The following is a 56,578-nucleotide window of genomic DNA, read 5'->3' as shown; positions in this document are numbered from 1 at the left end:
CGCGGCGGTGGCCATCGCCTTTGCCCGCGAAGGGGCGGACGTGGCCATCGCCTACCTACCCGACGAACAGGCCGATGCCGAACGCATCGGCGCGCTGATCGAAGAGGCGGGGCGCAAGGCGCTGCTTGCACCGTGCGACATCAGTGACCCCGCCCAGGCCGAGCAGCTGGTGGACCGGGTGGCCAAGGAGCTCGGCGGACTGGACGTGCTGGTCAACAACGCCGCGTACCAGCGCTATTTCGAGAGCTTCGACGAGATCACCCTGGAGGAATGGAAGCGCACCTTCGATACCAACGTGCACGCAGTATTCAACCTGGTGCGACTTGCGGTGCCGCATCTGCAGAACGGTGGCAACGTCATCAACACCGCCTCGGTGAATTCCAAGAAACCGACCCCGAACATCCTTCCCTACTCCGCCACCAAAGGCGCGGTGGCCAATCTCACGATCGGGCTGGCCGGCCTGCTCGCGGACAAGCAGATCCGCGTCAATGCGGTGCTGCCCGGCCCGATCTGGACGCCCTTCATTCCTGCCGGCATGGCGCCCGAGGAAGTCGAGAGCTTCGGCTCGCAGACGCCATTCGGTCGGCCGGGCCAGCCGGCTGAGCTGGCCTCGGCCTATGTGATGCTGGCCTGCGACGGTGCCAGCTACACCTCTGGCGCGCTGCTCACCGTGTCCGGCGGCGCCGTGACCCTGTGATGGAGCGTTGGCACGCGCTTCGCTCCGCGTTGCCAACCTGGCTGGACGAGTGGCTGGACGTGGTCGTCCCGGTCAGCGAACTGCTGCTGATCGGGACGTGTGCGTGGCTGCTGGTGCGCTTCGTCGCGATGACCGCGCGCACGATGGCCAACCGCTACGAGTTCCCGCCGGCGTATGCCGTCGGCGCGCGCCGTATCGCTGCCACGCTGGTCTATGCGGGCGCCCTGCTGCTGGTGCTGGAGCGGCTGGGCGTCTCCGCGCGCGTGTTGTGGAGTGCGTTGACCGGCTTCGCCGCAGTGGGGGCGGTCGCGTTTTTTGCCGCGTGGAGCGTCCTGTCCAACATCTTCTGTTCGTTCCTGATCTTCGCGACCAAGCCGTTCCGGCTGTATGACCAGATCGAGGTCATCGACAGCCCGGACAAACCCGGGATCCGTGGACGCGTGGTCGACATCAATCTCATCTACACCACCCTGCAGGACAGCAACCCGGCATCGCAGGACTGCCTGTTGAAGGTGCCCAACTCGCTGTTCTTCCAGCGCATGATGCGGCTCTGGCATTGAATCCGCGCCGCCAGGACATCAAGGAACTCCATGACCCCGCTCGACAAGCCACTGCGCCGTGAACTGCAGGTCGGTGCCGATGCGTTCACCCTCACCATCGACCCGGATGGCCTGAAACTGGTGCGCAAGGGAAAACGCAACGGCATCGTGCTGCGCTGGGAGGAGCTGGTCAGCGGTGATGCCGCACTGGCCAAGGCCCTGCAGGCATCGCTGCAGGCGCAGTGACCACTGCAGCACCCGCGTGCTGCACAGCCGGGCTCAGCGACCCTGGCCCGTCGTGCCGCGAGGTGGCATTCTCCCCCGCTGGCTGCGGCACCGGTTGGCCGGAGGGCGCGCCGTGCTGCGCGTGGCGGTTGCCGGCAGGGTCTTCGATCTGGATGACCTGGCCACGCTGCCAGGCATCGGCACCCGGATCGATCGGCGGCGAGGGAATATCGGCGCGCGCCGCCCTGCGCTCCCCACTGTCGATGCCGATCCGCTGATCACGCGCCGCCAGCATGGCCTGGTCGATCTGGCCGTCGGCGGTGAACCCCATCATCAGCTGGGGCATGCCCCGCGGCAGGTCCTTGTCCAGGTCGGTATGCCAGGTGTGCCAGGTCTTGCCATAGGTGCCTACCAGTTTCTCCATCAGCGCATGCTCGGCCGGGGCGGGGATGCCGGGCGCCACCAGCTGGCCCGATTTCACTTCGTGCACGTGGCTGTGCCAGAGTTTCTTCTCCGGCTCGGGCAGGCTGCCGAACAACGCCCCACTGATGATGTACTCCACGCCCATCAGCTTGGCGTCGCGGACATTCCCATCGTAGATGGTGCACTGGATGACGTCCTCGTTGAGGATGCTGCAGTAATGGTGCGCTTCCATCTGCCCTGCCGGGTGCCCATTGTAGAAATGAAAACCGTCCAGGTAAGCGTTTATCGCTTCGATCGGCGGACGGTCCTGCAGCAGCGCCGCACCCGCGTCCAGTGCCTTGGTGGCCGGCGCCGCCTCCGCCCCGGGCGCCTGCACGCTGGACGAAGTGGTGCCCCCGCCGCACGCGGCCAGCGCGAGCACGGCAGTAGTGTTGAGGAAAGCAATGCGCATGGAATACCCCTTCTTGTGCTTGATGGAAGGGCGGGCAGCTGCGGTCAGTCGTCCTGCGCCCACCGTGAAAGGTTCTGCTGGAGCGTGTCGATGCCGGCCCATGGATCCTTGCGGCGTCGTTTCAGCCGGGCGGGTACATCGCGGAGGGTGAAACTGTCGGCGCGCTTCAACCTGGGCAGTTCGGTCCAGGAGATGGGGAGTGCCACCGGCGCGCCCGGCCGGCCGCGCAGCGAATAGGATGCGACCGCCGTCGCACCGCGTCCGTTGCGGAGATAATCCACGAAGATCCGTCTGTTGCGCAGGCGTTTGCTCGACGTGGCCAGGAAACGATCGGGCTCGGATCGGGCAAGCGCGTCGGCGAACCCGTGCGCGAAACGCTTGGTGAGGTCCCAGTCGCAGCCCGGGTGCAACGGCACCACCACGTGCAACCCCTTGCCACCGGACACCCGCAGGAAGGATTCCAGCTCCAGCTGCTGCAGCAGCCTGCGGATGTCGGTGGCCGCCTTCTTGACCTCCGAAAAAGGCACGTCCGGGCCCGGGTCGAGGTCGAACACCACGCGATCGGCCCGATCGGGCGAGGCCGCATGGCTGCCCCACGGATGGAACTCCAGCGCGTTGAACTGCACCAGCTCCAACACGCTGGCCGCATCTTCCACCACCAGGTAGTGCGCATTGACGCCGGTGTCCTCCTTCAGCCGCACCGAGCCCACGCGCTCCAGGCCGGCCGTGTGGTGCTTCTGGAAGAAACACGGCTTCGAGGTCCCCGAGGGGCAGCGGATGATCGACAACGGCCGCCCGATGATTTCCGGCAGCAGGTGGTCCATCACGGCGCTGTAGTAGTCCCAGACCTCCTGCTTGGTCGCCTGGATATCCGGAAAGATCACCTTGCTCGGGCTGGACAGCGTCGGCGACGCATTGGCCGGCCGCCCCACAGGCGGCGCCGTGGCCACGGCAGTGCCCTGGCCGCGGTCGCTGCTGGCGAGGTCGGCTACGTTCTTGTCCGGCCGCACCGCCTTCAGCGATGCCTGGCGCAGCAGCTGCTGGCCACCGATCCCCCGATAGAACACCTCCACCACGAAGCGCGGCGGAAACCACGTGGCCCCGCGCAGGTCGGTCTCGGTGGTCGGTACGTACGCGGTCGGCTGCTTGCCACCCCCCTGCCCCATCATCGCGCTGAGCTCGCTGATCTGGCTGTCGGTGAAGCCCGAGCCCACCCGACCGGCATACAACCAGCCATGGCGCGCGTCAGGCCTCGCCAGCAGCAGCGAACCGAATCCGGCCCGGCTCCCCTTCGGCGCCGTGTAGCCCACCACGGCAAACTCGTCGCTGGCCAACTGCTTGGTCTTGCGCCAGTCCTCGCTACGCCCTGCCTGGTAGCCGCGATCGGCGCGCTTGGAGATGATGCCTTCGAAGTGCTGCTCGCCGGCCAGCCGGTATGCCGCGTCACCGTCGCCGGCGATATGCGAACTCAGCGCCAGGTGCGGCGGAGGATCGGCCAGCAGTTCCTGCAGCAACGCCTTGCGCTGCAGAAGCGGCGCATCGGTGACATCCACGCCGTCCAGGTGCAGCAGGTCGAACAGCACATAGGACAGCGCACCCTGGCGCTCGCCGGACAGCGTGGCCTGCAGCAGGTTGAAGTCCTCCTTGGTGCCGCCGCCCGCGATCAGCTCACCATCCAGCGCCGCCGACTTCATCCCGAGCGCGGCCACCGCCTCGCGGATCTCGGGCAGCTTCCCGGTCCAGTCCAACGCATTGCGCGACCACAGCCGCACCTCGCCATCGGCCACGGTAGCCAGTATCCGGTAGCCATCCCATTTGATTTCGTGGACCCACTGGTCTCCGGCTGGCGGATGATCGCCAAGCTTGGCCAGCTGCGGCTGGAACGGCCCTTCCGGCGCCTCGGCCTTGCGCGCCCCGGCCAGTCGCAGCGCCTTTCCGGACCACCCACCCCGGCGCGACCGCGCGCTCACCGGTACCGACGTCAGCCGACGCTTGACGGACTTGCCGCTACCGGCGCGCTTGAGGTCGGCCGCAGGTGCCGCCGTTACGTCGGCCAGCAGGTCGTCCGCCTCGACATCGCCGGCATAGGCATCGTCCTCCTTGAACAGCAGCCACTGTGGCTGCCGCGCCGGCTTGCCGGAGCGCACCAGATGCCAGCCGCCCTTGAGCTTGGTGCCGAACAGTTCGAATCGCAGGTGACCCTTCGCCAGCTGCGCCTCCGGGTCGCCGCGGGTCGACCACACGCCGTGGTCGAACTGCGCCACGTGCCCGCCTCCGTATTCGCCCTTGGGTATCTCTCCCTCGAATCCGGCGTAGTCGACCGGGTGATCCTCCACTTCCACCGCCATCCGCTTCACCCGCGGATCGTAGCTGGGTCCTTTCGGCACCGCCCAGCTCTTCAACACGCCACCGATCTGCAGCCGGACGTCATAGTGGCGCCTGCTGGCATGATGCAGCTGGACGACGAAGATGGCCCGCTGGCCGGCCGGCACTTTCTTGCCCGGCTCCGGCTCCCGGGTCCGGCCGAAGCTCCGCTTGCGCTGGTACTCGCTCAGCGACATCCCGGAACGGCCTAGCGACGCAGGTGCGTGCGCACGGCCTCGGCGGTCGGACCCACCGCCTTGACGGCCGCCTCGAGCGCTTCGCGGCTGACGCCCAGCGTCCGGGTCCAGTACTGGACCTCATAGTCCTCGTTGACGTTGATCCGGTCGCGGTCGGGGCTGCCGGTCTGCTGCTTGTCGTCACTCATGTCGATCTCCGTCCGAAGCTCAGGTTCGTCGAGCATCGTTCCGCCGCGGTCGCCGGGACGAGAGCGCCAGGTGAACCCGGAAACAAGAATCCGTTACCCGAAGTGAAGAAAACGCGCCACCCACGCAGTCCTCACGTTTCTCTTCGCGCTCGCATGACGAGCCGCATACACCTGCGTGCCTAGGCTCGGAATCTCTGTTCACCCAATCCAACACGGAGCTTTCGATGGCTATCAAAACCGCTGAAGACCTTTTCATCCACGAACTGTCGGATATCTACAGCGCGGAAAAGCAGTTGACCAAGGCGCTGCCGCGCCTGGCACGCGCCGCCACCAACCCCGATCTTGCTGCCGCTTTCGAGACCCACCTGGAAGAAACGCAGGGCCAGATCGAGCGCTTGGACCAGGTGGTGGAAGTGCTGGGCATCCGCCTGAAGCGCATCAAGTGCGCCGCGATGGAGGGCCTGGTGGAAGAAGGCAAGGAAGTGATCGACAGCATCGAGAAAGGCCCGGTGCGTGACGCTGCCCTGATCGGCGGCGCGCAGAAGGTCGAGCACTACGAGATCGCCTCCTACGGCACGATCGCCGCGCTGGCCAAGCAGCTCGGCTACAAGGATGCCCTGCCGCTGCTGCTGGAGACGCTGGAGGAAGAAAAGGCCACGGATGAGAAGTTGACGATGCTGGCCAAGTCCGGCGGCAATGCCGAGGCGGCAGCCGCCTGAGACCCGACCGCCTGCCAGGAGACCACCATGCAACCCGATCATGATCCGGCACACGAGCCCGCTCGGCAGGCAGAGCCTTCTGCCGACGACCGGCGTGCCACCGAGAACGCCGGATACAACCAGCGCGGCCACGGCAAGGGCGGCAAGCTCGGCGAAGGCGAGCCCGACGGCAAGGCCGAGCGCGATGGCAGCACGCAGCCGAACTTCGGCCAGGCCGGCAGCTGGGGCAAGACCCCTGATCCGGAGCCCTGACCCGGGGCGGCACAGCGGTGCCGCCCTCCTGTCGAGGTGGCCACGTGTCGAGGCGGGCACGTGGCCAATGGTGAAATCAGCCAGACCGGGTGCATCGGAATGTGGAAACGAAACGGCCTGTCCATCGTATTGTTCGCCCTCCTGCTGTGCTTCCTGGGAGGGCAGGTATGGGCGGGCTTCCTGGACCATAACCAGGAGCTCGCCGAGCTCCAGCGCCCCACGCTGGACCTTTGGGACTATCTACACAGCGGTCATTTCATCAGCGCTACCTTCGAAAACTGGGAAAGCGAATTCCTGCAGATGGGCATGTACGTCCTGTTGACGGTAAGCCTGCGGCAGAAGGGATCGGCCGAATCGCGGCCGCTCTCCCATGCAGAAGAACACGAGCGTATCGAGCCCGGGCGCACGCCGTGGGCAGTGCGCAAGGGCGGGCTGTGGAAGACCTTGTATGGCCACTCACTGGCCATCGCGTTCATGCTGTTGTTCCTGATGAGCTTCGTGCTGCACCTGGCCGGCAGCTGGCGCGCCGAGGTCGACGACCAGCTGGCGCGGGGCCTGCCGCCGCCTACGTGCTGGGAGCATCTGGCGAGCAGCAGTTTCTGGTTCGAGTCCTTCCAGAACTGGCAGAGTGAGTTCCTGGCCGTGTTGTCGCTGGTGATCCTGACCATCTTCCTGCGCCAGAAAGACTCACCCCAATCCAAGCCGCTGGCTGCTCCGCACAGCCAGACCGGCGACTGAGCTGCTGCCAGGACTGAAAAGATGCGTCCGTCTACGCCTGCCCTGCTGGTCATCGACATGTTCACCTTGTTCGAATTCCCCGACGCTGATCGGCTGAAGCCGGGCGCGGTGCGGGCCGCGCGCCAGATCGCGCGCCTGGCACTACAGTTCCGCCTGCGCGGCCACCCCGTCATCCACGCCAATGACAACTTCGCGAACTGGCAGCTTGATTTCAAGGAGCTCGTCGATGCCTGCCTGCGCACGCCCGGCGCGTCGTCCACGATCGCGCGCCTGCTGCAGCCCGAGCCAGGGGATTATTTCGTACTCAAACCCAAGCACTCGGCCTTCCTTGCCACTCCCCTGGTGGTGTTGCTGGCCAAGCTGGGAGTGGACGAGCTGGTGGTGTGCGGCATGACCGCCGAATCCTGTGTCGCAGCCACGTGCTTTGACAGCAATGCGCGGGAATACGACACCGTGGTCGTGCGTGAAGCGGTCGCCGGTATCGGTCGAGCCAAGTCGACCGCGCTGCGGCTGCTGGAGGACGGCAAGGCCGCCCGCGTCGTCCCACTGCAGCGTTACCTGGCGCAGTAGGATTTTGAAGGGCCTGCGCACTGCGCGGCAAACCGCCACGCGCTCGATCCGGTCGTCGTGCTCAGGGCACCCCTTCGTCCATCAGGCCGCGCAGATGGTGGATCGCTGTCGCCACACGCGACTGTTCGGCGATGCGCAACGCGCCCTCGCGGCTTGCCTCTCCGTGCAGGTCGACCAGCATGCCGATCACCCGTTGCCGCTCGTGCAAGGCACGCAACGCGCGCCACAGTTCGTCGTCGGTATGACGTGCCTGGGTCTGGTCCAGCGCGTCCAGGGTGTAGGCGTGTCCGGTATGGCAACGGTAGCGCGGGGGTGCGCTGTCATCGATATGCCATAGCACCCCGCCGCAGGCCGGACAGCTCACTTTGGAGGGGCGGCCGATGGCGTCCAGCCCGCTCATGTCATTGCCGATGTCCATGCTGAGGTCGGTCTCGTGGCGCACCGCGGCAGGCACTGCCGGCGCGGAGCGGATGGGTTCGCGGATGGCACGTTGCAGCGTGGCGGCCAGTTGTTCGCCGGGTGTCGTCCAATCGACTGCAACGTGTCGCAACGCACTGCGTGGCATGCTCGACTCCAGCGCATCGGCAGGATCCTGGACGATGGCCAGCCCGCCGCACGCCTTGATCGCCTGCAGCCCGGCGGTGCCATCGTCGAGCCGGCCGCTCAACACGACCCCGACCACCCGCGGTCCGAAACACGCGGCTGCCGAGCGGAAAAAGGGATCGATCGCCGGGCGCGCGAGATTCTCCTTGGCACCCCGCGTCAGCCGGATCACGCCGTCGGCCACCAGCATGTGCTGGTCCGGCGGTGCGATCAACAGGGTGCCCGGCTCGATGGCGTCACCGGCCACGGCATGGCGGACGCGCATCCTGCCGGCACCGGAAAGCAGCTCGGGCAGCACACTCGGGTGGCTGCCGATATGCCGCACCAGCAGGACAGGCGGAAAGTCGGACGGCAGCAGGGCGGCCAAGCGCGTGAGCACCGGCGTCGCACCCGCCGAGGCACCGATCACGATGATGTCGCGGTGAATCCGATTGCTGTTCGACATGCCTGCCCGCAGGGTTGTTTCGTCGCAGCCATTATGGTCACCGCCCCCTTCATGGCGGCGTGCAGAAACTCCAGGACAACCGGCCTGTGCACCGCATCACGGAATGAGTGCGATAAGGCCCTGACCCATTCAGAATGTCCCTTTGCAGAAGACACTTTCTTACGGGGCTGCACGCTAGTTTTCAGATCCAAAGGAAGAAAGGAGTCGCCGTTTTGCCAATCCGTGCGTTGGCGTATGCAAGTCAGGCAATACCGGGCCTGAGTATCGAGCGCGTCGAGGCTCTTACACGCGATGCCGAACGTTTCAATCTGCAGGCCGATGTCACCGGGGTATTGTTGTTCGACGGCAGCCGTTTCATGCAATATCTGGAAGGCCCTGAAGACAGCTTGTGGAAAGTGTATTCGCGCATCCTCGAAGCCAGCAGCCATTGCGAGATGATGGAGCTGGGCCAAGGTCAGATCAGCGGCCGCCGCTTCCCCTACTGGTCCATGCGCATGGTTCCCGCCGGCGAGGCGGACCTGCGTTTCGTCTGCCGCGGCGACTGGACGGGCTTCAGCCGGAGCCGCGGCGATGATGCGCGCACCGGCACGGATCGGCTGGTGCGGGTGGTGGCGCCGCACATCGGCTGATGGCCGATGCTGCAGGCTGGCGAGGACAGCATCGGGGGAACACTTGATCTTCTATAAATTCAAACCTGTGGAGCAGCTCGCCCACCTACTCGATATCGTGGTCAACGAACGGCTCTACTGCGAGCATTACGAAGCGTTGAACGACCCCTTCGAAGGCCAGTTCGCGCGCATGGTCGGCCAGGGTGCGGCGCGGCCGCAGTTCGGCACCGCCCGCGAGCTCGACCGTAACCTGCCCACCCGCATCTGCAGCCTCACCGATCGTTTCGACGATGTGCGGATGTGGTCGCTGTATGCCGGTCGGTTCGCCGGTGTTGCCATCGCGCTGGAGCTCGATCCGCAGCGCTTGCCGCTGTACCCGGTGCGTTATACGCGCAGGCTGCCTGCGATCGACGTCGCGGCAGGCGGTGGTGCCGCCTTGCGCGCCCTCACCACCAAGACGTCCCACTGGGCCTATGAGAACGAGTGGCGGCTGCTCAGCCAGGAGCGCCACATTCCGGTACCGGGAGCGGTGCTGCAGGTGATCCTGGGCATGCGCATGCCCACCGAGATCATGCAGATCATCGCGCGCGTGGCCCGTCCCCACACCCGGGTCCACATGGCCCGGCTGGACCCGGCCGGCACCTGCATCGTGCGCGGCCAGGCATTGGAAGCGGGGCTGGTGGAGCGGATCGTCACCTGACCGGCCCAGCCGGTTGCAGCATCGCCAGCAGGCGCTGCACGACTCCGGCGCGCACGTCCTCGGCGATCTTCCCGTTGTACATCCCTTCGTACACCCATAGGCCGTCCGCAGCCAGCCGCGCGATGAAGTTGTCCCAGGCCGCCGGATCGCTTTCGCCAGGCCGCGGTGGCGCCGGCGCCCAGCGCGCGATGGCCTCGCTCCAAGGCGCCACGTCGGTATCCGGCTCGACCGATTCGAGCATGAAGATCAGCTCGGCGCGGGTAGCGCTCTGTGCCGAAACCCGCAGGTAGGCCGCGTGCCGTTCGACCGCGCTCGATTCGCTCGCCGGCACCGCGAGCAGCTGCTGCATCGACGCTTCCCAGCCCTGCACGAGATGCTCGTCGATAGCGCGCAGCAGCGCTTCACGCGAAGGGAAGTGATACAGCAGTCCGCCACGGGTCAATCCGGATTCGCTGGACACCGATTCGAACGTCACCGCACGTACGCCATCGCGGTTGATCACCCGCACGGCGGCATCGAGGATCCGGGTTCTATTGCTCGTTCTCATGCGTTCAATGTACGGCAACCGGTGCCGCTTCGCGGCCACCGGGCCCGCTGCGGAGCAGCAGCGCGGTGAGCGTCGCGCCGATGGCCAGCGCCACCGAAATGACCACCAGCACCCACTGGTATGCGCGGTCATACGCGGCATGCACCGCATCCAGCCACTGCGGCGCGGGGGTCCCGGCAGCCTGCAGCGCCTGACCGATGCCCTCGCGTGCCGCCGCCGGCAACGCAGCGTCGGCGGGCAGGAAGGCGGTGTACAACGCCGCCGCCAGGCTGCCCAGGACCGCCACGGCCAGCAGCCCGCCGAATTCGTAGGCCACCTCTTCCACCGACGAGGCCATGCCGGCGCGGTCGGCCGGCGCATTGCCGATGATGGCCGTGGACGCCACGGAAATCGTCGCGCCCATCCCGATCCCGGTGACTGCCATGCCGGCGATCACCCATCCCAGCCCGTGTGCGAACCCGGCTGCGACCACCGCCACGCCCAACGCGCCACACGCCAGGCCGCCACTGATCAAGGGCCGCAGGCCGAGCCGATGCAGGAACGTCCCGCCGAACAGCGCACTCGGCAGGCTGCCCACCGCCGCCACCGAGACCAGCAGGCCCGCCTGGAGCGGGGTGAATCCGGCGACCAGCTGGAAGCGCTGGGTGGTCACCAGTTGCAGTCCAGCGAGTGCGAACAGGGTGAACACCGCCGCCAGCGTGCCGCAGAGGAAGGCCGGATTACGGAAGATGGCAACGTCCAGCAGCGGATACGGCAGCACGCGCTGGCGGCGCACGAAGGCGGCGGCGGCGATCGACGCCACGCCAGCGGCGATGGCGGCGGTGACCCACGCAGGCGGTGTGGCAATCACCGATTTGATCGCCAGCACCAGACCGGACAATGCCGCCAGCGCGAGCAGCGAAGTGACGAAATCCCAGCGCCGGCTGCCGTCAGGCACGCCTTTCGGCGCCAGTGCGAGCGTGGCGACGAAGGCCAGCACCACCACCGGCACGTTGACCAGGAAGACGGATCCCCACCAGAAACGCGCCAGCAGCACCCCGCCGATGATCGGGCCGAGCGCGGCGCCGATGATCGCCACTGAACCCCAGAGGGCGATGGCGATGTTGCGCTCCCGCTCTTCATGGAAGGTCAGCCCGATCAGTGCGAGGGTCGCCGGCATCATCGCGGCGGCACCCACTGCCAGTGCGGCGCGCGCGCAGATCAACTGGCCAGCGGACTGCGAGAACGCCGCCGCCAATGACGCCGCGCCGAAAGCAGACAGCCCGACCAGGAACATCCGCCGATGACCGATGCGATCGCCCAGGGTGCCAGCGCCCAGCAACAGGCCGGCCATCACCAGCGGGTAGGCATTGATGATCCACAGCTGCTGGCTGTCGCTGGCATGCAGCTCGCTGGCCAGGGTGGGCAGCGCGGTGTACAGCACCGAATTGTCCAAGGTGACCAGCAACAGGCCGGCAGCCACGGTGAACAGCAGGCTCCAGCGACGTGCGGGAGACAATGCGGAGGTGGGAGGAGCAGTGGCAGGCAACGACATGGTGATCAGCAAGGCGGTGGCGGGACAGACTTAACTATACCGGACGTCCTGTATAGTTATGCCGATTGGGCCAGTGGCCGTTCATGTGCCAAATGGCGGTCCGGCGCAGGCAGCCGCGCCGGCAAGCGTGTAAAATCGCGTCTTTTGGCCTCCTGACAATGGCGAAACCGTCACTTCGGCCGCCCGTTGCCGGGCCGCCCCTGATCCGCGCACTGCAGCGGCTTGATCACCCGTCCGGCACCCCCGACAGCCCCGCCCTGCCTGCGGCGCTGGGCAGCTGGGTGGACTGGAACCGCGCCGTCGCCCTCGCACGGGCACTGGATGGCAGCCTTCCCGAGCTCCCGGAGCAGTCGGCGGACACCGACGTAGACCGCCTTGTCGAAGAGTGCGCGCGGGCGCGCAGCACCCACGTCGAGGCGATCCACGCGCTGGTGGCTGCGCTGCAGCAGCCCATGGCGCCGGCCGAACTCGAACGCCGGCATGCCGCGCTCCAGCGCGCCCAGCTGCCCAGCACCGGCCGCCTGCGCGGCCGCCTGCGCGACGCGCTGGCGCGAACCGGTGAGCAAGGCGCACGCCTGGCCGAGATCGATGCCGTGATGGAGCAGGTGCTGGCCCCGCGGGAGTACCGGCTGCTTAACCGCCTGCCCGCGCACCTGGCCGCCTGCCTGCCCATCGCCGCGAGCGCAGACGCTGTCACCGCGAACCCGGACGCCACATCGCCTGACGTGATGCCCGCCCCCCTGCCCGAGCCGTCCTGGCCGCCCGCGCTGCGCGATACCGTGCGCGACCTGCTGCTGGCCGAACTCGACCTCCGTTTCCACCCGATCGACGGGCTGTCCGCCGCCGTCCATCCGCACCGAGCACCGCCCCATGCTGCGTAACGCCCTGCACCTGATCGTCCTCCTCCTCGGACTCGCCGCTGCTGTCTGGATCGGGATCGGCTACATCGGCCACAACACGCTCGGCGCCGCCGTCGCCCTCCTCATCGCCGCGTGCTACTGCGTCGGCGGGTGGGAGCTGCTGCAGTTCCGCCGCGCGACCGACGCACTGCTTGGCGCCACCCGCAACGGGGACGACCGGGAAGACCTGGATGACTGGCTGAAGCGGGTGCCATCCCCCCTGCGCGGGCCGGTGCGGCTGCGCGTGGAAGGCAACCGGACCGCCCTGCCCGGCCCTGCGCTTACCCCGTACCTGGTCGGGCTGCTGGTGCTGCTGGGCATGCTCGGCACGCTGCTGGGCATGATGGCGACGCTGCGCGGTACCGGCATGGCGCTGCAGAGCGCGACCGATCTGCAGGCTATCCGCGGCTCGCTGGCATCGCCGGTGGAAGGCCTGGCGGTAGCGTTCGGCACCTCCATCGCCGGTGTCGCGGCATCGGCCATGCTCGGCCTGCTGTCGGCCCTGCTGCGGCGTGAGCGCCTGGCCGCCGTGCAGGTGCTTGACCAGCACATCCGCACGGAACTGTCGGTGCATGGCCAGGCGTGGCAGCGTTCGGAAGGCCTGCGCCTGATGCAGGACCAGGCGGCCCTGCTGCCTGCCCTGGTGCAGCAGTTGCAGCGGATGGTGGAGGGCGTGCAGCAGGCAGCCGCTGCCAGCCATGCACAGCTGGAGGCACGCCAGGAGGCGTTCATCGTCCGCCATGACGCCGCGCAGGAGCGCCTGGCCGCGCAACTGGAGCAGTCCCTGCAGCGCGGCGTGCACAGCGGCAGTGAAGCCATCGGCAGCGCCCTGCAGCCGCTGCTGCGGGATGTGCTGGGAAACATCGAAGCCAGCGCCGCGCGCACCCAGGCCAACGTGACCGACGCGGTGCAGCGCCAGCTCGATGCGCTGCAGGCATCGACGCAGACGGTATCCAGCGACGTGCGCGCGCAGTTCGACGCAGCGCTCAACGCGCAGCAGGCCGCCAATGCCGCGCTTGTCACCGCACTTGGCAGCGCGCTGTCCAGCGTCATCGCCAGCCAGCAGGACGGCACTGATCGGCTGCTGGGCGAACTCGATGGCCGCCTGCGCGGGCAGGTCGACCAACTGGGCGCCCACTGGACCACGCTGGCGGAGCAGCAGCAGGCCGCGGCCAGCGCGGCCAGCGAACGCGATGCGCTTGCGCGGGCGGCGGCACTGGAGGCGCAGCAAGCCGATGCGCGTGAGCTGGTGACCCAGCTGCAGAACACGCACCAGGCCCTGCTGGAGCGCAGCGCACAAGACGACCAGGCACGCCTGCAGCAGTGGTCGCAGGCCTTCACCGCGCTGGCCGAACAGACCGGTGCGCAATGGGCCACGCACAGCGAACGGGCCACCGCACAGCAGCAGCACATCAGCGAAACGCTGCAGCAGACCGCCAGCAGCACCGGCGAAGAGGCGCGCCGACAGTCCGCCGCCACCATCGCCGAAATCACCCGCCTGCTGGATGTCGCCAGCGAAGCGCCACGCGCCGCCGCCGAAGTGGTCGCCGAGCTCCGCCAGCGGCTGTCCGACAGCCTGGTGCGCGACACGTCGCTGCTTGAAGAGCGCGCCCAGTTGCTGGGTACGGTCGGCAGCCTGATGGAGTCGATCCAGGCCACGTCCAGTGCACAGCGCACTGCGGTGGACCAGCTGATCGAAAACGCCGCCGGCCTGATGCAGCGCACCGGCGAGCGCTTCGCCGAACAGGTTGACGCCCAGGCGGGCACCCTGCAGGCACTGGTGGGCAGCGTTGCCGACGCCGCCAACGGCAGCCGCGAACTGGCCGCCGGACTGGACGGCGCAGTGACCGCGTTCACCGCCACGAGCAGCAGCCTGTCGGCCCACCTGGAACAGCTGGCCGGCGCCCTCGACGCTTCGCTGGCACGCAGCGATGAGCAACTGGCCTACTACGTGGCGCAGGCGCGTGAAGTGGTTGACCTGAGCCTGCTCTCGCAGAAGCAGATCACCGAAGAGCTGCGCCAGCTCGGTAACGGCCGCACGCCGGCAGGGACCGCATGAGCGATCACGACGAACTGGATGGCGACAGCGGGACGCCGATCTGGGCCGCGTTCGGTGACCTGATGTCGGTGCTGCTGGGCGCTTTCGTGCTGATCCTGGTCGGCGTGGTGGCCATGCAGCTGGAATTGAGCAGCCGACTGGATGCGGAAACCAGGCAGCGCCAGGCCGCCGAGCAGACATTGGAGCAGGCCTTGGCCGGGCCGCTGGCGGGCGGGCGTGTGACGCTGGTCGACGGCCGCATCGGTATCAGCGGCAACGTCCTGTTCGCGCTGAATTCCGACCAGTTGCAGCCCGAGGGGCGCGAGGTGCTGCGCAGCCTGGCCGGCCCCCTGAAGGGCTGGCTGGCGCAGCGCCAGGACATCCTGATGGTCAGCGGTTTCACCGATGACCAGCCGGTGCACGCGCACAACCGGCAGTTCGCCGACAACTGGGAACTGTCCGCCCAGCGATCGCTGACCGTGACCCGCACCTTGATCGCCGAGGGCCTGCCGCCGTCGTCGGTGTTTGCCGCCGCGTTCGGTGCCGAGCAACCGGTGAGTTCCAATGCCGATGAAGCCGGACGGGCGCGCAACCGCCGCGTGGAAATCGCGCCGATGCCGCGGCCCGGGGCAAAGGACGGCGGCGATGCGCGATGACCGCGCCGCTACCGGGCTCGCCGGACTGGTGCGGCAGCTGGAAGCGGGCTCGACGTCACTGCCGCACTACCCGCAGCTGCCCGCCCTGCAGCCGATGCGCGATGCCTGGCAGCAGCTGCACGCCGACAGCCGCCTGCGTATCGCCCTGCAGCAGACCCCGGCCGAAGGTGGGCCGTTGAATTCGGCCGTGCTGGTGCACCGCATGCTCGATGCGATGCAGGCACTGTCACCGGACTACCTGCGGCATTTCGTTGCCTATGCCGACACACTGGCGTGGCTGGAACAGCTGCCGCAGCCGCAGACGGCCGCGACAGCGCGCAAACGCAAGCCCAAGGCCCGGTAGCGCCGAAGGCAGCGGCAGGAGCCGCTGCCTCCGGCGCTACACGCGTGAGGCCATCAGGCGTCGCGCTGGGCCTGCTTGCGGGTCAGGTCGCCGAAACGCGACAGCGACATCAGGTGCTGGTGCACCAGGCCCAGCCAGCCATTGCGGTGCCAGGCGAGCACCACCTCATCGGACAGCTTCTGGAACTTCTCCACGTCCACCACGTTGAAGCCCTGCAGGGTCAGCTCGCGGCCGTTCGGCAGGCGCACGTTGGCGTTGCGCATCACCAGCAGGTCCTGCTCGATCAGCGCCTTGGAAAAGGCCTGGGTGTGGCCGTGGTCGGCGGTGAAGCGGCCGCAGAATTCCATTGCCTGCTGCAGCAGCTCGCTCGGCTTGCCATCCACGAACAGCGCTTCGCCTTCGCTGCCGCCCTTGGCGATGCGATCGGTGCCCTCGTCAAAGCCGAGCACGTAGTTCTGGCTGCCGTCGGTATCGATGAAGATGAAAGGATGGCGGCGTACGTAGGCCGGCACGTACGTATCCGGTTCCCACTGCCCATCGGTCACGAACAGGTTGTCTTCGGTCACGCCGAGGGCGGCCATCGGCACCGCTTCCGGACCGGCGAACAGGATCGGGAAATGGTGCAGCGCCATCGAGAACTCGTTGACGATCAACGGAATCGCGTTGGTCTTGGCAGCGAAATCCAGCTTGCCCGGCAGGATGCGCAGGTCGCCATGGATGTCGGACTGCAGCGGCACCGGGCGGCTGTAGAACAAAGGGGAGCCTGCAGCAGGCGCGGTGTCGTTGCCGGTGGTCATCAGAAAGCCATCTCTACTTGAGGCGCCAGCCATCCCGGGCGCGAATGCGGGTGGAACATGAAGCCCGCATTATCAACAAGCCACGTAGCAATCACCACCCCGCCCTTTCCGGTTACTTGAGCTGCAGTGGATAGCGTTGCCACAGCACGTGGACCAGGAAACCGGTCAGCTCGGGATCCTTGCCACGGATGGCACCACGGATCTTGTCGAGCAGCACCATGTCCGAGCACTTGCGCACGTCGGAATGGTTGGCCTGGCCTGCGCGGCGCGCGCGATAGCGGGCAGCACGCTGCGCATCGCTCATCGCATATCCGAACTTCGGCGGCCTGCCCCGCTTGCGCGGCAGGGCCAGTTCGAAGGTGCCGGGATCTTTGTCGTCGCGCATGCGGAAGTAGAGCGGAAAACGGCCGCGCACTTTATCGTGAGGCATCACTTTAATCCAGTCTTTTCGAACGAAAAGTGCTGTTTTTCCTGTATCGAAGGCCGTGTAATGCCTCGCCCAGCAAACGCTGCTTGCGCGATGTTGGCAGCGGCTCCTGCCACAGCCTTCGGCACTACCGCTTCATATCTGCGGCCACCGGAACCTGTCAGGGGGTCGGGGGGGGGGGGGGGGGGGGGGGGGGGGGGGGGGGGGGGGGGGGGGGGGGGGGAGGGGGGAGGGGCACGCGGGGGGGGGGGCCCGGGCGGCGCGCGCGCCCCCCCCCCCCCCCCCGCCCCCCCCCCCCCCCCCCCCCCCCCCCCCCCCCCCCCCCCCCCCGGCCCCAATCCAGCCCCACCGCCCGGCCCCAACCCAGCTCCAGCTGGCCCACCGCCAAGCGCATTGCGAATGGGTCGCAATTGCGTTGCGAATGGCGCGACAGTAGACTGTGGCCCACCTCTCCGACTGCATCGCTCGCGGCCTCCGGATCATCGATCCGGCGCACGCAGGCACGCCCGCGCACGCCCATGACCCGACCCATCGCCGCACCGCCCTCCCCCGTCCGTCTGCGCGCGCTGGCCATTGCCTGCGCGCTTGCGGCATGCGCTCCCGCAGTACACGCGCAGCAGGCCGCCACCGACCTGGACGCGGTGCGCGTCAACGCCTACCGCGCGGCCAACAGTGTCAGCAGCGCGACCAAGACCAGCACCTCGGTCGCCGAAACACCGCAGTCGGTGTCGGTGATCGAACGCGCCGAACTGGATGCGCGCGGCGTGCAGTCACTCAACGACGCAATGCGTTACGTGGCCGGCGTAAGCCTGGAAAGTTCGGGTATCGACAACCGCGTGGATGACTTCCGCATCCGTGGTTTCGATGCCGGCAGCTGGGCCAACAACGTGACCCTGGACGGCATGCGCGCGCCGCAGGGCAGCCAGTGGAACCGCAGCATGTTCGACAGCTGGAACCTGGAGCGCGTGGAAGTACTGAAGGGGCCCTCGGCGGTGATGTACGGCCAGGTCGCACCGGGCGGCATGGTCAACCAGGTCAGCAAGACCCCGCAGCCGGGCCAGTTGCAGCAGCTGCGACTCGGGCTGGACGCGCACGGCCAGTACAGCGCCGCGTTCGACGTGGGCACCGGCAGCGCCGACGACGCGCACCTGGTGCGGCTGGTCGGCCTGTACCGCGATGGCGACACCCAGATCAAGCACACCGGACAGGAACACTGGTTCCTCGCCCCCAGCTACACCTGGCAGGTGGCCGAACGCACCCGCATCACCCTGCTCGGCATGTACCAGAAGGACGATGGCGGATCGACCTACCAGTTCCTGCCGATGGACGGCACGCTGCGCGCCACGCCGTATGGCCACATGAAGAACACCACCTTCATCGGCGAACCGTCCTGGAACACGTTCAACCGCACGCTGTGGACCGCAGGCTGGATGTTCGAGCACGCCTTCAACGACCACCTGACCTTCAGCCAGAGTGCGCGCCGCACGCATGTGGATTCGCTGTACCGCGGCGTGGTCACCAACGGCGCGCTCAACGCCGATGGCCGCACGCAGGCACGCCGCGCCACCTACGGCAACGGCGATTCCGATGGCGACACCTTCGATACGCGCCTGCAGGCACGCTTCCGCACCGGCGGCGTGGACCATGTCGCCCTGCTCGGCTGGGACTGGCAACGCGCCGATTGGGAAGGCGTGCGCGGCGCGATGAGCAGTCCGCGCCCGATCGACATCTTCAACCCGGTCTACACCGGCTACGTGCCGCAGGTGACCAGCCTGAGCCCGACCGAAGGCAGCAACCGGCAGAACGGCATCTACCTGCAGGACCAACTGGCGCTGGGGCAGTGGCGCCTGACCGTGGGCGGCCGCTACGACTGGACCAAGGATGATGCTTCGAGCGCGACCCGCAACCCGGTTACCGGCGCGACGGTGACCCAGCCGCGCAGCGTGATCAAGAACGAAGCCTTCACCGGCCGCGCCGGGGTGCTGTACGTGTTCGACAACGGGCTTACCCCGTACATCAGTTATGCCGAATCGTTCCAGCCCTCCTCCACCAGCCCGCTGAACAACTTCGACGGCACGGCGTTCGACCCGGTCACCGGCACCCAGTGGGAAGCCGGCCTCAAGTACCAGCCGGCCCGCGTCGACGGCCTGGTCACGCTGTCGGCGTATGAGCTGCGCCAGCAGAACCTGCTCACCCAGGATCCCGACCCGACCCACAACACCTGCGGGGCCACTGCCAATGCGCGCTGTTCCATCCAGGATGGCGAAGGCCGCGTGCGCGGCGTGGAACTGGAAGGGCGGGTGACCCCGTTCGAGGGTTTCAGCCTGATCGGCGCGGCAAGCTGGATGGATTCGGAGATGACCCGCTCGGACCAGTACCAGGGCAAGCAGCTGATCATGGTGCCCGACTACACCGCATCGTTCTGGGCCGATTACACCTTCGCCGGCGGCGCGCTGGAGGGCCTGAGCCTGGCGGCAGGTGCACGCTACAACGGCCGCAGCTACGGCGACAGCGCGAACCTGTACCGGATCCCGGGGTACACGTTGTTCGATGCGGCGATCCGCTATGACGTCGGGCGGGTTGGCAACAGCGACCTGCAGCTGGCATTGAACCTGAGCAACCTGGCGGACCGGCGCTATGTGTCGACCTGTACGACAGTGTCGTCGTGCTACTACGGCAGCGGCCGCACGGTGATGGCCACCGCGCGGCTGGGGTGGTAGTGACGGCCGCTGGCCGTCTGCCTCTGCCAGCCGGTGGATGACGACCGTTGGTCGTCACGCTCCTGCGTTCCGCTGCGCTCGCCGAGCATGGGTCGGCGCTACCGGCCTGCGTGCTCTGGTAGCGCCGAGCCATGCTCGGCGGCGTTTGTTCGGGCAGCGCGCAAAAAAAAGGGGCGGCCGAAGCCGCCCCTTGCCCGTTGGATCATTGCGCCGGCGCATAGCCGTGCAACTGCATGGTGCTGCTTGCCCGGCCCTGGCTCATCGAACGCAGTGCCGTGCTGTAGCCCTGCAGCTGCGCCAGTGGTGCAAACCCGCTCACCTGCGAACGACCTTCCCGCTCGTCGATCGCCTGCACCCGTCCATGGCGCCGCTGCAGGTCACCCACCACATCACCGACATGGGCTGCGGGCGACAGCACCTGCAACGACATCACCGGCTCCAGCAGCTGCGTGCCCACCTCGGCCAGCGCCGCCTTCACCGCTTCCATCCCGGCGCGATGGAACGCCTGCTCGGATGAATCCTTCGCATGCGTCTGCCCATCCACCAGCACCACGTCCAGGCCCACCACCGGGTGGCCCTGCGGGCCGTCCTGCAGCGCAGCGCGCACGCCCTGCTCCACCGCGCGGATGAAGCTGCGTGGCACCACGCCACCGACGATGCGGTCGCTGAATTCCACCGCATCGTCCTCGCGCGGACGCACCTCCAGCACTACATGCGCGAACTGGCCCTGGCCACCACTCTGCTTGACCACCCGGCCGACCACGCCAAGCGCCGTGCTTCGTGGTTTCTCCAGGTAGGCTACGCGCGGCTGGCCGACCTGCACCTCGACCTTCCACTCGCTGCGCAGGCGCTCGACCATCACTTCCAGGTGCAGCTCGCCCATGCCCCACACCAGCGTCTCGCCGGTTTCCGCATCGGCCTCGACGCGGAACGACGGGTCCTCCTGGGCCAGGCTTGCCAGGCCCTGGCTGATCCGGATCAGGTCACTGGCGCGGCCGGCCTGCAGCCGCCACGCCAGCACTGCCGGCTGCGACTGGATGGCTTCCAGCAGCAACGGCTGCTGCAGCGAGGACAGCGTTTCACCGCTGATCGCATCCTTCCAGCCCATCACCGCCACGATGTCGCCAGCCTCGGCCTGTTCGATGTCATGCACCTGGTCAGCCTGCACCCGTACCAGCCGCCCCACCCGACGCGCGTCGTGGCGTGAACTGGCGATGCGATCACCTACCCGCAGCGTGCCCGAATACACCCGGACGAACGCAAGCGCGCCCTGCTGCATGTGGGTGACCTTGAACAGCAGCGCGGCCAGCGGACCCTCCGCGTCAGGCAGCAACTGCACCGTGTCTTCGCCGGCCATGGCGCTCACCGACGGCCTGTCCAGCGGCGAGGGCAGGTAATCGACGATGGCATCCAGCAGCGATTCCACGCCCTTGCCCTTGAACGCCGCACCGGCCAGCACCGGCACGCCGGCACCGTTGACGGTGATGCGTCGCACCGCCGCACGCAGCGCATCGGCGTCCACCGCCGAACCGCCCAGCCAGGCGTCGGCAAGCACATCGTCCAGCTCGGCCGCGGCCTGCACCAGCGCATCGCGCTGGGGCTGCCACTGCTGCGCTTGCGCGTCGGTCCACGGCTGTCGCTGCAGCGAACCGGCGGCATCCCAGTGCAGCACCTGCCGGTCCACCAGATCGACCCAGCCGTCGAACGCGGCTTCGCTGCCCAGCGGCAGGCCCAACGCCAGCGGGCGCGCCTGCAGGCGCTCGGCAAGCTGCGCCACCACGCGGTCGAAGGACGCACCGATGCGGTCCATCTTGTTGACGAAGGCAAGCAGCGGCACGCCATGCCGGCGCGCCTGGTGCCAGACGGTTTCTGATTGCGGCTGCACACCGTCCACGGCCGAGAACACCGCCACCGCGCCATCCAGCACGCGCAGCGAGCGCTCCACTTCGATCGCGAAATCGATGTGGCCGGGGGTGTCGATCAGGGTCAGCCGGTGCGCGGGGAGGTCGCGCGGCGCCCACTGCGCCTGCACGGCGGCCGCGCCGATGGTGATGCCGCGTTCGCGCTCGATCGCTGAAAAATCGGTGGTCGCCGCGCCGTCGTGCACTTCACCGACGCGATGGATCTGGCCGGTTTTCCACAGCAGCCGTTCGGTCAGCGTGGTCTTGCCCGCGTCGATATGGGCAATGATGCCGAGATTGCGACGCAGCGAAAGGGTCTGGGTGTTCATGAGTTGCTCCTGCAATGCCAACCACGGAGGACCGCGCGTCCCGGTTGGCGGCAGGGCGCGCGGTCAGGTCTGGGTGTCGTCGAGCGGGTGCATGGCACGTTCTCCTTCGCTTCTCAGGTGGATCGGAAATAAAAAAAGCGCCCGGTTGGGCGCTCTGCTGGGGGTCCAAGGCAACCGCAATGCGGTCAGCCGCCTTGTCTTCCGCCGGGCAGACGCACCCGTTCCGCGCCGGCGCGGAGCAGGATCTGAAACGTCAGCAGCGGAAAAGCGTTCATCGGACTCACCACGGATGGGAGGCGCTAGTGTGCGCTTGTTTACGGGGGAAGCAAGGGTCTATTGGCAGCAAAAATAGAACGCTGAGAGGAGCCTTCCTAGGTCACCACCACCAGCGGCACGGGCCGCCGCGGATGCTGAAGCACCAGCACGTCCTGCTGGTACACACGGCGCAGGGTGTCTTCGGTCAGCACTTCGCGCGGGGTACCGTCGGCGGCCACCCGGCCGCGTTCCAGCAGCACGATGCGGTCGGCATGGCCGGCGGCCAGGTTGAGGTCATGCAGCACCACGATCACGCAGGCACCCCGGTCCGCCAGCGCACGCACGCTGCGCAGCGTGCGTTCCTGGTGGCGAAGGTCCAGCGCGGCGGTGGGCTCGTCCAGGAACAGCAACGGCGTGTCCTGCGCGAGCACGCGCGCGAAGGTGGTACGGGCCGATTCGCCGCCGGACAGCTGCTGTACTTCGCGCTGGCGCAGGGCCTGCAGTTCGGCCGCGTCCAGCGCCGCTTCGACGTGGCGCGCATCCTCGGCAGGCGCTGGTGGATGCGGCAGGCGCCCCATCGCCACCACTTCTTCCACGCTGAAGGCGAAGCGCACTGCATGTTCCTGCGGCATCACCGCGCGCTGCCGAGCCAGTGCCCCGGCACGCAGCGCCGAAAGCGGTCTGCCGGCCAGCAGCACCTCACCGCTGTCCGGCCGGAGGTCGCCGCAGGCGACGCCCAGCAGCGTCGATTTACCCGCCCCGTTCGGTCCGACCAGCGCGGTCAACGTGCCGGGCTCGAACACCAGCTCGACATCGGCCAGGATCGGCCGCTGCTGCCGCACCACGCCGACCTGCCGCAATGAAAGCAGTGCACTGCTCATGCGGCCACCCTGCCGCGGCGCTGCATCACCAGCCACAGGAAGAACGGTGCGCCAAGCGCGGCAGAAAACAGCCCCAGCGGAATTTCCGCTGGCGGATCCAGGGTGCGCGCGGCGGTGTCCGCCACCACGATCAACAGCGCACCGAGCAGCCCGGACAGCGGCAGCAGCCAGCGATGGCCCGGCCCGACCAGCAGCCGCGCCACGTGCGGCACCACCAGGCCGACAAAACCAATCGACCCGGCGAAGGCCACTGCGGCGCCCACCAGCAACGCACTGAACGCCACCAGCCGCCGACGCGTACGCGCGACATCCAGCCCGAGGTGCTGCGCCTGGCGCTCACCCAGCGCCAGCATGTCCAGCGGCGTTGCCAAGCGCAGCAGGCAGAACGTACCCAAGCAGAACAGCGGGATGACCGCCGCCACGTCGCGCCAATCGGCGCTGGCCAGCGAACCCAGCTGCCAGAAGACGAGCGACTGCAGTTGCGCTTCGGTAGCGATATAGGTGAAGAAGCCGATCAGCGCCGAACAGAAGGCGGCCATCGCGATGCCGACCAGCAACAGGGTGGCATTGCCATCGCCGCGCCCGGGTCGTGCCAGCAGGTAGGTAATGCTGATCGCCGCCGCGCCGCCGGCAAAGGCCGCCAGCGGGATCACCCAACCGCCCAGCGTCGCCGCACCCAGCACGATCGCCGCCACCGCACCCAGCGCGGCGCCCTGGCTGACCCCGACGATGCCGGGGTCGGCCAACGGATTGCCGAACAATCCCTGCAGGCTGGCGCCGGCCATCGCCAAGGACGCGCCCACGACGGCACCCAGCAACACGCGCGGGATGCGCAGCTGCCACACCACCGCGACGTCGCGCGCGCTCGCCTGCGCGGCATCCAGCAGGCCCAGCTTGACCCCGATGGCCTGCAGCACGGCCATCGGCGGCAGCCGTAGCGGCCCCACCGCGAACGACGCCAGCACCGCCAGCAGCAGCGCGCCCAGTACCAGCAGCAGCATCAGCTGGCCGCGATGCCGGCGCCGGTCACCGGCCATCGTCCACCGCGCTGGCGTCATGCCGGCGGCAGCGCCGCCAACGCGCGCGCCAATGCCAAGGCGCCGGCACCGGACCCCACGCTGGTGTACTTCAGTTGCACGTCCGGCATTACCCAGACCCGGCCGGCTTGGCCGGCAGGGGTCTGCTTCAGGGTCGGATAGGCCTTCCACAGCCTGTCGGCACCGCCGAACAACTGCAGGTCGTGCTCGGTGACCAGGATCACTTCGGGGGCCGCTGCCACCACGCCTTCATTGCTGAGCGCGGAGAAGTTGGCGACGCCCGCTTCGGTGCCGATATTGAGCCCGCCCGCCAGCGCGATCAGCCTGCCCGAGGCGCTGTCGGCGCCGGCCACGGTCGGGTTGCCGCCTGCGCCGGTGGCCGACACATGGATCACCCGCGGCTTGCGCGTTGTCGCCGCAGCGATCGCGGCGGCCTCGTCCAGCTGCTTCTGCACCGCATCGGCCAGCGCCACGCCTGCGGCGGCACGCCCGATCGCCGCGGCGACCTTGCGCACCTTGTCAGGTGCCGGCTGCAGATCATCGATGATCACCGCATCCTGGCCTACCGCGCGCAGTTTTTCAGCCAGGTCACTGTGTCGACGCAGGCTGTTGCCCAGGAACAGCGAGCCGCCCAGGCTGAGCACGCCTTCCACGCCGGTGGTGCGGTTGAACAGGAACCGGTGTGGCGCGGCGCGTCCGGCGTCGGTGGTGGCATTGGTCGGTGCGGCGAATACCTGGCCGCCCTTCCCCAGTGCTTCCATCACCGCGATGATGTCATCGCCGCCGGCGATGATCCGGCTGGCGTCGTCGACCTGCACGTCCACGCCATCATCGGAATGCACGGTGGCCGGCAACGTGGCCGCACCCGCCGCTACCGAAGGGATGGTCTCGCCGCCGATGCGCTGCCAGCCTGCCGGCAGCGCGTCGTGCTCCGACGCAGCACGCGGCGCGGGCGGCGTGGCAGCGGCCTGTGCCGGCACGGCAGGCTCGCCCCTGCCGGAACACGCGGCAAGCGCCAGCGCCAGCGCTAAAGACGGTGGCAGCGCCCAGCCAGCCCGGATCAGGTTCGGATTCATGGGGAAGTTACTCCTGCGGGATTCACGGCGGTCGCCTCGCCACTGCGGTCGGCGATGCCGTACAGCGCCGACAAGGTCGCTTTGAACGATGCCGGCAACATCGGCCCGTGGCCAAGTCCGGCGAACTCGCGGTACTGCACCTGCAGGCCGGGCAACCCACTCAGGCGCTCGCTCAGTGCATGCGCGGCATCCGGCGCGGCGCCACCGATCCGGCGAAGGTGCGCGACCACGCGCGGGTTGGCCATGTCACGTACGCCGCGGTTGCCGCTGCGCTCATCGCCACCCAGCATTACCCACAGCTGGGCCGGCTGGCCGGCGCGGTTTTCGATGAACTGTTTTTCCAGGTCGCCCAGCGGCGCGCCCTGGCTCCACCAGAGCGACGGACTGGCCGCTACGTACTGCTGGAAGGCGGCCGGGCGGGTGTACAGGCTGCTGAGCACGAACAGACCGCCCAGCGAATGTCCCCACAGCGCCTGGCGCTGGGTGTCCACCTGGGCGCGACGCGCGACTTGCGGTTTGATCTGGCGCTCGATGACATCCAGGAACGCAAAGGCGCCGCCCCCCACGACCTGCTGGGTGCCGCCCTCATCATCGGCGCGATCGATCCAGGCGGTGTAGTCGCGGGTACGCTGGGCCGAGTCGATGCGACGCTCGTTGTCATAGCCGATCAGCACCAGCACCGGCGGTGCCTTGCTGGCGGCCAGCTGGTCCAGCATCGACCGGTCCAGCACCATCGCCACGGCGTTGCCATCCAGCGCGTACAGCACCGGCGAAGGCGCGCTGGAGGCCTTGGCGGGAACCAGCAGATTGACCCGCCAATGGCGCTGGCCGTCCGCGCTGTTGACCACGAAACGTTCGACACGGTAGCTGCCAGCGGGCTGGTCCAGCACCGTCTGGCCCATCATCTGGTCTGGATTGCGCTGCTGCGCATGGCTGCAGAACGAAGCGCCGGCCAGCGCGAACAGCGCGGCAAGGCCAAAGAGACGGTGAAGCATGGGGGCACGGCTCGCAGCGGGGTCGCCGGGCAGTCTATCAAACGCGAATGGTTCTCGCTTTCGCTTCGCGCGATGATGCGTGCAATGAGATGGCTCGCCCTTATCCCGCGCCAAACGCGCGACGTGTCAGCGCGCCGCCTCGGCCAGCCGCGCACCCAGCCATACCAGCAGCATGCCACCTGCCAGGCTGACGCCCAGGTACAGCGGCACCATGCCGCCGCGGTCGCTGCGCGCGAACACCAGGGTCTCCAGCATCAGCGAGGAAAACGTGGTCAGCCCACCCAGCAGCCCGATCACCAGGAACGCACGCAGCAGGGTCACGTTGCCGCCGCGCTGCTGCAGCCACACCAGCAGGTAACCGGCCGCAAAAGCGCCGATGAAGTTGGCGCTGAGCGTGCCCCAGGGAAACCCTTGGCCGAAGCGCTGCACCAGCGCATCACCGATCACGAAGCGCAGCGCCGAACCCAGTGCACCGCCGGCCATGACCAGCCCAAGCTGCTGCCACCAGCCCGCGCCCATCAGCCGCTTGCCCCGCTCTGCTTGGCCGCGCGCGCCTGTTCGCGTTGCGCACGCAGGCGATCCAGTTTCTCCTTCAGCTTGATCTCCAACCCGCGCGCCACCGGCTGGTAATAGACCTGTTCGCCCATCGCATCCGGGAAGCCGGTCTGGTCCAGCGCGATGCCGCCTTCCATGTCATGGTCGTACTGGTAGTCCGCGCCGTAGCCGAGGTTCTTCATCAACTTGGTCGGCGCATTGCGCAGGTGCAGCGGCACTTCCAGCGTACCGGAGGCGCGCACTTCGGCCCTGGCCTTGTTGTAGGCAGCGTAGCCGGCATTGGACTTGGCCGTGCTCGCCAGGTACAGCACCAGCTGGGCGAAGGCCAGCTCGCCTTCCGGGCTGCCCAGCCGCTCGTAGATGTCCCAGGCTTCCAGCGCCATCGACTGCGCGCGCGGATCGGCCAGGCCGATGTCCTCGATCGCCATGCGGGTCAGCCGGCGCGCCAGGTAGGACGGATCGCAGCCGCCATCGAGCATCCGCGTCAGCCAGTACAGCGCGGCATCGGGATTGGAGCTGCGCACGGATTTATGCAGCGCGGAGATCTGGTCGTAGAACTGCTCGCCCCCCTTGTCGAAGCGGCGGGTGCGGTCGGCCAGCACCTGGGTGAGCGTCTGCGGGGTGATCCGGCCGCCTTCGTCGACCGCCAGTTCGGCGGCGATTTCCAGCAGGGTGAGCGCGCGACGGACATCGCCATCGGCGGCGCTGGCGATCTGCAGCAGCAGCGCGCCTTCCACCTGCACGCCCTCATTGCCCAGACCGCGCTCACTGTCGGCCAGCGCCCGCTGCAGGGCCTCGACGATGTCCTGCGGCGATACCCCTTCCAGCACGTGCACGCGGCAGCGCGACAACAGCGCGGAGTTCAGTTCGAAGGACGGGTTTTCGGTGGTGGCGCCGACGAACACGATGGTGCCGCGTTCGATATGCGGCAGGAAGGCATCCTGCTGGGTCTTGTTGAAGCGGTGCACCTCGTCGACGAACAACACCGTGCGCCGGCCTTCGGCGAAGCGCTGCGCCGCTTCAGCCAGTACCTGGCGTACCTCCGGCAGGCCGGACAGCACAGCGGAGATCGCGCGGAATTCGGCGTCGGCATATTCGGCCAGCAGCAGCGCCAGGGTGGTCTTGCCACAGCCCGGCGGGCCCCACAGGATCATCGAATGCACGCGCCCGGATTCGACCGCGCGGCGCAGTGCGCTCTCCGCGGCGAGCAGGCGTTTCTGCCCGACCATTTCGTCGAGGGTGCGCGGCCGCATGCGCTCGGCAAGCGGTCGCAGGTGATCCCGATCCACGCTCAGCAGATCAGGGCCGGGGAATGAAGAAGTACGTTGTCTGGCCACGCGGCATTGTACCGCGCGGCCACCGCCTCATTCGCCGATGACGTCGGTACCGGCCGGCGGGGTGAAGCGGAACGTGCCGGCGGCGAAGGACGGGTTGCGCTTCCAGCCGGTGAAGGCGATCACCGTGCGCTGGCCCACCGCATCGGTGATTTCCATCTTCGCCAGCCCGCTGGCATTGAAGCCCAGCGCGGCGTACTGGAAGCTGGCCTCGGTCTCGCGCTTGGGGGTCAGCGAAAGCCACTGCAGGCCATCACGCGGCGCGGCTTCTTCGCTCAGGTCGTACTGCTGCTCCAGCAGCGCCGGATTGATCAGTGCGGTCAGCGGGCTGTTCTGTTCTTCCTTGCCCTGCGCGCGCACGGTGGCCTGCTCCAGGTCCGGTTCGTACATCCACACCTTGGTGCCATCGGCCACGATCTGCTGCACGTGCGGGCGCTGGTATTCCCAGCGGAACAGGCGCGGCGCCGACAGCGCGACGCGGCCACTGGTGGTTTCCTTGACCTTGCCACGGGTATCGAACACCTGCTGGCTGAACTGCCCGTCCAGGCCCTTCAGGCCGGCGGTGAAGGTCTTCAGCTCATCACGCGCGCCGGCCCAGGCACTGGTCGAAACCAGGCACGCGGCGGCGAGCACGGAAGTAGCGAGGGTGCGGCGGAAGCTGGCGTGCATGAGGGTATCCAGAAATAACGTGGAAGGATGGGAGAAGTGTGCCCAAAGCATCCTGAATGGGCGATCCACTGCAGTGGGCGCAGGGTTCAGGCGCCGCCCGCCGCGGGCACCCGACCGTACACGATCTGCCCGCGAAAGCCGCGCCGCACCTGCTGGAACAGCTCGCGGAAGGCGGCATAGTCGGCGGGCTGGCACAGCGCATCGTTGCCGCGCACTGCATTCTGGCGCAGCCGATGGCGGGCGATGACCTGCTGGCCGTCGCGCTCCCAGCGCACCGAATACTGGCCCGCCGCGTTGCTGAACTGCTGGTCGCGCGGCACCGCGATCAGCGGCACGCCCTGCGGCAGGGTCACCCGGTAGGTTTCCTGGCGCAGGCTGGCATCGCACTGGAATGGGGTGGCGTTGTCCGGCGCCGAGGTGGCCGCGTAGGCGTCACGGAACGATTCCGCGCCCGGCGGATCGGGCAGTTGCATGCCGCCGACCAGATTGAAGTCCACGTAATCGGACGCGCTGAATTCGAAGGTGTAGTTGAATGGCTGCTGCAGGTCCTGCGGGTCGCCCTGCAGTTCCAGGCGGCCCTGCCCGTCGAAGCCGGAGGCCGCCACCATCGAAGCTTCGGCACGGGCACGGTTCTGTGCGTTCAAGCGTGCGAAGGACGCGCGCATGCCGATCTCCGCGCTGTCGCCGGGTTGCAGACGGGTGGTTCCCTGCAGGTTCCCCGCGGCATCGAACACGAAGTCCGCCTCGAAGCCCATGCCATTGCGCAGGTCATCATTGGCCGGCGTGCGCGCCAGCTTGGCCGGCCCGGTAAGCAGCACCGGCGCGCCGAGGTCGCCGTCGGGCAGTTGGCCGGGACGTGCCCAGGCGCTGGTGGAATCCAGGTACAGGTCGAATTCCGGCACGTAGGTGATGGCGTGGTTGAAGCGCCCCAGCGTCGGTACCGCCGGCAGGGTCGGTCCACCGCCGGCGCCGATCAGCACCGCCGTGCTGTCGATGCCCTTGGCTGCCAGCAGTGCTTCCAGGATCACCACGTGGTCCTTGCAGTCGCCGTAGTGGTTGTCCAGCACGCTCTGCGCGGGGTTCGGCTCCAGCCCGCCGTTGCCAAGATAAACGGCTACGTAGCGGATGTTGCGGGCCACCCAGCGGTACAGCGCATCCACCTGTCCGCGGCGGTCGGCGATGCCGTGGGTGACTTCCTCGGCCAGCGCCTGCAGCGGTGGCGTGACCTTCGCCGCCCGTCCTGCCTTGAGCTGGTACGCACGCGCCATCTGCGGCCAGTCCGCATAGGTGCTGGCCATGATGGTCGGGCTGAACTCCCACGGCGCGGCGGTCCAGTTCTGCGCCGGCAGCGGCGTGCCGCGGCGATAGGTCCAGCTCCACTGCGCACGGCCAGCGCGGAGCGCGGGCGCGTCGCTGCCCTGCACGCCCCTGCTCAGCACCTTCATCGACAGGCTGGCCGGTGCATCCAACGTGACCTGCGCGTCGTCGTACTGGTTGAACACGCTGAAGGTTTCCCACAGCCCGAAATAACCCGGAAAGTACGGCTGCCGCTGGGTGCGGCGGGTGGCGTAGACCACGCGCGTGCCCGGCGCCAGGTTGGGGAACACGATTACCCGCACCTTGCGGTCGGCGTACATCGCCGCCGACGCGCTGGAGTAGCTTTCCTGGGTATAGACGCGGTCCGCCGGGACGTCGCGGCGCTGGCCATCGGCGGCCAGCGTGTAAGCCTCCAGCACCTCCAGCGTTTCCATTTTTTCGCTGTAACTCAGCCGCACCTGGCTGAACTGGTCCACCGCGCTGCGGGTCTTGAGCAGGATGTCGTAGTGCTCGGCCTGGGTATTGCCGGCATCGGCATCGACCACGTAATCGGCGCGATAGCGGGCGAAGCTGAAGTTGTTGCTGGCCTCGGCCGGCGCTGCGCCCTGCGTTGGGGGCGTGGCGGGGACGGCGGGCGCCTCTACCGCCAAGGCGGACCCGAAAGGCAGCAGCAGGGCGGCCAGCAATCCGTTGCGGAGGGGTGCCATGAGGGGTTCCGGTTGGTCAGTTCAGGGGCGGTGGGGCGGGGTCAAGAGCGTGACGACCAACGGTCGTCACCCACCAGGTCGGGGACGTCACCCACCAGTTCAGGGGTTGGATGCCGGCCAACGGCCGGCACTACCGGGAATGCATTATTTCGGCGGCGGCGGGGCCAGCACGGTGCGGTCGCCGTTGTGTTCGGGCGAACTGACCACGCCGGCCGCTTCCATCGCCTCGATCAGGCGTGCGGCACGGTTGTAGCCGATCTTCAGCCGCCGCTGCACGCCGGAAATGGAGGCGCGGCGGGTTTCAGTCACCACCCGCAGCGCTTCGTCATACAGCGGATCGGATTCATCGCCGGACGATGCGGTTTCCGGCAGGCCGCCGGCACCGACCACCACGCCGTCGCCCATGGTCTGCACTTCGTCCAGCACGCCTTCGATGTAGTCGGCCGGCCCCATCGCCTTGAGGTGTTCCACCACGCGATGGACTTCTTCGTCGGACACGAACGCGCCGTGTACGCGGTCCGGCATCGCCGTGCCGGGCGGCAGGTACAGCATGTCGCCGTGGCCAAGCAGGGTTTCGGCGCCGGACTGGTCCAGGATGGTGCGCGAATCGATCTTCGAACTGACCTGGAAGGCGATGCGGGTCGGGATGTTGGCCTTGATCAGGCCGGTGATGACGTCCACCGACGGCCGCTGGGTGGCCAGGATCAGGTGGATGCCGGCCGCACGGGCCTTCTGTGCCAGGCGGGCGATCAGCTCTTCGACCTTCTTGCCGACGATCATCATCATGTCGGCGAATTCGTCGATGAAGATCACCACGAACGGCAGCGTTTCCAGGGGGCGCGGGGCCTCGCCCAGTTCCGGGTTCGGCTTGAACAGCGGATCCATCAACGGCTGCCCGGCGTCCTGCGCGTCCTTGACCTTCTTGTTGAAGCCGGCCAGGTTGCGCACGCCGACCGCGCTCATCAGCTTGTAGCGGCGCTCCATCTCGGCCACGCACCAGCGCAGGCCGTTGGCGGCCTCCTTCATGTCGGTGACCACCGGCGCCAGCAGGTGCGGGATGCCCTGGTAAACGCTCAGTTCGAGCATCTTGGGGTCGATCATCAGCATGCGCAGGTCTTTCGGGCTGGCCTTGTACAGCAGGCTCAGCACCATCGCATTGACCGCCACCGACTTGCCCGAACCGGTGGTACCGGCCACCAGCAGGTGCGGCATGCGGGCCAGGTCAGCCACGGTCGGGCGTCCGGCGATGTCCTTGCCCAGCGCCAGGGTCAGCGGGCTGGTCGCCTTGTCATATTCCTTCGAACGCAGCAGCTCGGAGAGATAGATCATCTCGCGGGTGACGTTCGGGATCTCCAGGCCGATCACCGACTTGCCCGGAATCACATCGACCACGCGCACCGACTTGACCGACAGGCCGCGGGCGATGTCCTTGTCCAGCGTGCTGATCTGGCTGACCTTGATGCCCGGCGCGGGCTCGATCTCGAAGCGGGTGATCACCGGGCCCGGGTAGGCGCCGACCACCACCGCATCAATGCGGAAATCCTTGAGCTTGAACTCGATCTGCCGCGACAGGGTTTCCAGGGTGTCCTCGTCGTAGCCCTTGGGCTGCGGCTTGGGATCATCCAGCAGCGCCAGCGGCGGCAGGTCCGAGCCATCGCCATTGACGCCCTGGAACATCGGGATCTGGTTGTCGCGCTTGGCCCGGTCGCTCTTCTCGATCACCGGTTCCGGGCGCGGCTCGATCTTCACTGGCTCGCGCTTGGCGCGCACCTCGGCATCGACCTTGCGCACTTCCTGGCGCTCTTCGCGCATGACGCGCGTCTGCTTCCACTCGGTGGCCTGCTCTTTCTTCTTTTCCAGCAGCGGCGCCAGCGCCATCACGCCCTTGCCGATCCTCTCCATCACCATCAGCCACGACAGGCCGGTGGCCAAGGTGATCGAAGCCAGCAGCAGCACCAGCACGAACAGATTCGCACCCAGCGCCCCGAAACCGACGCTCAGCGAAGAGCCCACCAGCTTGCCGAGGATGCCGCCGGCAGAGGCCACCTCGGCACTGAACAGGCGCAGGTGCAGGAAACCGGTGCCGGCGATCAGGAAGCCGACCAGCCCGACCAGCCGCAGCGCCGGGTCGAGGTCGTTCTCGCCCTTTGCTTCGCGCTTGAGGCCGAACATCGCAAACCAGGCCAGCGCGCCGAGGATCACCGGCAGCAGGAAGGCCATGTACCCGAACAGCTGCAGCAGCACGTCGGCGATCCACGCGCCGGCGCGGCCGCCCATGTTGTTGACCGGCGCCACGATGCTGCCGGTGTGCGACCAGCCGGGGTCCGTCGCCGAATAGGTGAACAGGCTGGCCACCAGGTACAGCAGCGCCGGGGCCACGGCGATCAGACCCAGATCGCGCCACAAGCGCTGCCGCGTGGGGTTTTCAGACGGAGACGGATCGCGGCGACGGGCCTTGCCTTCGCTCGATCGGCTGCGTTCGGGGACCTGCTTCGCCACCTTGGACACTACCTTTGGAATACGCTGTTAGTGGTTGATAATAAACGAAGCGCGTCGGTTTTCCGTCACCACTGGCTGACTGCGATGCGCCGTGGCCCGGCAGGCACCGTCGAACACGACCCCGCCGGTCCTGCACATCGCCGCGTTCCAGCCGTGCGGGTTGAAACCCCCTGCCCCTGCCATCACTCTATGGTCTGCCCCCAGCGCGCGCAAACCGTCGCCGCGCCTTGATCCCCTTACCTTTCGCGAGTCTACATGAGCACCACGCTGCCCTCCCGCCATCAGAAGCTTGTCATCCTCGGTTCCGGCCCGGCCGGCTGGACTGCCGCCGTCTACGCGGCCCGCGCCAACCTCAAGCCGGTGGTGATCACCGGGCTGCAGCAGGGCGGCCAGCTGATGACCACCACCGAGGTCGACAACTGGCCGGGCGATGCCCATGGCCTGATGGGCCCGGACCTGATGGCGCGCATGCAGGCCCACGCCGAGCGCTTCGAAACCGAAGTGATCTTCGACCACATCCACACCGCCGACCTGTCCCAGCGTCCGTTCAAGCTGATCGGCGACAGTGCTGAATACACCTGTGATGCGCTGATCATCTCCACCGGCGCGACCGCCAAGTACCTCGGCATCCCGTCCGAAGAGACCTTCAAGGGCCGCGGCGTGTCCGCCTGCGCCACCTGCGACGGCTTCTTCTACCGTGACCAGGACGTGGTGGTGGTCGGCGGCGGCAACACCGCCGTTGAAGAAGCGCTGTACCTGTCCAACATCGCCCGCAAGGTCTACCTGGTCCACCGCCGTGACACGCTGAAGGCGGAAAAGATCATGCAGGACAAGCTGTTCGCCAAGGTCGCCGCCGGCAAGATCGAAACCGTCTGGCACCACCAGGTGGACGAAGTGCTGGGCAACGACGCCGGCGTGACCGGCGTGCGGGTGAAGTCGGTGCAGGACGGCAGCACGCGCGACATTGAAGCCCATGGCTTCTTCGTGGCGATCGGCCATCACCCGAACACCACCCTGTTCGACGGCCAGCTGGCGATGAACCACGGCTACCTGGAAATCCGTTCCGGCCTGGGCGGCAATGCCACCCAGACCTCGGTGGAAGGCGTATTCGCCGCTGGCGACGTGGCCGACCAGCATTACCGCCAGGCGATCACCTCGGCCGGCTTCGGCTGCATGGCCGCGCTGGATGCCGAGCGCTACCTGGACGCACAGGGCAAGGCGAGCTGAAGCACGCCGCCGGGTGACACTGGAAAGGCCGGCCTCTGCGCCGGCCTTTCCGTTTCAGGGGAGCCTGCGGGCCGTAGCGGCTCCCTCATCGTCTTCGTACACCGCCGGTGAAGCGCCCACGCCCGCGCCGCGCAGGCATTGCACGATGTGCCGGACCGGCGGCGACTTCACCCCATCGTCGTCAACCATCCGGGTGTCCCAATAGATCGGCGCACTTCCGGCGTTCTCGCAACGCAGGGTGATCTGGGCTGGCCTGGTGTCCGCGTCAGGTAGCGCCACCGTTCCATCCGTGCACTTCCAGCCGGGAGGGCATCCGACGTTCTTTGTCTCGATCACGACGGGGTATTGGGGGAAGCCACCGAAGGCCAGGTCAACCACCCGGGATTGGCCGGCCGCGACGCTGATGGTGGCGATGGGATCGACCTTCAGGGGATTGCAGCCCTTGCCCTCGCGCCAAAGGCGGCACCCCTTTTCGACGCCTTTCATCGAAGCTTCCCGGAAGACGGGATCCTGCAGGGCGAGGGCGTCCTCGGCATTTGAGTGATAGGCCACCTCGACGATGACCGAAGGCATCAACCCGATTCTGTTCTCGCCATGGCGTCCGAACTTCGCTGGACCACGAAACGGGAACTTCTCGTATCCTTCCTGCCCCGTTACCAACTCTTCCGTGTAGCACAGGATGTTTTCTGCAAGGGGCCGATCTTGCGGCTTGTCCTGGTGATAGTAAACCTCCAGCCCCCGCACGTGGTCTCGGTCACTACCATTGGTATGTATGCTGAACAAGGCATCGGCTTGAATGAAGTTCGCAAAGTTGGGGCGTGCGCGTATGTCTTCGTCGATTTCGCGGTCGCCACTGGTACTGCCAGGAAGGCTGTGCCACATATCCGTCTCTTCGGGATACAGTGCCTTCAAGTTGTAGCGAGCGGACATATGGTTCCACGGCTGATGCGATTCAGCATGATCGGCCGGGTCGTGGCGTCGCGCGAGCCTGACCGTCATTGAACTGCGGCTGGCAAGGTATCCATTGAGCGCCTCAGCGTACGGCGGGGTGACCAGGTCTTCCAGGATTCCGTTCATCCGCTCACGTTGAAAGACCCAAGCCTTGCTCCCGTGATTGAAGTAGAGGCCGTGACTTGCGGACACCACAGCCAGTCCACCACTCTGCCGCTGCAACCGGGACAGACCGGGCCCCCACTTGGCAGGCACGTAGGGAAAGTAGTAGTTATACGGTTTGCCCTGGTAAAGGGCTCTAAACTCGGTCTCACGAGGCATCCCGGCGTTCCTTGCGTAGTGAAGCAGGGTGCTGCCGAGTTCCTGTTCGAGTCGCTCGTTGCTACCGTCCTCATCGGTCAAGGCACCGGGACCGAAATCCGCATACACAGTGGCAGCCTCAAGGTCGGCCCAACTGCGCACCATGATCCTGACAGTGCCTTCTGCGGGGTGAGCGCGAATAAAGCTATCAACATAGTCCTGGGCCTCCTTCTGAAGCATTTCGTCCAGCTTCGCATCGCGAGCCGAAAACGCTCCCGCCCAAGCGCTCGAACTGCCTAGTGAACATGCAAGGCTGAACACCATCCCCCACGCCAAAGTCATTGTTCCTGCGCCCATTCCACCGCTCCTTCCTACCAGCCGACACGGCCAGTGCCCGGGTTCCACGCTGCCAGCAAACGCCGGCCGCGAAGGTGCGCGAACTCACGGCATTCGGCAAATCGATAGCGATGGACCAATCGAGCTCCCGAAGCAGATGGCGGGTGCTCTATCCTGTCCCCATGCCCCAGATCCGCTTCCTGGAAGACCTCCAGACCCTCACTGCATCCCAATGGGACGTCCTCCACGACGGCAGCAACCCCTTCGTCAGCCACGCCTTCCTGTCCGGTCTGGAGCAGCACGGCTGCCTGCGGGAGGACTGGGGCTGGCGTCCGCGCCACCTCACCCTGTGGGAAGGCGACACGCTGGTCGGTGCCGTCCCGGGCTACCTGAAGGAGAACTCGCATGGCGAGTTCGTGTTCGACCACGCCTGGGCCAACGCCTATGCCCGCCACGGTCGCGACTATTACCCGAAATGGCTCGGCGCGGTGCCCTACTCGCCGGTGACCGGACCGCGCCTGCTGGCCGGCGACGCCGACACGCGTGCAGCGCTGCTGGCCGCGCTGGTGGAGGCACTGCCCGGCCTCGGCGTTTCTTCCGCGCACATCAACTTCCACCCCGAGAACGAGGACGGCGACTTCAGCGATGCCTGGCTGCTGCGCGAGGATATCCAGTTCCAGTGGCGTAATCCCGACCAGTGGCGGACCTTCGAAGACTTCCTCGGTGCGATGGACCACAAGCACCGCAAGAACATCCGCCAGGAACGCAGCAAGGTCACCCGGCAGGGGATCAGCTTCCGCGTGGTGCATGGCGACCAGGCCAGTCGTGCGGACCTGCAGGCGATGTATCGGTTCTACCTGCAGACCTTCCTGGAGTATGGCAACGCCCCTGCCCTGACCGAGCCGTTCCTGCGCCACCTGGCCAGTTCGCTCGGCAAGGGACTGGTGATGTTCCTGGCCGAGCAGGACGGCGCGCCGATCGCCGGCGCATTGTGCCTGCGCGGTGGCGACACCCTGTATGGGCGTTACTGGGGCGGCGCCACCCTGCCCGGCCTGCACTTCGAAGCCTGCTACTACCAGGGCATCGAGTACTGCCTGCGCGAAGGCCTGGCACGGTTCGAGCCGGGCGCCCAGGGCGAGCACAAGCTGGCGCGCGGCTTCCTGCCAACGGTGGTGCGCAGCCGGCACTGGATGGCCGACGCAGAGTTCAGCGAGGCCCTGCGCGAATGGTGCGCGCACGAGCGTGCGGACATCACCCGCTATCGTGACGAACTGCTACTGCACTCGCCCTTCCGCAGCGGCTGATCCGAACGCGGCGAGGTAGTCCAGCACCGGCGCGGGATCATCCAGCGCAGCACTCGCGGCGATATGACTGTCCGGACGAACCAGCACCAGCAGGCCCGCATAGCGGCAGGACGGATCGTCGATCCGAAGCACCTGCACGAAATCCGGCATCGTGGGCACGGCACGTCCCGCACCGCATACCAGCAGCGTGAAACGGCGGTAGTCCAGCAGCGGGTAAAGCCGTGAAGGGCGGCCTGTTCCCTGCCCCATCGGGACATCATGCACGCGCTCGCCTGCCAGCCCCTCGCCCGCGTAGCGCACCCCCATCCCCGTTATGTATCCGGACCGCTGCGCCACGATGCCCACGTAGTCCGTCGCATGCTGCCGGCTGGACGGGTCGCGCGTGGCAAGTCCCAGCAGGCGCGATGTTTCCACCACGCCCAACGCCACCGGTTTACGTTCCGATTCGTAACTGCCCAGAAGACCAGCCGGGACGGGCTGGTAGACCGCCATGCCGATCTTCCACATCAGGTTGAAGGCATCGGCCAGCGCCGTGTTGAGGCCCTGCCCGCCGTGGACGGAATGGATGTGGCATGCATCGCCCACCAGGAAGATCCGGTCGTCCACGGCAAAGCGAGCGGCCACGGCCTCTTTGACCGAAAACTGGGAGAACCAACGCACGTCACTGAAGCGCACGCGGTAGGGTCGCGTCGCCCGGTTGATCCGCGCCATGACCTGTTCGAACGTGAACTCACGGATATCCATGCGGACGTAGAACCGATCCAGCTCGCCCTCACGCGGAATCCAGGCCACGTCGGAGGATCCGGCCTGGAAGACGATGATCTCCGGCACCTTGGGGAAATCGGTGTCGATCACCCCGTCCACGACCGCCCAGGTCATGCGCGGGCGGGTCACTTCGAACGGAATCCGGAAGTGCTCGCGGATGAACGAATGCGCGCCATCGGCACCGATGACGAAGCGTGAGGTGATGGATCGCCCGTCCGAGAGTCGGGTCATGCACCCGTCTGGCTGCTGTTGGACCCTGGTCACCGAGGTGCCGCGCTGCACGGGGATGCCTGACGCACGCAGGCGCTGATCCAGCAGCTGCTCCACGAAGGACTGGCCGATCATCAGGAAGTGCCGGTGGAAGCAGCCCTCCAGGGCCTTCCACCAGTCGGACTGGCGGGACACGAATGCACCCTCGGCCCACACCGAACTGGTGTTGCACGGCTTGCCGTGGGGATAGAGATCATCGAACAGGTCCACGATCTGCAACAGCTGCAATGTGCGCGCATTGAGGGCGTCCGCGCGCCCGGCCTGCAGCGGGCCGGCGCTGCGGTCGGCGATCAGCACCCGGAGTCCAAGCTGCCTGCCGAGACAGGCGCACATCAGCCCCGCAGGTCCAGCGCCTGCGACGACCACATCAACGTCGGTGTCCACGCACGCGGCCTTCATGCGCTGGCCAGCAGGTGCGGGTTGTCCAGCGGCGGCTCACCCAGGATATGCAGCCGACGAAGGTGGCGTGGTGCACCGCTGGTGAACGCCTCGCGCCCGTGCAGCAGCGTGTGGTTGTCGGCGATGACCAGATCGCCGGCCTCCCAGGCATGTGCATACAGGCAGCTGGGCGCGTGCAGCGCCTGGGCGAGGCTGCGATGCAACAGCGCGGCATCCGCTTCCCCGATCCCCGTGAACGAGGCCGATGCAGGGTTGATGAAGGCCTCGCCCTGCTGGTCCTGTGGTGCGCTGTAGCGGATGACCGCCGCGTCACGGTCCGGGTGCCGGGTCACGATGGGCGCCTCGGCCACGCTGTGGTAGTACTCCATTTTTCTTTCGTAATGCCCTGTCGCGCGCTCCCACAGCAGCCGGACCGACGCCGGTGCTTGGTCCAATGCGCGCGCGGTGTGGGAGAACACCGTCCGCCCGCCGCAGCCGGGTCCCGGCGCACGCAGGCACTGGAAGATCTGGAACTCCGGCACCTGCCTGCGGTACATGCCATCCCAGTGCAGCGGTACGGCCGAGCTGTCGAAGATATGATCCTGCGGCGCTTCCCGTTCGAAAAGCTCGAGCACTTTGCCGAATGGCCACTCGGCAATGCAGCCCCAGCGCTCGCCATACGCGATGAGTCGCGCAGCGTCTTCGGGACCACGGAACCCGCGCAGCAGCACCAGGTGATGGTGTCGGGCGAGGACGCGCAGTGCATCGACGGACAGGTCACTGACAGCGTCCTTCGGGAATGCAGCCTGCAGCATGACGCCGAACGGCTGGAGCTGGATGATGGGAGTCGTCATGGCATCGGCCCTGCTGTTCCCGGGCCCGTGCCCGGCCTGGACCACGCTAGGCATAGGACCTGTTGAAAGCGAGCGGTATTCCGACGCCCAACGCAGGAGCTGCGGCCTGCGCCACGGGGGTGCGCATGCTGCAGTATCCTGTCCGCATGCACGCCATTGCTTCGCCCTGTAAAGCCGGCCACACGCGCCGCCTGCGTCATGCCAGAGCCTGCCGCCGCGGCGTGGCCTGCTGCCGTCGTGCAACAGCCGGCGCATGAGCCGTCAGTTTCCATGGCGCTTGGGCGAGGCCGAAGATGCCCCTTTTCCGCCCGCTGAAACGGCGCTACGCCACCCCGACGGCCTGCTGGCCATCGGCGGCGATCTACGCCCGCAGCGATTGCTGAACGCTTATGCGCAGGGCGCGTTCCCGTGGTTCAGCCACGGTGAGCCGATCCTGTGGTGGTCACCCGATCCGCGCACGGTGTTCGCCACCGATGGCGTGCATCTGTCGCGTAGATTCCGCAGGCAGCTGCGTGCCCTGGAGTGGGAGGTCACTGCCGACACCGCCTTCGAGCAGGTCATCCGCGCCTGCGCCTCGGTGCCGCGACCCGGGCAGGATGGCACCTGGATCGGTACCGACATGATCCACGCCTATACGGAGCTGCATCGCCTGGGGCACGCACACTCGGTCGAAGTATGGGAAGGCCCGGAGCTCGTTGGCGGCATCTACGGCGTGGGACTGGGCGGCATGTTCTTTGGCGAGAGCATGTTCAGCGTGCGCAGCGGGGGCTCGAAAGCGGCCTTGGCCGCGCTGGCCTCGCTGCTCCATGGGTGGGGCGTGCCCGTACTGGATGCCCAGGTGCAGAACCCTCACCTGGTGCGGATGGGGGCGACACAATGGCCGCGCGACCGCTTCCTGGCCCACGTGCGGCAGGCCATCCAGCGGCCGATATCGGCCGGCAACTGGTCCGCGACGGCGGCCCGGCTCCCGGTGCGGCATTACATCGCCGATTGAGGGCGACCTCAGGCTGCGGCACGATCCTTGAACGCGGGGCGACGTCCGCCCGTCCACGCGCTGTAGTGGCTGGGACGTCCCTCCACGTGGATCAGCCTCGCGCCCTGGGCCTCGGCCTGGTGCCGCTTCATGAGCACGGCACGATCTCCGAGTTCGACCGCCACGGCATGCCAGGGCGTCAGCCAGGCATCGGCGGTGGGCAGCATGTGGATGCCCAGCTTGTCGCTGCCACGCGGCTGCGGATGGATGGACAGGCGGACGGACCGTGGAAAGACCGCCTGCAGGAAACTGCCCCATGCCTGGCTGCGCTGCACGACCTGGTAGGCCCGCAGCTTGGCCTCGCGCTGGACCTGCGTGGCACTGCGCGCATCATCCCCGCGCCAATCATCTTCGGCCATGAAGCGGATGATGCCGCGCAGCTGCCGCACGCCGTCCTCGGTCCGCAGCAGTCCGGTCCGGATGTCATCCAGCGACTGGCCATGCTGCGCCAGCAATGCCGCACGGCGGTCCTCGTGGCCTGCCCCGCCGGCAAGCAGGGAGCTGCAGTCGCACAGGCAGAACGTGTCCAGATGGCGCAGGCCGCGGCGAGCGATCATCGCGCGGATGGCGGCCTGGTACTGGTCGATGACCGGGTCGGAAACCCCGATGGTGGGCCCGAATACATGGCCATCGGAGCAGATCGTCAGCCGGGCACCAGCAGGGTGGATCGCAGCAATGTGGGCGCACAGCCGTTGCAGTGCGTCCAGCGACAGCGCTTCGGCCAGGTCGGGCAGCGGCCCCAGCACCTTTCGAAGCGAGGGCGATTTGGCGGGGAAGGCGGGGAGTACCATATGCACGGGCTGCCCCGCCTGGACGAAGTCGCGTACCCGTGCCGTGACCGGATCCGATAGGCCGGGGGTGGGGGTGCCTGCCCGGTCACACCGCTGGTGAAATGCCAGCGTCCGTGCAATGGCATGGACAACGGCCCCGGCAGTGGTTGCGGAATGGCTCATCACTCGCTCTCCCTTACAGGTGCATTGCCGTGATGGGAGGCACGATAGCAACGGGATGCAGCGGTCGAAATAGCTCAACCCGGCAAACACTGACCCGACAAACAGACAATGGCGGACCGCTTCCGGAAAGGGGCTGATCCGGCAATACGGCGACGGTTAACGCAATCTTTGCAAAATCGGGTGCATGTGCGTAAAATGCAGCGGCTTAGGCCCCCCGTGGCCGTTCTCTGAACCGCACAGGATTACATGTCGAAAGACGACTCCATCGAGTTCGAAGGCACCGTCAGCGAGACGCTGCCGAACACGACTTTCCGCGTCCGCCTGGAAAATGGTCATGAAATCATTGCCCATATTTCCGGCCGCATGCGCAAGAACTACATCCGCATTCTGACCGGTGACCGGGTCAAGGTTGAAATGACCCCGTACGACCTGACCAAGGGCCGTATCACCTACCGCATGAAGTAAGCGGTCCGGCGCTTCGGCGTCGACGAGAAAGGCCAGCCATTGAGCTGGCCTTTTGGCGTGGCTGCAGAATCGCTCCCGCAGTACGCAGGAGGGATCGGGGTCCTTTCGCTGCGCGAAAGGACCCCGTCCCCTTACACCGTGGCCGGCAACAGACGCTCCGGTTCCGGGAAGGTTTCCACGAACAGCTCGTTGTCGCGCACGTCGATGCTGACCCTGCCGCCGTTGACCAGCTTGCCGAACAGCAGCTCGTCGGCCAGCGGACGCTTGACCTTGTCCTGGATGACTCGGGCCATCGGGCGTGCGCCCATCAGCGGATCGAAACCGTGCTGGGCCAGCCAGTCGCGCGCGGTCGGGGTAGCCGACAGGCTGACGTGCTTTTCCTGCAGCAGCATTTCCAGTTCGATCAGGAACTTGTCCACCACCCGCAGGATGTGTTCGAAGCCCAGCGCCTGGAACTGCACCACCGCATCCAGCCGGTTGCGGAACTCCGGGGTGAAGCTGCGGCGGATGGTCTCCATCGCGTCGGTGGCGTGATCCTGCTTGGTGAAGCCGATCGAACGCCGTGACGCCTGCGCGGCACCGGCATTGGTGGTCATCACCAGCACTACGTTCTTGAAGTTCGCTTCACGGCCGTTGGTATCGGTCAGCACACCCCGATCCATGACCTGCAGCAGGATATTGAAGATATCCGGGTGCGCTTTTTCGATTTCATCCAGCAGCAGCACGCAGTGCGGCGTCTTGACGATCTTTTCGGTCAGCAGGCCACCCTGGTCGAAGCCCACGTAGCCCGGAGGCGCACCGATCAGGCGACTGATCGAATGTCCTTCCATGTACTCGGACATGTCGAAACGGACCAGCTCGATCCCCAGCTGCAGGGCCAGCTGCTTGGTCACCTCGGTCTTGCCGACACCGGTTGGGCCGGCGAACAGGAAGTTGCCGATCGGCTTTTCCGGATTGGCCAGCCCCGAGCGGGCCAGCTTGATCGCCGAAGACAGCGTCTCGATGGCCGGATCCTGGCCGAAGATCACCATCTTCAGGTTGCGCTCCAGATGCTTGAGCACGTCCTTGTCGGTGGCACTGACCTGCTTGGCCGGGATGCGTGCCATCTTGGCCACGATCGCCTCGATCTCTTCTATGTCGATCAGCTCCTTGCGCTGCCCTTCGGGCATCAGTCGCTGCCGCGCACCGGCCTCGTCGATGACATCGATCGCCTTGTCGGGCAACAGGCGGTCGCCGATATGCTTGACCGACAGGTCTACCGCCGCCTGCAGGGCATCGTCGGCATAGGTGACGCCGTGGTGCGCTTCGTACTTCGGCTTGAGTCCCTGCAGGATCTCGTAGGTTTCGCCCACGGTCGGCTCGACGATGTCGATCTTCTGGAAGCGCCGCGCCAGCGCGCGGTCCTTTTCAAAGATGCCGCGGTATTCTTGGAAGGTGGTGGAGCCGATGCAGCGCAGGTCACCGGAGGCCAGCGCCGGCTTGATCAGGTTGGAGGCGTCCATCGTGCCACCCGACGCCGAACCGGCGCCGATGATGGTGTGGATCTCATCGATGAACAGGACCGCGTTGGGCACCTTCTTCAGCGCGGTCAGTACGCCCTTCAGGCGTTTTTCGAAGTCGCCGCGGTACTTGGTGCCCGCTACCAGCGCGCCCAGGTCCAGCGAGTAGATGACCGCGTCGGCGAGCACCTCCGGCACCGATCCTTCGACGATCCGGCGTGCCAGGCCCTCGGCGATCGCCGTCTTGCCGACGCCGGCCTCGCCGACGTACAGGGGGTTGTTCTTGCGACGGCGGCACAGCACCTGGATGGTGCGCTCGATTTCGTCGGCCCGGCCCACCAGCGGGTCGATCCGGCCATTGCGGGCCTGTTCGTTGAGGTTGCTGGCGAACTCGGCCAGGGCGTCCCCCTTGCCTTCGCCTTCGCCTCCTTCGGCGCGCCCCTCGGGATCCGACGGCGAGGACGGCTCCCCCTCCTCGCCCAGCTTGGCGATGCCATGGGACAGGTAATTGACCACGTCCAGCCGGGTGACATCCTGCTGGTTGAGGTAGTACACGGCGTGGGAGTCCTTCTCGCCGAAGATCGCCACCAGGACGTTGGCGCCGGTGACCTCCTTCTTGCCCGAGGACTGCACGTGGTAGACCGCGCGCTGCAGTACGCGCTGGAAGCCCAGGGTGGGCTGGGTGTCGCGGCCATCATCCTCGGCAAGCCGCGAGACCGACGCCTCGATGGCCTGCTCCAGCTCCTGGCGCAGGCGCTCCGCGTCGGCACCACACGCTTTCAGGACGGCCTGGGCCGAGGGATTGTCCAGCAGCGCCAGCAACAGGTGTTCGACGGTCATGAATTCATGCCGCGCTTCCCGTGCCCGCTTGTAGCACTGGCCAATGGTGTGTTCGAGGTCTTTGCTGAACATGCTCTACTCCGGCGGCAGTTGAAGACGATATGCGGCCTGACCACACGTTTTCCATCACCCTAGCGGAACTGCCCGTTCATACGGCGTTAGCATGCCGTCGCGGTGCTGCCCAAGGTGATTCCACCATACCCCATACCGGTTCCCCGCCGGGCGCTGGCGTGCCGGGCGCAACCCGGAGCCTGATCGTGCCGCAGATGGAACGCACCGGACTACCACGCAGCGGCCATGGCCGCCGGGTCAGGCCTTTTCCATCGTGCAGAGCAACGGATGCTGGTTCATCCGGGCATACTCATTGACCTGCGCCACTTTCGTCTCGGCGACTTCGCGGGTGAACACACCGCAGATCCCGCGGCCCCGCGTATGCACGTGGAGCATCACCTGGGTGGCCTGATCCAGGTCCAGGTTGAAGAACTGCTGGAGCACGTCGACCACGAAATCCATCGGCGTGTAGTCATCGTTCAACAGCATCACCTGGTAGAACGGCGGGGGGGCGACCTCCGGGCGTGCCGGTTCAAGCAGCACGCCGTGGTCGGAATGGGATTCGTGGGAAGTCTCGCGAGGCATCCGCTTATTATAGTGGCTGGCCCCGCCGGATTGGACGGCAGGCCGGCGCGCCTTCACAATCTGCGCGACTCCCCGTACTACCTTCACAGGATTCCCATGGAAAGGACGCTTCGCCTCGCCCTGCTGCTGGCCGCCGCCGCAACAGCGGCCCCCTCCTTCGCCGCCGAGCCGGACAAGGCCGTCGGGCGCCATCTCGACAAACTGGGCTATCCCTACGAGATCGACGAGGACGGCGACTACCGCATGGTGTTCGACATGGAAGACGACCGCACCCAGCTGGTCTACGTGCGTTCGGTGGTGGAAGAATTCGGCAGCCAGCATGTGCGCGAGATCTGGTCGCCCGGCTACCAGGCCAGCGCCGATCCCTTCCCGGTGGCCGTGGCCAACCGCCTGCTCGAAGATTCCCAGGATGCGAAAATGGGCGGCTGGGTGAAGCAGGACAAGGTCGCGATGTTCGTGGTGAAAGTGGACGCCGACGCGTCTTCGGAAGCACTGGATGATGCCATCGAAGCCGCCAGCCGGACCGCCGACGCGATGGAACTGGAACTGACCAGGCAGGACGAATACTGAAGTGAGTGCCGCTGCGCCGCGCTGGGCTCCCCGCGTTACCGTTGCCACCGTGGTGGTCGACGACGGTCGACTGTTGCTGGTCGAAGAACGCATCGATGGCGAGCTGGTGCTCAACCAGCCCGCCGGCCACCTGGAACCGGGTGAGTCGCTGGCCGAGGCCGCACTGCGCGAGACACGGGAAGAAACCGGCTGGGAGGTGGAGTTGACCGCGTTCATCGGCACCTACCAGTGGACCGCCCCGGATGGCACGCCGTTCCTGCGCTTCAGCTATGCCGCACGCCCGCTGCGGCACGATCCGCAGCGCCCGCTGGATACCGGCATCGAGCGCGCGCTGTGGCTGCACCCGGGCGAGCTGCTGGCTGAACGCCAGCGGCTGCGCAGCCCGTTGGTGTGGCAGGTGGTGGCTGACTTCCTCGCCGGCCAGCGCCACCCCCTCGCCCTGGTCAAGGAGGTCGGCGCATGAGCGCGCCGCGGATCATGGTCGGCGTGTCCGGCGGCGTGGACTCCTCCGTGGCGGCCTGGCGGCTGGTACAGCAGGGCGAGCCGGTGGCCGGACTGTTCATGCAGAACTGGGCCGATGACGGCAGCGGCGAATGCCGCGCCGAGGATGATCGCCGTGATGCGGTGGCCGTGTGCGGACTGCTCGGCATCCCCTTCCACTTCCGCGACTTTTCCAGCGAATACTGGAAAGGCGTGTTCGAACACTTCCTGGCCGAGTATGCGGCCGGGCGCACCCCCAACCCGGACGTGCTGTGCAACCGCGAGGTGAAGTTCAAGCACTTCCTGGATGCCGCCCGCGAGCTGGGCGCCGAGCGCATCGCCACCGGCCATTACGCGCGGATCGCCCGCGACGGCAACCAGTGGCTGCTGCTGCGCGGCGCCGACCGCAGCAAGGACCAGAGCTATTTCCTGCACCAGCTGGGCCAGGCCCAGCTGTCGGCCACCTTGTTCCCGATCGGCGACCTGAACAAGAGCGATCTGCGCCGGATGGCGCGTGACGCCAACCTGCCGACGCATGCCAAGAAGGACTCCACCGGCATCTGCTTCATCGGCGAACGCGATTTCCGCGCCTTCCTCGGCCAGTACCTGCCCGCACGGCAGGGCCGCATCGTGGATCCGGACGGGGCGGAGATCGCCGAGCACCCCGGGGTCTTCTACTTCACCCTGGGCCAGCGTGAGGGCCTGAACATCGGCGGCGTACGGGGTCGCCCGGCGGCGCCGTGGTACGTGGTGGGCAAGGACGTGGCGTCCAACACGCTGTATGTCGACCAGGACCGCGACAGCCGCTGGTTGATGTCCACCGCGCTGGTCAGCGAAGGCGCGCACTGGATCGCCGGCGCGCCGCCTGCCGCGCGCTTCGAGTGCACCGCACAGACCCGCTACCGCCAGCCCGACGAGGCCTGTACGGTGCAGGTGCGCGATGATGGCAGCCTGCTGGTCCGCTTCGCTGCGCCCCAGCGGGCGGTCACTCCCGGCCAGTCGCTGGTGCTGTACCAGGGCGATGTCTGCCTCGGTGGTGCGGTGATCGCCGCCACCGACGCGCCGCTGGAACAGCGGCTGCGCCCTACCCCTTCTCCTTTCGAGGTACCTGCTGCATGAGTTTCACTGTCGACGACCGCGTACTGGCCCTGGCCGGCATTGCCCAGGCCCTGCAACAGGTACGCCGCATCGCCGATACCGGCCATTCCGACGCCGGGGCGGTGCGCACCGCCATGGACAGCGTGTTCCGCATCGACGCCGCATCGCCGCAGGACGTGTATGGCGACCGCGAATCGCTGAAGCCGGGCCTGCGCCTGCTGCACAACTACTTCCGCAACCAGGGCCAGGACCCGATCCTGCCCAAGCTGGCATTGGCGGTGCTGCAGCTGGAGCGCCGCTTCGTGCGCGAGCCGGACACCATCGCCAAGGTCACCGCCGGCATCGAGCGCGCCAGCCGCCAGGGCCGTGAGCTGGGCGACAGCGGGCACCCGGACGTACTGGCCACGCTGGGCGGCGTGTATGCCGACACCATCAGCCACCTCAAGCCGCGGGTCATGGTGCAGGGCAACCCGCATTACCTCGGCCAGGCCGGGGTGGTGGCCGAAATCCGTGCGCTGCTGCTGGCGGCGGTGCGCTCGGCGGTGCTGTGGCGGCAACTGGGCGGCGGCTACTGGGACTTCCTGCTGGCACGCAAGGCGATGCTGGAAGCGGTGGACCGCGCGTTGCGCTGAGCCGCACGGTAGCGCCGAGCCATGCTCGGCGAGCGCAGCGGGCGAAGGCAACAGCGTGACGACCAACGGTCGTCACCCACCAACGGCCGAAGCATGACGGCCAGCGGCCGTCACTACCGGGGCGGTCGCGGCGGATGCAACATCGGCATTAAAGAGAACCGGGGCACGGCCGATACTGCATTTGTGACTCTCCCGGGAACGTCCATGTACTCTCGCACCATCATCCGTCTGGCCGCACCCTTGGTGCTGACCCTGCTTCTGCCCCTTGCCTTTGCTCTGGAGTGGCCTGCGGCCCTGCGCTGGGCGATCCTTACCACGATGACGCTGAGCTGGCTCGGCCACGCCTGGTGGAGCACCCGTGCTCCGGTCGGACGTTCGCCGGAACAGGCCCGCATCCTGCGCGAGCAGGACCAGCTGCTGACCGAACTGCGCAACTTCGTCGGCAATGAAATCGACGGATCGCGCAGCGAAATCGAACGCGCCCGTGACCTGATCCGCCAGGCGGTGTCCGGCCTCGGCGGCAGCTTCGAAGCGATGAACCGCAAGTCGCGCCAGCAGAGCCAGGCGCTGGCCCGCATCGTCGACCGCACCGGTGAAGATGGTTCGGCCGGGCTGGACGTGGCCCGCTTCGCCCAGCACGCCAGCCACCAGATGGAACAACTGGTGGAAGCGCTGGAACAGGTCAGCGGCCAGAGCAGCAACACCGTGCAGCACATCGACCAGATGGCGCAGCACCTGGATGGCATCTTCGCGCTGCTGGAAGACGTCAAGTCGATCGCCGACCAGACCAACCTGCTGGCACTGAATGCCGCCATCGAAGCAGCCCGTGCCGGCGAAGCCGGTCGCGGATTTGCCGTGGTGGCCGACGAGGTGCGCAACCTGTCCGAACGCTCGACCACCTTCAACGAGCAGATCCGCAAGCTTGCCCACAGCTCCAAGGACGCCATCGCCAAGGTCCGCGAGACGGTCACCCACATGGCCTCGCGTGACATGGACCGCTCCCGCGAGGCGCGCATGGAAGCCGCTTCCATGGTCGACAACGTGGCGCAGATCAATGCCTCGCTGGGCGATGGCATGCGCGAAGTGTCCGAGTGCGCCCGCGCCATCGACGGCAGCGTGGCCGAAGCGGTGCGTGCCCTGCAGTTCGAAGACATCGCCACCCAGGCGCTGGGCGGCGTGCATGTCCACCTGGACCGCCTGACCTCGATCAACCGCGAAGCGCTCGCGCTGCAGGAACTGCTGCATCGCCATGGCGGCGCGGCCGACGAAGAAATGGTCACCGCACTGGCCCGCACCGGCAACCGCCTGCGTGACCTGCGCAGCGAATGGGAGCGTCCACCGCACAAGCCGGTCACCCAGCAGAGCATGGGTGCCGGAACGGTGGAACTGTTCTGACCACGCGTGGTTCTTGACCTTTCAGGTGAAGCCCAGAGCCCCGGTACTGCCGGGGCTTTGTCGTGCGCGGCGCCGGAGCACGGCCGGGCTGCTGCGGCTGCGCCCCTGATGAAGAGCGCGCGCCAGCAACTGCAGCAGCTTGAAGCGATGGCGCAGGCGGAGCTGGCGCAGATGGAGCAGATGGCGGCGAGCCAGCCCGCTGCGCGGCACAGTGTCGAGCAGGCCAGCCTGGAGTGGGACCTGGGGGTGGACGCAACGGATCTGGCGCTTGCCCCGGTGGGATTCCCGACCGCCACAGCGGCACGCTGACACGCCCTGCATGCCGGCCAGAGGGGCTGCGCGTGCGCCGCCTGCGGCGGCCGCAGGCCCCCACCCACGCAGAAAAAAACGCGGCGCTCAGCCCACCAGTGCCGCTGCGGTATCGCGCATCGGTGCGCCGGTGGCGGCATTGCGCAGCCACTGTGCCAACTCGCGCGGCACCAGCGGCCGCGAATACAGGTAACCCTGGATCTCGTCGCAGCCCTGGCGTCGCAGCAGGTCTTCCTCCTGCGCGGTCTCCACCCCTTCGGCCACGACCTTCATGCCGAGCGCATGGCCCAGGTGCACGATGGCCTGGGTCACTTCGGCGGTACCGGCATCTGCCAGCATGCCCTGTACGAAGCTGCGGTCGATCTTCAGCCGCCCGACCGGGAACCGGTTGAGATAGTGCAGGTTGGAGAAACCGGTACCGAAATCGTCCACGGCCAATGGCACGTTGTGCCGCTCGAAGACGTCGAAGCAGTGCCGGAGGATTTCCGTGTCACGGATCAGCGCGGATTCGGTGAGCTCCAGCTCCATCCGGGTCGGCGACAGGCCGTGCGCGTGGCAGACCTCGATGACCCGCTCGGCGAATCCCCGCTCGCGCAGCTGCACCGCCGACACGTTCACCGCGATGCGGTCGAACGACAGGCCGGCGCGGTCCCAGGCCGCGGCCTGCCGGCAGGCTTCGTTGAGTACCCAGTCGCCGATGCGGACGATCTCGCCACACTTCTCGGCGATCGGGATGAACTCGACCGGGCTGCAGTAGCCCAGGCCGGGCCGGTGCCAGCGCAGCAGCGCCTCGATCGCCGGTGGCTGCCCGGCTTCGGCGTGCATCAGCGGCTGGTAGACCAGGCTGAACTCCTCACGCTCGATCGCGCCGTGCAGCGCATGTTCGATGTCCAGCCGGCGCTGGATGCGGCTGAGCACATCCTGGCTGTAGTACTGGTAGGTATTGCGGCCCGCCTCCTTCGCCGCGTGCATGGCCGCATCGGCGGCGCGCAGCAGCGACTCGAAATCCTGGCGACCGTCTCCCAGCATCGCGATGCCGACGCTGGCACCGACCTTGAGGAGGTCCTGGCCGCGATGCAGCGGTTCGGCCAGAGAGGCAATCAGCTTGCGTGCCACGTGCCCGGCATCCTCGGCTTCGGCCAGGTCGCGCAGCACCACGATGAACTCGTCACCGTTGAAACGGCCAAACAGATCGCTGTTGCGCAGGTTCTGGTGCAGCCGGCTGGCTGCGGCCTTGAGCAGGGTATCGCCGGTGGCGTGGCCGAAGCTGTCATTGATGGTCTTGAAGCCGTCCAGGTCGATGAACAGCATCGCCAGCGGGGTCCCGCGATGGCGCGCCTCGTCGATCGCAGCGGCGGTCTGCTCACGCAGCAACAGGCGATTGGGCAGCCCGGTCAGCAGATCGTAGTGCGCCAGCAGCTCGATGCGTTCGTTTGCCTCGCGCTCCCGGGTGATGTCACGGAACAGCACCACGAACCGCGGCGGCAGGCCGTCCCGGCAGTCCAGTTCGATCAACACCTGGACCCACACGCGCATGCCGGACTGCCGGTAGAAGCACAGGTCCAACTGTTCGGGCAGGCCGCCAGCGGCGATGCGGTCGAGCGCGGATCCGAAGGCGGCGCGTGAATCGTCGGTGTAGAGCGCGAGCGCCTGGTCCAGGCTGACCGGTTCCTTGCGCAGGCCATGGATCCGGTAGCATTCCTCGGTCCACTGCATCTGCCGGGTATCGACTTCGATCTCGCAGCCGCCGATGCGTCCCAGTGCGGACACGCGATTCAACAACTCGGTGCGCCAGCGGATCAGTGCGTCGGTCTGGTGCTGTTCGGTGATGTTCTGCACCTGGCCGAGCAGGCGCTGGACCTGCCCATCGGCGGCCTGCAGCGGCTGCATCCACAGGCGCAGCTGCAGGGCGGGTTGTTGCCCCTCCCTGCGCAGCTCAAGGTCAAGGTTTCCCGGGCGGCCGTCGCGCCACAGCCGGCGCCAGGCCATCCGCAGCGCACCGCGCGATCGCGGGTGCAGCCGGCGCAGCCAGGCGCGCGGGCTGGATGCCGCGGCGTGCTCGTTGCCGAGCAGCGCGTGCAGTTCCGGCGACCACCAGAAGCGCCGGTCCGCCGGCTCCCACGACCAGCTGCCCATGCTGGCGATCTGCTGCGCCTGGCGAAGGTGCAGCTGCTGGTCGTGCAGGTGGGCCTCCAACTGCTTCTGCTGTTCGATATCGGTGTGGGTCCCGACCATGCGCAACGGCTGCCCGTCAGCGGTCCGTGCCACGACGCGCCCGCGATCGAGCACCCAGCGCCAGCCCTGGCCAGGCTGGCGGTAGCGGAATTCGGCGCTGTACTGATCGACCTCACCGCGCAGGTGCCGCTGCACCGCCGCATGCACGCCGGCGCGGTCGTCGGGATGTATCCGCTCCAGCAGCGCGCCGCCGCGGTCCTGGACCTCGGCCCTGCCATCGACCGCTGGCGATCGCAGCACGCGGTCGCTGGCCAGGTCCCAATCCCACAACCCGTGACCGGCACTTTCCAGCGCGAGCTCCCAGCGTTCGCCGGCGGGGCTGCCGTCGGGATGCGGGATGCTCAGGGTGAAGGCCAGCAGGTGGCCACCGTCGTCATGCACGGCGCGCATCCAGCCGTCGTGGCGGCCGCGCGGGCCGCCGGGCAGGCTGCAGGGCACGACGCCCCCATCGGCTGCCAGCAGGCGGATGTCTTCAAGCATGGGCTGGTAGGCGGCGGCCGCCGCAGGCAGCCCGTGTTCGCGCGCGGCGGGGTTGGCGGCCAGGGGCGCACCGTTGCGGTCGAGGATCACCAGCGCGGAGGCGAGCGGGTGCTGCAACAGGCTGGCAATGATCCCTTGGTCCACGCAACTTGCTCCGATGACGCCCCCGACAGCCGGGAACGAAATCGTTAGCGGCTGGCTGGCGGGATAATTGAGGGTCGGCCGGCTGCATGGGCGCGCTCGCGGCGCGCTAAGATGCTCCACGTTGCTTCCTTCCGCGACCCGGCCCCAGCCCGCCATGCCCCTGCCCCCTGTTGGCGATACCCCGTTGACGGTCTGCCCGAGCCCCCTGGCCGGTACCCTGCGCCGGGCGCGGCGGCGCGTGGTGCTGGTCTACCTGCTGCTGGCAGTGGCCTGGATCGTCAGCAGCGATGCGGCCGTCGCCGCGATGGTCGGCGATTCCCGTTTTGCCGCCTGGCTGCAGACCGTCAAGGGGGTCTTCTTCGTGTTTGCCAGTGCCGCCATGCTGTACCTGCTGCTGCGCCCGCTCGGGGCCGACCTGCTGAAGGCCAACGCACGCTTGGCGGCCTCCGATCTGCGCCATCGCCAGGCCTTCGTCGGCAATCCCGGTCCGATCCTCATCTATGACCTGCAGACAGGGATGATCCTGGATGCCAATCCAGCGGCCTGCACGTTGTTCGGCTGGAGCCGCGGGGAACTCCTGCAGGCCTCGGTCAGCCTGCTTTGGCCTGCGGACGGCCAGGCCGGTCTGGACGCCACGCTTGAACGGCTGCGCGAACATCCCGAACAGACCTGCGTGCTGCGTTCGCCGCTGCAGCTGCGCGATGGCCGCCTGCGGCAGATGGAGCTGCGCAGCAATGCGATCGACGTCGACGGTCGCCCGGCGCGGCTGTTGATCGTCATCGACCGCACTGCCGAAGACGAGGCGCTGTCACGCCGCGACCAGGCGCTGGAACGGCTTGAAGAGGCGCATGAACTGGCGCGCATCGGCGCCTGGCAGCTCGACCCCGCCAGCGGCCTGGCCAGCTTCTCGCGCCAGGTCTACCAGCTGCTCGGACGGCGCCCCCCCAAGACGCGCAGCTGGCACCGCTTCGATGAACTGCTGGTGCCGGCCGATGCGGCGACCACGGCGATGACCGAACAGCTGCTGGCCGGGATGAGCAGCGGCGAGCCGGTCCACGTCGACGTCCTGCTCCCCCTGCTTGGCATGGACGGGCGGCCCCTGATGACCCACCTGCGTGCCGAAAGCGGAGTGGACGAACTGGGTCGTCCGCGGGTGATGGGCACGCTGCAGGACGTCACCGAACGCGAGCAGTCCCGGCGCCTGCTGCGCGAACGCGAGGAACAGTTCCGCGAACTGGTGCGGGTGCTTCCCGACGGCGTGGTGATCCTCTCCGAAGAGCACGTCCTCTACGCGAATGCATTCGCGGTGCGGCTGTTTGGCTACCAGGGCCACACCCTGCTCGGCGAATCGCTGCAGGCGCTGGTCGGCGAATCAGGCCTGCCGGCCGTGCGTGCCCAGCTGCGCAATCCCCTGCCGGAAGCGAGCGCCGGCCACATCGAGATCATCGGCATGCAGCGCGCCGATGGCAGCCGTTTCCAGGCGGGGCTGGCGGTGGGCGAAGTGCGCTACGGTGGCCGTGACTGCCGCCTGATGATCGTGCGTGACCTCAGTGATGCCGAGCGCACGCGCGCCGCGCTGGAGAACAGCAACCGCGAACTGCAGGCGATGGCCGGGCGGCTGTTTTCGCTGCAGGAGGACGAACGCCGCGCCATTTCGCGTGACCTGCACGATGACATCGGCCAGGCGATCACCGCGATCAAGCTTTCGGCCTGGGCGGCGCTGGATGAAGAGGACGGCGTCCGCCGCCGCGAAGACCTGCAACAGATCGTCCAGCTGGCCGATGGCACCGTGGCCAAGCTGCGCGACCTGTCCACCCTGCTGCGGCCACCGCAGCTGGATGCGCTGGGCCTGGAGGCCGCGCTGCGCTGGCAGGCCGGCGTGCTGTTCCGCTCTTCGCAGGCCGAACTGCTGTCACGCATCGACACCCTGCCCCAGCGCCCGGACAACGCCATCGAACAGGCCTGCTTCCGGATCGCACAGGAAAGCCTGACCAATGCCCTGCGCCACGCCAAGGCCAGCCAAGTGCTGCTGCACCTGCGTGACATCGACCAGGACCGCCTGCACCTGCAGGTGCGCGACGATGGCGAAGGCTTCGATCCGCATGGACCGCGCGGCCTGGGCCTGATCGTGATGCGCGAACGTGCGCAGAGCGTGGGCGGACAGCTGCGCATCGAATCGGCTCCGGGTGAAGGTACCCTGATCGAACTGCATCTCCCCTACCGTGTCGGCATGATGCCGGACGAACCGCTGGAATCACGCCTTTGATGTGGAATACCTCCCTGCCCCCGGTCAGTATCGAGGACGCCCCGGACCGACTGGGCGCCGGTAACCCCGAGCTGCAGGCGATGGTCGCCGAAGCGGCCGCGGGCGGTACCCCGATGATGGTGATGCACGTGGACATCGACCACTTCGCATCGGTCAACGAGAACATGAGCGCCGAAGTAGGCGACCAGGCATTGGTGCTGGTGGCCCAGCGCCTGAAGTCCTGGCTGCGCGGCCGTGGCACGCTGTGGCGCCACGGCAGCGATGAGTTCCTGGTGGCCGTGCCGCGTACCGGCGAGGTCGCCCTGCCGGAGGACTTCGCCGAAGAGCTGCGGCAGCAGCTGGAACTGCCCCTTTCAGTGCTGCCCTACACCCTGTTCATGACCGGCAAGCTGGGCGTCAGCCTGTGCCCCGAACACGCCAGCACCGCCTCGCGCCTGCTCGACCACGCCGAGGACGCGCTCTACCAGGCAGCGCGCGAAGGCGGCAACGCGGTGCGCATCCACGCGGTGGATACCGTGCCCAGCGCGCACAGCGAGAGCATCATCGCCCGGCAGATCATCGATGCGATTCCCAATGGCGAGCTCAAGCTGCGCTACCAGCCGCTGGTGAGTTCGCGCGATGGCCACGTGGTCGGCATGGAGGCGCTGCTGCGCTGGCAGTCGCCGACCTTGGGCATGCTGGTGCCTGAACGTTTCATGCGGACGGCAGAACGGCTGGGGATCATCGTGCAGATCGGCACGTGGGTGCTGGAAGGCGCCTTGAAGCAGGCGCGGCTGTGGCGCGACCAGGGCTTCGATGACTTCACCATCGCGGTCAACGTCTCCACCCTGCAGCTGCTGCGCCCGAACTTCTTCACCGAAGTGATGGGCCTGATCCAGGCCGCCGGCGTTCCGGCGCCCATGCTGACCCTGGAGATCAACGAAAGCGCATTGACCAACAATGTCAATTTCGTCCACGAAACCCTGGTCAACCTGCGCAACGAGGGCATCAGCCTGAGCCTGGACAACTTCGGCACCGGCGACTCCAGCCTGAGTGCGCTGGTGCGCTACCCGGTGGACAAGCTGAAGATCGATCGCAGCTTCATCAAGAGCGCCCCGGCCGGCAACCGTGAGGCGGCCATCGCCCGCGCCATCATCGCCATGGGCCACCAGCTGGGCATGACCGTGATCGCCAACGGCGTGGAATCGCAGGCCCAGCTCGGCTTCCTGCGCCGCAACGACTGCGACGTGTTCCAGGGTTACCTGTTCGGCGAACCGATGTCCGCCGATGCGGCGGGCATGACCCTGCGCCGCCGCTACCTGCGACCGGAAGCATTCGCTGAAACGCGGCCGGACCGCACCCTGCTGCTGCTGGACGACGAAGAGAACGTGCTGCGCTCGCTGGTGCGTCTGTTCCGCCGCGACGGCTACCGGATCCTCGCGGCCGGCAACGTGCGCGATGCGTTCGACCTGCTGGCGATCAACGACGTGCAGGTGATCCTGTCCGACCAGCGCATGAGCGACATGAGCGGCACCGAGTTCCTGGGACGGGTGAAGATGCTGTACCCGGACACGATCCGGTTGGTGCTGTCCGGTTACACCGACCTCAACACGGTCACCGATGCGATCAACCGCGGGGCGATCTACCGCTTCTTGACCAAGCCGTGGAATGACGACGAGCTGCGCAAGCACATCCACCAGGCGTTCCGCACGTACGAGGAGCAGCGGCGCAGCAATGGTGGTTCCGTTGCGGCGGAGCCCTTCGAGTCGTTGGATGATCGGTCGGTGTTGCGCTGAGGGATGGTCGAACGGGTTGGACCCCCTCGCGGGTGGCTTTTTCTAGACCCGCGGCTGGGGGCCGGGCGGTGGGGCTGTGCGGGGGACGGCAAAAGCCGCTCCTGCGGGCCTCGTTTCGCGCCATCCATGGCGCTCAACGCCCCCGCCC

The 56,578-nt window shown here is 67.4% G+C and carries 50 protein-coding genes and 1 pseudogene (1 of these 51 cut by a window edge); 26 read left to right on the top strand and 25 right to left on the bottom strand.

Annotated features, from left to right (window positions below; all coding sequences use genetic code 11):
- The 3 genes in view from ABE522_RS01870 to ABE522_RS01860 are tightly spaced (at most 30 nt apart) and all read left to right on the top strand, a layout consistent with a single transcriptional unit that may run on beyond the window.
- Nucleotides 1-697, top strand: the 3' portion of a protein-coding gene (locus tag ABE522_RS01870) for an SDR family oxidoreductase (protein WP_346590173.1). 170 nt of this gene lie to the left of the window's left edge; only the last 697 of its 867 coding nucleotides appear in the window; its start codon lies off the left edge, out of view; it ends in the stop codon at nt 695-697.
- Nucleotides 697-1,257 carry a mechanosensitive ion channel family protein gene (locus tag ABE522_RS01865; RefSeq protein WP_346590171.1) on the top strand — a complete coding sequence of 187 codons (561 nt, stop codon included), beginning with the start codon at nt 697-699 and terminating at the stop codon, nt 1,255-1,257. Before ABE522_RS01870 ends, ABE522_RS01865 begins: the two co-directional genes overlap by 1 nt.
- A gap of 30 nt (nt 1,258-1,287) precedes the next feature.
- Complete coding sequence (locus ABE522_RS01860) at nt 1,288-1,482, top strand: hypothetical protein (RefSeq protein ID WP_346590170.1); 195 nt, start codon at nt 1,288-1,290, stop codon at nt 1,480-1,482.
- Here ABE522_RS01860 and ABE522_RS01855 read toward each other — a convergent pair.
- Genes ABE522_RS01855 through ABE522_RS01845 form a run of 3 tightly spaced genes read right to left on the bottom strand, consistent with a single transcriptional unit; the run spans nt 1,427 to nt 5,084 of the window.
- Nucleotides 1,427-2,335 carry an OBAP family protein gene (locus ABE522_RS01855; protein WP_346590169.1) on the bottom strand — a complete coding sequence of 303 codons (909 nt, stop codon included), beginning with the start codon at nt 2,333-2,335 and terminating at the stop codon, nt 1,427-1,429. The two genes, ABE522_RS01860 and ABE522_RS01855, sit on opposite strands and share 56 nt — an antisense overlap.
- A 44-nt stretch (nt 2,336-2,379) precedes the next feature.
- Entirely contained in the window at nt 2,380-4,896 is a 2,517-nt protein-coding gene (gene ligD / locus ABE522_RS01850) for a DNA ligase D (RefSeq protein WP_346590167.1), read from the bottom strand.
- A gap of 11 nt (nt 4,897-4,907) precedes the next feature.
- Complete coding sequence (locus ABE522_RS01845; protein ID WP_182655997.1) at nt 4,908-5,084, bottom strand: DUF3606 domain-containing protein; 177 nt, start codon at nt 5,082-5,084, stop codon at nt 4,908-4,910.
- Nucleotides 5,085-5,308: 224 nt separating this feature from the next.
- Here ABE522_RS01845 and ABE522_RS01840 point away from each other — a divergent pair, with 224 nt between their 5' ends.
- The 4 genes and pseudogenes from ABE522_RS01840 (at nt 5,309) to ABE522_RS01825 (ending at nt 7,363) form a co-directional block, all read left to right on the top strand.
- The gene (locus tag ABE522_RS01840; RefSeq protein WP_042612839.1) at nt 5,309-5,803 is read left to right on the top strand and encodes a YciE/YciF ferroxidase family protein; all 495 of its coding nucleotides are present in this window, start codon (nt 5,309-5,311) and stop codon (nt 5,801-5,803) included.
- A gap of 27 nt (nt 5,804-5,830) precedes the next feature.
- Nucleotides 5,831-6,034 (top strand): annotated as a pseudogene (locus ABE522_RS01835) (hypothetical protein); the annotation flags it as partial.
- A gap of 120 nt (nt 6,035-6,154) precedes the next feature.
- A complete protein-coding gene (locus tag ABE522_RS01830; protein ID WP_346590164.1) occupies nt 6,155-6,793 on the top strand; it encodes a DUF6766 family protein in 639 nt (212 codons plus the stop codon).
- 21 nt (nt 6,794-6,814) lie between these two features.
- Nucleotides 6,815-7,363, top strand: a complete 549-nt coding sequence (locus ABE522_RS01825) for a cysteine hydrolase family protein (RefSeq protein WP_346590163.1) — start codon at nt 6,815-6,817, stop codon at nt 7,361-7,363.
- A gap of 61 nt (nt 7,364-7,424) precedes the next feature.
- On the opposite strand, the gene ABE522_RS01820 is transcribed toward ABE522_RS01825, so the two are convergent.
- The gene (locus ABE522_RS01820; protein ID WP_346590162.1) at nt 7,425-8,411 is read right to left on the bottom strand and encodes a chemotaxis protein CheB; all 987 of its coding nucleotides are present in this window, start codon (nt 8,409-8,411) and stop codon (nt 7,425-7,427) included.
- 212 nt (nt 8,412-8,623) lie between these two features.
- Here ABE522_RS01820 and ABE522_RS01815 point away from each other — a divergent pair, with 212 nt between their 5' ends.
- A complete protein-coding gene (locus ABE522_RS01815) occupies nt 8,624-9,040 on the top strand; it encodes a BLUF domain-containing protein (protein WP_346590161.1) in 417 nt (138 codons plus the stop codon).
- A complete protein-coding gene (locus ABE522_RS01810; RefSeq protein WP_346590160.1) occupies nt 8,982-9,719 on the top strand; it encodes a DUF2971 domain-containing protein in 738 nt (245 codons plus the stop codon). The genes ABE522_RS01815 and ABE522_RS01810 overlap by 59 nt, the downstream gene beginning before the upstream one ends.
- On the opposite strand, the gene ABE522_RS01805 is transcribed toward ABE522_RS01810, so the two are convergent.
- Nucleotides 9,712-10,266, bottom strand: a complete 555-nt coding sequence (locus ABE522_RS01805; protein WP_346590158.1) for a TetR/AcrR family transcriptional regulator — start codon at nt 10,264-10,266, stop codon at nt 9,712-9,714. The two genes, ABE522_RS01810 and ABE522_RS01805, sit on opposite strands and share 8 nt — an antisense overlap.
- 4 nt (nt 10,267-10,270) lie before the next feature.
- Nucleotides 10,271-11,800 carry an MFS transporter gene (locus ABE522_RS01800; RefSeq protein WP_346590157.1) on the bottom strand — a complete coding sequence of 510 codons (1,530 nt, stop codon included), beginning with the start codon at nt 11,798-11,800 and terminating at the stop codon, nt 10,271-10,273.
- A 158-nt stretch (nt 11,801-11,958) separates the two neighbouring features.
- Here ABE522_RS01800 and ABE522_RS01795 point away from each other — a divergent pair, with 158 nt between their 5' ends.
- The 4 genes from ABE522_RS01795 to ABE522_RS01780 are packed head-to-tail and all read left to right on the top strand — an operon-like array spanning nt 11,959 to nt 15,736.
- Nucleotides 11,959-12,681 carry a DUF3348 family protein gene (locus tag ABE522_RS01795; protein ID WP_346590156.1) on the top strand — a complete coding sequence of 241 codons (723 nt, stop codon included), beginning with the start codon at nt 11,959-11,961 and terminating at the stop codon, nt 12,679-12,681.
- The gene (locus ABE522_RS01790) at nt 12,671-14,758 is read left to right on the top strand and encodes a coiled-coil domain-containing protein (RefSeq protein WP_346590154.1); all 2,088 of its coding nucleotides are present in this window, start codon (nt 12,671-12,673) and stop codon (nt 14,756-14,758) included. Before ABE522_RS01795 ends, ABE522_RS01790 begins: the two co-directional genes overlap by 11 nt.
- Nucleotides 14,755-15,393 carry an OmpA family protein gene (locus ABE522_RS01785; RefSeq protein WP_346590153.1) on the top strand — a complete coding sequence of 213 codons (639 nt, stop codon included), beginning with the start codon at nt 14,755-14,757 and terminating at the stop codon, nt 15,391-15,393. The genes ABE522_RS01790 and ABE522_RS01785 overlap by 4 nt, the downstream gene beginning before the upstream one ends.
- The gene (locus ABE522_RS01780; RefSeq protein ID WP_346590152.1) at nt 15,383-15,736 is read left to right on the top strand and encodes a DUF2894 domain-containing protein; all 354 of its coding nucleotides are present in this window, start codon (nt 15,383-15,385) and stop codon (nt 15,734-15,736) included. Before ABE522_RS01785 ends, ABE522_RS01780 begins: the two co-directional genes overlap by 11 nt.
- A gap of 53 nt (nt 15,737-15,789) precedes the next feature.
- Here ABE522_RS01780 and ABE522_RS01775 read toward each other — a convergent pair whose 3' ends face one another.
- Nucleotides 15,790-16,533: a SapC family protein gene (locus ABE522_RS01775; RefSeq protein ID WP_346590151.1), complete on the bottom strand. Its 744-nt coding sequence runs from the start codon at nt 16,531-16,533 to the stop codon at nt 15,790-15,792.
- Nucleotides 16,534-16,645: 112 nt separating this feature from the next.
- Nucleotides 16,646-16,918, bottom strand: a complete 273-nt coding sequence (locus ABE522_RS01770) for a hypothetical protein (RefSeq protein WP_057507245.1) — start codon at nt 16,916-16,918, stop codon at nt 16,646-16,648.
- 560 nt (nt 16,919-17,478) lie between these two features.
- On the opposite strand from ABE522_RS01770, the gene ABE522_RS01765 reads away from it, so the two are divergent.
- A complete protein-coding gene (locus ABE522_RS01765) occupies nt 17,479-19,680 on the top strand; it encodes a TonB-dependent siderophore receptor (protein ID WP_346590150.1) in 2,202 nt (733 codons plus the stop codon).
- Between the two features lie 202 nt (nt 19,681-19,882).
- Here ABE522_RS01765 and fusA read toward each other — a convergent pair whose 3' ends face one another.
- From fusA to ABE522_RS01715, 10 genes are all read right to left on the bottom strand, one after another.
- The gene (gene fusA / locus ABE522_RS01760) at nt 19,883-21,910 is read right to left on the bottom strand and encodes an elongation factor G (protein WP_346590149.1); all 2,028 of its coding nucleotides are present in this window, start codon (nt 21,908-21,910) and stop codon (nt 19,883-19,885) included.
- A 371-nt stretch (nt 21,911-22,281) separates the two neighbouring features.
- Complete coding sequence (locus tag ABE522_RS01755) at nt 22,282-23,046, bottom strand: heme ABC transporter ATP-binding protein (protein ID WP_346590147.1); 765 nt, start codon at nt 23,044-23,046, stop codon at nt 22,282-22,284.
- Complete coding sequence (locus ABE522_RS01750; protein ID WP_406846285.1) at nt 23,043-24,047, bottom strand: FecCD family ABC transporter permease; 1,005 nt, start codon at nt 24,045-24,047, stop codon at nt 23,043-23,045. Before ABE522_RS01750 ends, ABE522_RS01755 begins: the two co-directional genes overlap by 4 nt.
- 53 nt (nt 24,048-24,100) lie before the next feature.
- A complete protein-coding gene (locus ABE522_RS01745) occupies nt 24,101-25,159 on the bottom strand; it encodes an ABC transporter substrate-binding protein (protein WP_346590145.1) in 1,059 nt (352 codons plus the stop codon).
- Complete coding sequence (locus ABE522_RS01740) at nt 25,156-26,154, bottom strand: alpha/beta hydrolase (RefSeq protein WP_346590143.1); 999 nt, start codon at nt 26,152-26,154, stop codon at nt 25,156-25,158. Before ABE522_RS01740 ends, ABE522_RS01745 begins: the two co-directional genes overlap by 4 nt.
- Before the next feature lie 126 nt (nt 26,155-26,280).
- Nucleotides 26,281-26,673, bottom strand: a complete 393-nt coding sequence (gene crcB, locus ABE522_RS01735; protein WP_346590142.1) for a fluoride efflux transporter CrcB — start codon at nt 26,671-26,673, stop codon at nt 26,281-26,283.
- Nucleotides 26,673-27,962, bottom strand: a complete 1,290-nt coding sequence (locus tag ABE522_RS01730) for a replication-associated recombination protein A (RefSeq protein ID WP_346590295.1) — start codon at nt 27,960-27,962, stop codon at nt 26,673-26,675. The genes crcB and ABE522_RS01730 overlap by 1 nt, the downstream gene beginning before the upstream one ends.
- A 111-nt stretch (nt 27,963-28,073) precedes the next feature.
- Nucleotides 28,074-28,712 carry an outer membrane lipoprotein periplasmic chaperone LolA gene (gene lolA, locus ABE522_RS01725; RefSeq protein WP_101100458.1) on the bottom strand — a complete coding sequence of 213 codons (639 nt, stop codon included), beginning with the start codon at nt 28,710-28,712 and terminating at the stop codon, nt 28,074-28,076.
- An 86-nt stretch (nt 28,713-28,798) separates the two neighbouring features.
- Nucleotides 28,799-30,736 (bottom strand): DUF3857 domain-containing protein, encoded by a 1,938-nt coding sequence (locus tag ABE522_RS01720; protein ID WP_346590141.1) that lies wholly within the window; start codon nt 30,734-30,736, stop codon nt 28,799-28,801.
- A gap of 144 nt (nt 30,737-30,880) precedes the next feature.
- Nucleotides 30,881-33,235, bottom strand: a complete 2,355-nt coding sequence (locus tag ABE522_RS01715) for a DNA translocase FtsK (RefSeq protein WP_346590140.1) — start codon at nt 33,233-33,235, stop codon at nt 30,881-30,883.
- Between the two features lie 255 nt (nt 33,236-33,490).
- On the opposite strand from ABE522_RS01715, the gene trxB reads away from it, so the two are divergent.
- Entirely contained in the window at nt 33,491-34,462 is a 972-nt protein-coding gene (gene trxB / locus ABE522_RS01710; protein ID WP_057507255.1) for a thioredoxin-disulfide reductase, read from the top strand.
- A 54-nt stretch (nt 34,463-34,516) separates the two neighbouring features.
- Here trxB and ABE522_RS01705 read toward each other — a convergent pair whose 3' ends face one another.
- Nucleotides 34,517-36,070 carry an N-acetylmuramoyl-L-alanine amidase family protein gene (locus ABE522_RS01705; protein ID WP_346590139.1) on the bottom strand — a complete coding sequence of 518 codons (1,554 nt, stop codon included), beginning with the start codon at nt 36,068-36,070 and terminating at the stop codon, nt 34,517-34,519.
- A gap of 161 nt (nt 36,071-36,231) precedes the next feature.
- Between ABE522_RS01705 and ABE522_RS01700 the strand changes: the two genes are divergently transcribed.
- Entirely contained in the window at nt 36,232-37,353 is a 1,122-nt protein-coding gene (locus ABE522_RS01700; protein ID WP_346590138.1) for a GNAT family N-acetyltransferase, read from the top strand.
- On the opposite strand, the gene ABE522_RS01695 is transcribed toward ABE522_RS01700, so the two are convergent.
- Entirely contained in the window at nt 37,324-38,787 is a 1,464-nt protein-coding gene (locus ABE522_RS01695) for an FAD-binding protein (RefSeq protein ID WP_346590136.1), read from the bottom strand. The two genes, ABE522_RS01700 and ABE522_RS01695, sit on opposite strands and share 30 nt — an antisense overlap.
- Nucleotides 38,784-39,620: a TauD/TfdA dioxygenase family protein gene (locus ABE522_RS01690; RefSeq protein WP_346590134.1), complete on the bottom strand. Its 837-nt coding sequence runs from the start codon at nt 39,618-39,620 to the stop codon at nt 38,784-38,786. Before ABE522_RS01690 ends, ABE522_RS01695 begins: the two co-directional genes overlap by 4 nt.
- Before the next feature lie 253 nt (nt 39,621-39,873).
- Here ABE522_RS01690 and aat point away from each other — a divergent pair, with 253 nt between their 5' ends.
- On the top strand, nt 39,874-40,614 hold the full coding sequence (gene aat / locus ABE522_RS01685) for a leucyl/phenylalanyl-tRNA--protein transferase (RefSeq protein WP_346590133.1): 741 nt from the start codon (nt 39,874-39,876) through the stop codon (nt 40,612-40,614).
- An 8-nt stretch (nt 40,615-40,622) separates the two neighbouring features.
- Here the strand turns inward: aat and ABE522_RS01680 are convergent, their stop codons facing one another.
- Complete coding sequence (locus ABE522_RS01680) at nt 40,623-41,606, bottom strand: isocyanide synthase family protein (RefSeq protein ID WP_346590294.1); 984 nt, start codon at nt 41,604-41,606, stop codon at nt 40,623-40,625.
- A gap of 246 nt (nt 41,607-41,852) precedes the next feature.
- On the opposite strand from ABE522_RS01680, the gene infA reads away from it, so the two are divergent.
- A complete protein-coding gene (gene infA / locus ABE522_RS01675; RefSeq protein ID WP_005409596.1) occupies nt 41,853-42,071 on the top strand; it encodes a translation initiation factor IF-1 in 219 nt (72 codons plus the stop codon).
- Nucleotides 42,072-42,202: 131 nt separating this feature from the next.
- On the opposite strand, the gene clpA is transcribed toward infA, so the two are convergent.
- Together clpA and clpS are read right to left on the bottom strand one after the other, a co-directional pair.
- Nucleotides 42,203-44,482, bottom strand: a complete 2,280-nt coding sequence (gene clpA / locus ABE522_RS01670; protein ID WP_346590131.1) for an ATP-dependent Clp protease ATP-binding subunit ClpA — start codon at nt 44,480-44,482, stop codon at nt 42,203-42,205.
- A gap of 237 nt (nt 44,483-44,719) precedes the next feature.
- Nucleotides 44,720-45,046, bottom strand: coding sequence for an ATP-dependent Clp protease adapter ClpS (gene clpS, locus ABE522_RS01665; protein WP_346590130.1), 327 nt, complete (start codon nt 45,044-45,046; stop codon nt 44,720-44,722).
- A gap of 96 nt (nt 45,047-45,142) precedes the next feature.
- Between clpS and ABE522_RS01660 the strand changes: the two genes are divergently transcribed.
- From ABE522_RS01660 to ABE522_RS01635, 6 genes are all read left to right on the top strand, one after another.
- A complete protein-coding gene (locus ABE522_RS01660) occupies nt 45,143-45,616 on the top strand; it encodes a hypothetical protein (RefSeq protein ID WP_346590128.1) in 474 nt (157 codons plus the stop codon).
- Between the two features lies 1 nt (nt 45,617).
- On the top strand, nt 45,618-46,079 hold the full coding sequence (locus ABE522_RS01655) for an NUDIX hydrolase (protein ID WP_346590127.1): 462 nt from the start codon (nt 45,618-45,620) through the stop codon (nt 46,077-46,079).
- A complete protein-coding gene (mnmA, locus tag ABE522_RS01650) occupies nt 46,076-47,215 on the top strand; it encodes a tRNA 2-thiouridine(34) synthase MnmA (protein ID WP_346590125.1) in 1,140 nt (379 codons plus the stop codon). Before ABE522_RS01655 ends, mnmA begins: the two co-directional genes overlap by 4 nt.
- Entirely contained in the window at nt 47,212-47,826 is a 615-nt protein-coding gene (gene hflD, locus ABE522_RS01645) for a high frequency lysogenization protein HflD (RefSeq protein WP_346590123.1), read from the top strand. Before mnmA ends, hflD begins: the two co-directional genes overlap by 4 nt.
- A 204-nt stretch (nt 47,827-48,030) precedes the next feature.
- The gene (locus ABE522_RS01640; protein ID WP_346590121.1) at nt 48,031-49,221 is read left to right on the top strand and encodes a methyl-accepting chemotaxis protein; all 1,191 of its coding nucleotides are present in this window, start codon (nt 48,031-48,033) and stop codon (nt 49,219-49,221) included.
- A 108-nt stretch (nt 49,222-49,329) separates the two neighbouring features.
- Complete coding sequence (locus ABE522_RS01635) at nt 49,330-49,530, top strand: hypothetical protein (RefSeq protein WP_346590119.1); 201 nt, start codon at nt 49,330-49,332, stop codon at nt 49,528-49,530.
- Between the two features lie 87 nt (nt 49,531-49,617).
- Here ABE522_RS01635 and ABE522_RS01630 read toward each other — a convergent pair whose 3' ends face one another.
- Nucleotides 49,618-52,389: an EAL domain-containing protein gene (locus tag ABE522_RS01630; protein ID WP_346590118.1), complete on the bottom strand. Its 2,772-nt coding sequence runs from the start codon at nt 52,387-52,389 to the stop codon at nt 49,618-49,620.
- Between the two features lie 154 nt (nt 52,390-52,543).
- Here ABE522_RS01630 and ABE522_RS01625 point away from each other — a divergent pair, with 154 nt between their 5' ends.
- On the top strand, nt 52,544-54,655 hold the full coding sequence (locus ABE522_RS01625; RefSeq protein ID WP_346590117.1) for a sensor histidine kinase: 2,112 nt from the start codon (nt 52,544-52,546) through the stop codon (nt 54,653-54,655).
- Entirely contained in the window at nt 54,655-56,430 is a 1,776-nt protein-coding gene (locus ABE522_RS01620) for an EAL domain-containing protein (RefSeq protein WP_346590115.1), read from the top strand. The genes ABE522_RS01625 and ABE522_RS01620 overlap by 1 nt, the downstream gene beginning before the upstream one ends.
- Nucleotides 56,431-56,578 lie beyond the last annotated feature (148 nt).

It is taken from the genome of Stenotrophomonas lacuserhaii, assembly GCF_039674585.1.
Taxonomy (GTDB): Bacteria; Pseudomonadota; Gammaproteobacteria; order Xanthomonadales; family Xanthomonadaceae; genus Stenotrophomonas; species Stenotrophomonas pennii_A.
Note: the sequence above shows the minus strand (reverse complement) of the source record. Positions and strands in the feature narration are given on the sequence as shown.

Bases quoted from the DNA above. Each gene is read 5' to 3' on its own strand.
- ABE522_RS01865 (WP_346590171.1), top strand. From the start codon at position 697: ATGGAGCGTTGGCACGCGCTTCGCTCCGCGTTGCCAACCTGGCTGGAC.
- ABE522_RS01860 (WP_346590170.1), top strand. From the start codon at position 1,288: ATGACCCCGCTCGACAAGCCACTGCGCCGTGAACTGCAGGTCGGTGCC.
- ABE522_RS01855 (WP_346590169.1), bottom strand. From the start codon at position 2,335: ATGCGCATTGCTTTCCTCAACACTACTGCCGTGCTCGCGCTGGCCGCG.
- ligD (WP_346590167.1), bottom strand. From the start codon at position 4,896: ATGTCGCTGAGCGAGTACCAGCGCAAGCGGAGCTTCGGCCGGACCCGG.
- ABE522_RS01845 (WP_182655997.1), bottom strand. From the start codon at position 5,084: ATGAGTGACGACAAGCAGCAGACCGGCAGCCCCGACCGCGACCGGATC.
- ABE522_RS01840 (WP_042612839.1), top strand. From the start codon at position 5,309: ATGGCTATCAAAACCGCTGAAGACCTTTTCATCCACGAACTGTCGGAT.
- ABE522_RS01830 (WP_346590164.1), top strand. From the start codon at position 6,155: ATGTGGAAACGAAACGGCCTGTCCATCGTATTGTTCGCCCTCCTGCTG.
- ABE522_RS01825 (WP_346590163.1), top strand. From the start codon at position 6,815: ATGCGTCCGTCTACGCCTGCCCTGCTGGTCATCGACATGTTCACCTTG.
- ABE522_RS01820 (WP_346590162.1), bottom strand. From the start codon at position 8,411: ATGTCGAACAGCAATCGGATTCACCGCGACATCATCGTGATCGGTGCC.
- ABE522_RS01810 (WP_346590160.1), top strand. From the start codon at position 8,982: ATGATGCGCGCACCGGCACGGATCGGCTGGTGCGGGTGGTGGCGCCGC.
- ABE522_RS01805 (WP_346590158.1), bottom strand. From the start codon at position 10,266: ATGAGAACGAGCAATAGAACCCGGATCCTCGATGCCGCCGTGCGGGTG.
- ABE522_RS01800 (WP_346590157.1), bottom strand. From the start codon at position 11,800: ATGTCGTTGCCTGCCACTGCTCCTCCCACCTCCGCATTGTCTCCCGCA.
- ABE522_RS01795 (WP_346590156.1), top strand. From the start codon at position 11,959: ATGGCGAAACCGTCACTTCGGCCGCCCGTTGCCGGGCCGCCCCTGATC.
- ABE522_RS01790 (WP_346590154.1), top strand. From the start codon at position 12,671: ATGCTGCGTAACGCCCTGCACCTGATCGTCCTCCTCCTCGGACTCGCC.
- ABE522_RS01785 (WP_346590153.1), top strand. From the start codon at position 14,755: ATGAGCGATCACGACGAACTGGATGGCGACAGCGGGACGCCGATCTGG.
- ABE522_RS01780 (WP_346590152.1), top strand. From the start codon at position 15,383: ATGCGCGATGACCGCGCCGCTACCGGGCTCGCCGGACTGGTGCGGCAG.
- ABE522_RS01775 (WP_346590151.1), bottom strand. From the start codon at position 16,533: ATGACCACCGGCAACGACACCGCGCCTGCTGCAGGCTCCCCTTTGTTC.
- ABE522_RS01770 (WP_057507245.1), bottom strand. From the start codon at position 16,918: ATGCGCGACGACAAAGATCCCGGCACCTTCGAACTGGCCCTGCCGCGC.
- ABE522_RS01765 (WP_346590150.1), top strand. From the start codon at position 17,479: ATGACCCGACCCATCGCCGCACCGCCCTCCCCCGTCCGTCTGCGCGCG.
- fusA (WP_346590149.1), bottom strand. From the start codon at position 21,910: ATGAACACCCAGACCCTTTCGCTGCGTCGCAATCTCGGCATCATTGCC.
- ABE522_RS01755 (WP_346590147.1), bottom strand. From the start codon at position 23,046: ATGAGCAGTGCACTGCTTTCATTGCGGCAGGTCGGCGTGGTGCGGCAG.
- ABE522_RS01750 (WP_406846285.1), bottom strand. From the start codon at position 24,047: ATGCTGCTGCTGGTACTGGGCGCGCTGCTGCTGGCGGTGCTGGCGTCG.
- ABE522_RS01745 (WP_346590145.1), bottom strand. From the start codon at position 25,159: ATGAATCCGAACCTGATCCGGGCTGGCTGGGCGCTGCCACCGTCTTTA.
- ABE522_RS01740 (WP_346590143.1), bottom strand. From the start codon at position 26,154: ATGCTTCACCGTCTCTTTGGCCTTGCCGCGCTGTTCGCGCTGGCCGGC.
- crcB (WP_346590142.1), bottom strand. From the start codon at position 26,673: ATGGGCGCGGGCTGGTGGCAGCAGCTTGGGCTGGTCATGGCCGGCGGT.
- ABE522_RS01730 (WP_346590295.1), bottom strand. From the start codon at position 27,962: ATGCGGCCGCGCACCCTCGACGAAATGGTCGGGCAGAAACGCCTGCTC.
- lolA (WP_101100458.1), bottom strand. From the start codon at position 28,712: ATGCACGCCAGCTTCCGCCGCACCCTCGCTACTTCCGTGCTCGCCGCC.
- ABE522_RS01720 (WP_346590141.1), bottom strand. From the start codon at position 30,736: ATGGCACCCCTCCGCAACGGATTGCTGGCCGCCCTGCTGCTGCCTTTC.
- trxB (WP_057507255.1), top strand. From the start codon at position 33,491: ATGAGCACCACGCTGCCCTCCCGCCATCAGAAGCTTGTCATCCTCGGT.
- ABE522_RS01705 (WP_346590139.1), bottom strand. From the start codon at position 36,070: ATGGGCGCAGGAACAATGACTTTGGCGTGGGGGATGGTGTTCAGCCTT.
- ABE522_RS01700 (WP_346590138.1), top strand. From the start codon at position 36,232: ATGCCCCAGATCCGCTTCCTGGAAGACCTCCAGACCCTCACTGCATCC.
- ABE522_RS01695 (WP_346590136.1), bottom strand. From the start codon at position 38,787: ATGAAGGCCGCGTGCGTGGACACCGACGTTGATGTGGTCGTCGCAGGC.
- ABE522_RS01690 (WP_346590134.1), bottom strand. From the start codon at position 39,620: ATGACGACTCCCATCATCCAGCTCCAGCCGTTCGGCGTCATGCTGCAG.
- aat (WP_346590133.1), top strand. From the start codon at position 39,874: ATGAGCCGTCAGTTTCCATGGCGCTTGGGCGAGGCCGAAGATGCCCCT.
- ABE522_RS01680 (WP_346590294.1), bottom strand. From the start codon at position 41,606: ATGAGCCATTCCGCAACCACTGCCGGGGCCGTTGTCCATGCCATTGCA.
- infA (WP_005409596.1), top strand. From the start codon at position 41,853: ATGTCGAAAGACGACTCCATCGAGTTCGAAGGCACCGTCAGCGAGACG.
- clpA (WP_346590131.1), bottom strand. From the start codon at position 44,482: ATGTTCAGCAAAGACCTCGAACACACCATTGGCCAGTGCTACAAGCGG.
- clpS (WP_346590130.1), bottom strand. From the start codon at position 45,046: ATGCCTCGCGAGACTTCCCACGAATCCCATTCCGACCACGGCGTGCTG.
- ABE522_RS01660 (WP_346590128.1), top strand. From the start codon at position 45,143: ATGGAAAGGACGCTTCGCCTCGCCCTGCTGCTGGCCGCCGCCGCAACA.
- mnmA (WP_346590125.1), top strand. From the start codon at position 46,076: ATGAGCGCGCCGCGGATCATGGTCGGCGTGTCCGGCGGCGTGGACTCC.
- hflD (WP_346590123.1), top strand. From the start codon at position 47,212: ATGAGTTTCACTGTCGACGACCGCGTACTGGCCCTGGCCGGCATTGCC.
- ABE522_RS01640 (WP_346590121.1), top strand. From the start codon at position 48,031: ATGTACTCTCGCACCATCATCCGTCTGGCCGCACCCTTGGTGCTGACC.
- ABE522_RS01635 (WP_346590119.1), top strand. From the start codon at position 49,330: ATGAAGAGCGCGCGCCAGCAACTGCAGCAGCTTGAAGCGATGGCGCAG.
- ABE522_RS01625 (WP_346590117.1), top strand. From the start codon at position 52,544: ATGCCCCTGCCCCCTGTTGGCGATACCCCGTTGACGGTCTGCCCGAGC.
- ABE522_RS01620 (WP_346590115.1), top strand. From the start codon at position 54,655: ATGTGGAATACCTCCCTGCCCCCGGTCAGTATCGAGGACGCCCCGGAC.